This is a genomic window from Nonomuraea sp. B12E4 (assembly GCF_039871825.1).
GTDB lineage: Bacteria > Actinomycetota > Actinomycetes > Streptosporangiales > Streptosporangiaceae > Nonomuraea.
On record NZ_JBDPME010000041.1, the window covers coordinates 1 to 55,742 of the forward strand.

Genomic DNA, 55,742 nt, shown 5'->3' on the forward strand with positions numbered 1-55,742 from the left:
ACGCCCTTCTGCGCGGCCTTCGTTGTCTCGGCGAACGTGGCTTCGCGCTCCTGGAGCAGCGCTGGCGCACCCTTCAGCATTTGACGCTCAGCCCCTCACGAATTGGCGATGTGGCCCGAGCAGCGCTCGTTCTCACCCACTTCGAGCACGGACGGATCATGTGAAAGTCGCAGAGAAAACCTCAGTCAATATACGTCTCACGAGTATGCCGTCACGCTGAACCGGCATGGCTTAAGGCGGTCGGTCGGGCGAACTGGAATCTGTTTTGACAACTCGATGGCGGAATCGTTCTTCGGCAAACTGAAGACGGAGTTCGTTCATCATCGCAGTTTCACGAGTGTGGCGGAGGCACGTACCGCTGTGATCAAATATATAGAGGGCTTCTATAATCGTCGGCGCCTGCATTCTGTGTTGGGTTATCGGCCGCCGCTGGAAGTCCTCGAGGAATGGCACGCTCGGCGAGCCGCTGCATGATATAGTTCATTTACTCCGGTGTCCGGAAAAACGGGGCATGTCAGTCCATGGCGTACCCCCACTATGGGGGTCGGCGATGCCGCCAGCCGACAGTGATCCAGGCTTACCGGGCCTGGCCCCCAAAGGCTCGTTGCCCAGAAAGAGGCGACTTCACCGGCAACGACTTGTGGTACCGCCTCGGCAACACCACTCGGCTGCGGCTGTCGATCACGACCTCGGTGGAAGGGGCAAGCGCGTTGGTGCCACCACGGACGGCGTTGGCACTGGCAGGGGCGACGACGACCCGCTTGAGTTCCTGGCATGTCCTGGGCAGTCACCGGACGAACGGCTTGACCTTCACGTATGGGTGAACCCCTACGGTCCTCGGCATGGACGCACCTTCGAAAAGCACAATATTCTCCGGCACCTCCCGCACCGGACTGGAGGTCAGGCTTGCCGCACGCCCGGAGGGCCTGCCCACTCCCGGCGACTTCGAGATCGCCGAGGTCGCTGTCCCTGATCCCGCAGGGGGTCAGGTACTGGTCCGCAATCTGTTCATGTCGCTCGAGCCCGGCATGCTCATGTTGATCGCGGGGATCTCGGGTCTGCCGATGCCCCGCTATGAGATCGGCGAGGTGATGTACGGCGCCGCCATCGGCGAAGTGATCGCCTCCGCCGACCCGTCACTTGTCGCGGGGGACCTGGTGATGCATCGGTTCGGCTGGCGCGAGTACGCCGTGGCGCATGCTGGGCTGTTCCGTCGCGTCGACCGCAACGCCTACCCGACCCCTTCTACCTACCTGGGCTCCGGGCTGGTCGCGTATGTCGGGCTCATGGAGGCCGCGGAGCTACGGCCCGGCGACACCGTCTTCGTCTCCAGCGCGGCTGGAGCGACTGGAAACATGGCCGGTCAGATCGCCCGGCTCAAGGGGGCGTCCCGGGTGATCGGCAGCGCCGGATCACCCGAGAAGGTCGCCCACCTGACCGGCGAACTCGGGTTCGATGCGGCCTTCGACTATCACGACGGCCCGATCGTGGACAGGCTGCGCGAGGCCGCCCCCGAGGGCATCGACGTCTACTTCGACAACGTGGGCGGCGAACAGTTGCAGGCCGCGATCGAGCTCATGAACCCGCACGGCCGCATCGCGCTGTGCGGAGCCCTCAACCGGCAGGGCGAGAGCCGTCCTGACAACGGGCCGGGCGACCTGCTCAGCGTGATCGGCAAGCGCCTCACCATGCGCGGCTTCACCATGAGCGATCATCTTGACCGTGCGCCGGAGTTCGACACGCAGTTCCGTACCTGGCTGAGCGAAGGCGCGATCGTCCACGACGAGACGGTGATCGACGGGCTCGCGAACGCGCCGCAGGCCCTCCTCGGTCTCGTGAAGGGCGCATACACCGGGAAGACGGTGGTCCGGCTCGGGACTTGACCTTGATGGGTACGTGAAGTCGTACGGTTGGACTCGGAGGTGCCTGTGATGCTCATCGGTGAACTGGCCGCGGAGGCCGGGACCACGACCCGTGCCCTGCGCTACTACGAGGAGCAGGGCCTGCTGGAGTCCGGCCGTACGACTGCGGGATATCGCGTGTACGAGCCCAGCGCAACCCTCCGCGTCCGCAACATTCGTGAGCTGCTGGCCTGCGGGTTCACCGTCGAAGACGTGAAGTCGTTCCTGGACTACCTCGACGCTGAGCTGCCCGAGGTGTTCTGCTACGCGCCGCCGTGCGCCGCCAGTAACGCCGTCGCCGCGCAGCGGGTGGCTGAGCTGGAGGAGCGCATCGCCACTCTCACCCGCCTGCGCGACGGCCTTGTCCACCGCATGCCCTGGCTGGCGGCGCCTGGTGACACCGCGTAGACGAGCGGGGCGCCTGATTGTGAGGTGCCGCGGACTCACCCCGCTGGCGGGTGCGGCTCAACGTACGGGCCGCGCCTGAAAGTCACGGCCGCGGGCGCCGTGACCTACAGAGGCAGCAAGTCAGGCCGTGAGGGCGGCCGCCTCCCAGTGTCGAGAACGTGGCGCCGGCTCCGTCCCAGGCATACCAGCGGCCACGACGGGCCGCGTGACCAAGGAGAACCACCATGACGCTCCAGCGGATGGACAACGTCGGCATTGTCGTCGACGACCTCGAGGCTGCCATTGCGTTCTTCGTAGAACTCGGCATGGAGCTGGAAGGCAAAGCGCAGATCGAGGGCCCCTGGGCGGACCGTACCGTCGGACTCGACGGCGTCCGCTGCGACATCGCGATGATGCGGACCCCGGACGGCCACGGCCGGCTGGAACTGGCGAAATACCACACCCCTGCGGCGATCGGCGCGAGACCGCACAACCCGCCGCACAACACGCTGGGCATGCATCGCGTCATGTTCGCCGTCGGCGACATCGACGACGTCGTCGCCCGCCTGCGCGCCCACGGCGCCGAACTCGTCGGCGAGGTGGCCCAGTACGAGGACAGCTACCGGCTCTGCTACCTCCGCGGCCCCGAGGGGATCATCGTCGCGCTGGCCGAGCAGCTCAGCTGACTGCCCGTCGCGGCCGGCCCGCGACCGACCAGGACGATCCGGAACCAGATCCGGCGGCCTCAGGGCCTGCTCTCCGTCGTCCCGGATCCTGAACTACGTGTCAGGGGTCACCCGCCGCCATCGCAAGTCGATCGGGGTCAAGGGCGGGCGTGGCCGCCCCTGCCTGCTGATCACGTGGGAGTTGCCTGTCACGTGGGCAGGAAGTTAACCTGAGCCGTAAATTGACCGACTGGTCGGTCAAAGTACGGAGGGATTCGCGATGCCTTTTGTCCAGACCAGAGCGGGGCAGGTGTTCTATGCCGAGCAGGGGAGTGGCCGGCCGCTCGTGCTGCTGCACGCCACCCTGCACGACCACACCGACTTCGACGCCGTGGCCGGACCGCTGACGGCCGCCGGCTACCACGTGCTGGCCGTGGACTGGCCGGGCCACGGCCGTTCCGAGATGCCCGCCGGGCCGACGGCAGTGACCGCGCCGCTGCTGGCCGGCGTACTCGCCGACTTCGCCGCCGAACTCGATCTCGCGCCCACCGTGTTCATCGGCAATTCGGTCGGCGGGTACGCCGCGGCCAGGCTCGCGCTGGAGCACCCGGACCGGGTCGCCGGGCTCGTCCTGGTCAATGCCGGCGGGTTCGTCAAGGTCCCCCGCCTCGCAGCCCGCGTCCTAGGCGTCCCGGTCGTCAACCGGGCGGTGTTCCCCCATCTCATTCCCCGGTACATGAAAGCCGGCAGCGACCGGACCCGCGCCATCACCCGCCGGGTCCAGGACCGGGCGCGCAGCAGGACAGGCGCCGCCGTCTCCGCCGCGCTGTGGCGGAGCTTCGCCGATCCGGCTTACGACCTGCGGGCCGACGGGCCCCGGCTCGGCGTGCCCGTGCTGGTGGCATGGGGGGCGCGGGACATCATCCTGCCCCTGTCCGCCGCACGCCGGACGCAGGCGGCGATACCCGGCGCGGACCTGCGGACGCTGCAGACCGGGCACGTGGCCTTCGCCTCCGATCCGGACGGGTTCCTGGGCCTGGTACTGCCCTTCCTCGAATCGGTGGCGACTGCCGGGAGCGCGCAGTGAGTACCGGCGTCCGGCAGCAGCGCGCGGCGGCCACCCGCAAGCAGCTCATCGCCGCGGGCCTGTCCTTGGCGGAGCGGACGGGCCTGGCCGGCATGAGCGTCAACCTCATCGTCACCGAGGCAGGCGTGGCCAAGGGCACCTTCTTCCACCACTTCCGCGACCGGTCGGAATTCCTGCTGGCGCTGCACACCGAGTTCCACGACCGCACGTTCGCGAAGATCGAGAAGACGATTGCGGGTATGCCACCGGGCCGGGCGAGGCTGCTCGCGGCCGCGAACGCCTACCTCGATGAATGCCTGACCCATCGCGGCGTCCGGGCCCTGCTGCTGGAGGCCCGCGTCGACCCGGCGATCATCGAGGCGATCGCCTCCCGGAACATGCTGGTCATCCAGCTGAGCAGCCCCGACTTCGCCGCCATGGGCTGGGCGCACCCGGGGCCGAGCGCGGCCATGTGGAACAGCGCAGTCGTGGAGGCCGCCCTCCTCGAGCTGAACGGGGGCGGTTACCAGCCCGAAATCCGGGCGGCGCTGGCGCAGTTCCTCCGGGAATAGCGGATCGCCGGGGAACGGCGAAGCAACGGACGGTCGGCGCGGCGCGTGGGCGCCCGCGGCGGGCACAAGATTCACATTTGCCGCTGTTTCCGCCGGGGAGTGCTGCCGTTGGTGGGCGATGAGTCCCGCCTCGGTGGGCGCGTGGTGGGCGACCAGCCGGTACGGCGGCGCCGTGAGCCGGCGGGTGGCGCCTCTGGGCGGCAAGCCGCTGGGGCGGGCCCGACCGAGGCGTTGATCGAAGAATCGGCGACTCTCGCCTGAGCGCGGTATTGGGCGGCCGCTGCGGCGATCCGCCGGCGCCGTGCAGGTGACCGGGAACAAGCGGGCGTCATCTCGGTGCTGCCCACGTGCCCTGAAGGGGCGATCGCCGTGCCCTGGTGGCCGTTTCTTCCTCAACTCGTGGCGGCGCGAGGCGTGCCGAGATAATCTATCCGATCTCTCGGACTTGGCCGCTTCTGTTAAGAAGGACCATTCTCACAGTCAGAAGGGATCCGATGGGCAGTCCCACCCCGAGCTCCGCCCGGCACGAGGACGGCGCGGTCGACCGGCGCCGCTTTCTGACGGTCCTGGTCGCCGCTCCAACCCTGACACTCGCGCTCAGCACGGAGACGACCGCCCCCGCGTACGCCGGTTCGAGCGTCCCGCAACCCGCGGACATCATGGACGCCGGTGACGCGCTCATCCTCGCAGCGACCCCGACCGCGCACCTGATGCTGGTCCTGGAGGTGGCCGAGAACGGCGAGGTGCGCGTCGAATTACCCCGCGCCGAAGTCGGTCAGGGCATCACCACGGCGGTGGCGATGCTGGTCGCCGAGGAGCTGGACGTCCCGCTGGGCAAGGTGCGTGTACGGCTCGCCGACGCGCGACCCGAGCTGCTGCTGAGCCAGCTCACCGGAGGCTCCAACTCGGTCCGCGCGCTCTACGATCCGGTGCGCAAGGCGGCCGCCGCCGCGCGGGCACGCCTGGTCGCCGCGGCGGGTGAGTTGTGGGACGTACCGGCCAACCGTCTGGTCACCCGCGGCGGCGCGGTGGTCGCGCCGGACGGGCGCAGGGCCGCGTACGGTTCCCTCACGACTCGCGCGGCGAAACTTCCCCTGTCGCGTCTCACCGCCAAGCCCAAGCCGGAGTCCGAGCACAAGCTGGTGGGCACCCCGACCTCGCGTGTGGACGCCCGCGCGATGGTCACGGGCCAGTTGCGGTACGCGCTCGACATCGATGTGCCGGGCGCCAAGCCGACGATGGTGCGGCGCCCGCCGACGATCAACGGCACCGTACGGTCGGTGAAGAACGAGGCCGCTGTTCGGGCCATGCCCGGCGTGATCGCCCTCGCCGTCATCCCCACCGGTGTCGCGGTCATGGGTGAGACGTTCGGACAGGTGATGGACGCCGTCGAGGCGCTCGACGTCACCTGGAACGCCGGGACCGTCGACGCCCTGTCCGACGCCGGGATCCGCAAGCGCCTGCACGCCGCGGTCCTGCCGGCCGTGGTGCCGCCGCTGACCGGCCACATCGAGGCGGAGTTCGACTTCGCGTTCGTCAGCCACGCGCCCCTTGAGACCAACTGCGCGATCGCCGACGTGCGGAAGGACCGGGCCGAGATCTGGGCCGGGCTGAAGTCGCCGATCCTCGCCCGGCAGGACATCGCCGCGGCGCTCGGCCTGCCGCAACGACGGGTCACCGTCCATGTGACGCAGAGTGGCGGCTCGTTCGGCCGTAAGTTGTTCCCCGACGCCGCGGTCGAGGCGGCGCGAATCTCCAAGGCGGTGGGCAGGCCGGTCAAGCTGATGTGGTCGCGGAGCGACGACATGCGACACGGCCGGGCCCGCCCGGCGAGCCACCACAAGATCCGCGCCACCTACGCGCGCGGCAAGGTGCTGACCTATGAGCACCGAGTGGCCGCCGTGGAGACGGATTTCAGGCACGGCGTCGGCGAGATGCTCACCGCCGTCGCGACCAGGCTCCCGGTCGCCGGCAACATGAGCTTCGCCCAGGCCGTCTTCCACCTGAGCGTGAAGGTCCCCTACCGCTTCGGCGTCGTCACGGAACTGCTCAAAGAGGTGCCGCTGAAGATGCACACCGCCAGTTGGCGGTCGGTGTGGTCCGCCAACACCCGCGGCGCCGAGGAGATCGTCGTCGACGAACTGGCGGAGAAGATGGGCAAGGATCCCGTCGCGTTCCGCCGTGAGTTCCTCAAGACCGCCCGGCAGCGCGCGGTGCTCGACAAGGTGGCGGAGGAGGGGAACTGGGGCCGCGACATGCCGGCGGGCTTCGCCCAGGGCGTCGGGTTCCATGACGAGTACAAATCCTGCACCGCCTGCCTGGTCGAGATCGACGCGCGAAATCCGAAGAAGCCGCGGGTGGTCAAGGCCGTCATCGCCGCCGACGTCGGCCGCCCGATCAACCCGCGCGGGCTGGAGGCGCAGTTGCTCGGCGGCCTGACCGACGCCATCTCCACCACCCTGCGGGCGGGCCTGCACATCGACAGGGGCCTGCCGCTGGAAGGCAGCTACTCACAGTTCCACTACGCGCGGCAGAAGGACTCGCCGACCAAGGTGCAGATCTTCATCATGCCCGCCAACGGCGAGCCGGGTGGCGCGGGCGAGCTCGGCGTGCCCGCCGCGGTCGGCGCCATCGCCAACGCCTACGCGCGGGCCACCGGCACCAGGCCGCGTAGCTTCCCGATCAACTTCGACGTCGACTTCACCCCCTTCCCCCGCTGAGGAGCCGCGAGATGCCCCGCTACACCTTTTCGGTGAACGGGAGGACCGTCACCGTCAACGCGCCCGCAGACCTGCCCCTGCTGTGGGTGCTGCGTGATCGGCTCGGCGTGACCGGCCCGAAGTACGGCTGCGGGATCGATGTGTGCAAGGCGTGCACCAGCCACCTCGACGGAAAGGCGATCAATCCCTGCGTTGTCCCGGTGTCCGAGGCCCAAGGCAGAGAGGTCACCACGATCGAGGGTCTCGCCGACGGCGACAGGCTGCACCCGGTGCAAGAGGCATGGCTGGAGCAGGACGTCGCGCAGTGCGGCTACTGCCAGCCAGGCCAGATCATGGCCGCCGTGGCACTGCTGAACGAGACCAGGAACCCCACTGACGCACAAATCGATGCGATCGAGAACGTCTGCCGTTGCGGCACCTACTTCCGGATCCGAGAGGCGATCAAGAGAGCGGCGGCGAAGATGTAGCGCCCTCGATGTCGGCCAGAGAGCGGAGTCCCGGGCTCGGCGCGGTCTCGCGCGTGCTGGGGCCGCGGGCGTACCGGGCGCCGGTCGCGGCCACCACGGCGTCTCGCGCGCCGGACTCCCTGGCCGTCAGCGGCCCGATGTTCGCAGGAATGGATCATGATGAGATGATCGATGGAGTGGGTGTGGATTATCCGTGCGAGGCTGGGAGTTAGGGATGACCGAGCAGGAACGAGCCCCAGCGGGGATAGACCCGACCGTGCCGAGCGTCGCCAGGATGTACGACTACCTGCTCGGTGGCAAGGACAACTTCGCCGCCGACCGCGAGGCCGCTGCGCGAATCCTGAAGATCTCTCCCAATGGGAAAGAGATCGCGCGAGACAACCGGGAGTTCCTGGGTCGCGCCGTACGCGCGGTCGCCGAGGTGGGGATCCGCCAGTTCCTTGACATCGGCACTGGCCTGCCGACCCAGGAAAACGTCCACCAGGTGGCGCAGCGGGCCGCTCCCGACTCCCGGGTGGTCTACGTCGACAACGATCCGATCGTGCTCGCGCACGCCCGTGCCCTGCTGGCGAAGACCCCGGACACCATCGTGGTGAATGGCGACATGCGTGACCCCAAGGCCATCCTCGGTGACCCGGATGTCACACGACACCTCGACCTGCGGCGTCCTCTGGCTGTACTCCTGGTCTCCGTGCTGCACTTCGTCGGCGACGACGACGAGGCCTTCGGCATCGTCCGCGCCATCCGTGAAGCCCTGCCCTCAGGGAGCCATCTGATCCTCTCCCACGTGACGGCGGGCGAGCTCGGCAGTGAGGACGTCGGCAAGGGCCGCGCGATCTACCGTGGAACCACATCGGGTGCCTTGGCCCCTCGCTCGCGCGAGCAGATCACCGCCTTCTTCGAGGGCCTGGAGTTGTTGGAGCCGGGCCTGGTGGAGACGTCCGTCTGGCGTGCCGAGGGCCCAGGGGAGCTGTCGATCGCCGGCCCGGGAGGAGCCGGGTTCCTCTGCGCCGTCGGGCGAGTCCCCTGACCACGGAAACCCTGGCTTCGCCGGGACGCGGGCCACGGCGCCCCGGTCCGGGGCGTGGGCGTCAGGATGCGTCGTTGTTCGGCGGGGCCGCCCCGGACGGGCAGGACGCGCACTCCTGGTGACATCGCGGGGACGGTGGCGGCGCGGCGCGGGACGATCTGCCCGGCAGGGGTCAGCCGCACGCCGTCGTGGCGGCGGTGCGGCAGCGGTGTTCCGGCCGCGCGTTCCAGCGAGGCGATCTGGCGGGACACCGCGGGCCGGGTGTGGCCGAGCGCGGGAGCGGCCGTGGTGAGCGTGCCCCGCTCGGCCACCTCGCGGAAGTCAACAACGCCGGTGTGATGGCCTGCCCCGAGCAGTACACGCCGGAGGGCTGGGAGCGGTCGATGCGGCTCCCGATCCCGTCAAGTGGTCAGGAGATGTTCGCAGGCGTCGAAGCCCTGCGCCATCTGATTCTCGGATCACAGGTGCAAGGTCAAGCGGCCCGCAGCTCCTGGCAGAGGGGTTGATCACCACAACCTGCCGCTGTCATCACCAGGAGCTTCCGGGACCAGATCGTGCCGTCGCTCACTCGGTGGTTGACCCCGGCGGCGCTCGCCGTCAACGGCCCCGCCGTACGGTAGGCGATACCCAGCTCAGCCAATGAATGGGCGGCTGTCGTACTAGTATGTCTTGATCCTGTACGTGTGGTCGACAATCGTGGGGTGGCTGTCGGGGCAGTAGGCGTATGAGTGTTCGCCGACCGCCACCCAGGGGCCCAGACCTCCTTTGGTTTTCCCCGACTTATTGATGCAGACCGCGAGGGCCCGCGCATATCCCGAGCCGGTCTTGCACGTGGCCCAGGTGCCATCAAGGCTGTAAGTGAACCCGGTTTCGCAGTTGCCGGGTGGAGGGTCCGCGTACGCCGCCCCTGGGGCGATGGTGACGGCCGCTGCCGCTGCGACGAGAACTGCTACACCAATCGCTTTCGCGCGATTCACGATAAAAGGTCCTTTCTGTTGGCGATCGGATCGGCCTCGGCTTGTGGTGCTTCATTTGTAGTCCTGCCGCTGTTTCCTTACTGTTTCCGCACCATGGTCACGGCTGATAGCAGAATGCGCGGGGCATGGCGTCTCCAAGATCATGGAGCTCATGAGGTCCTGCCGGAACACCGCAACCGCAGCGAACGGAAAGGCGGGAGCCAAGCGCCGAGCCAGACATCCCGGCCTGTCGCGAACGCGCCGCCAGGCTGGACGCGGGCCGTGCTGAGCAGCTCATCGGGCATGGGCGGCGTCTCCGTGGGCTGGAGGCCGCCGCGCATGCGGCTGGTGTAGCGGCGGCCTCCAGGTGGTCGGGTTCGTGGGCGACCAGCCGGGCCAGTCGAGCTTGCCTTCATGGCCGCCATCGGCGGGCGCGGCCCGGAGGCCGACCGGCTCGGTCAGCCGATCGGTGGTGCGAGGTATTCCAGCGCATAACCGTCGCCGGAGGGGGTTACGCGGGCGATGCCGGGTGAGTCGAGGTGGGCGCCGGCTACGAAGTGGTGTGGTTGGGTCAGTTGTTCGAGGAGGGCCGCTCGCGCGGCGCGGGCCTGGGACTGGTTGCCGTCGAGCTCCCAGGACACGTTCGGCTGATCGAATTGGAGCGTGGGAACGTGAACGGTGTCGCCCCAGACGAGAAGGTGGCCGGTGCCGCTCCTGACGTCGTAGACGGTGTGACCGGGCGTGTGGCCCGGTGTCGGGATCGCGGTGGTCCAGTCGTTGATCGCGACCTTCTCCGACACGGGTACGACCCGGTCGCGGATCGGCTCGAGCCGCCCCGTGAACACCGAGGTGTCGCCCGCGCCGATCCACACGCGCTCGAGTTTGGTGAACGCCTCTGAACCGTCCGGCGCGATCAGGCCGCTCACGTGGTCTTCGTGCTTGTGGGTGATGGCGACATCGGTGACATGCGCGCGGTCGATTCCCGCTTCGTCGAGCGCGTCGTAGATCAGTCCCATGGTGGGGTCGTGCCAGGCGTTGGACGCGCCGGTGTCGATGAGAACCGACCGCGTGCCGTCGGTGACGAAGAAGGCGTTGACCGACAGACGCAAGTTGTCGCCGGCCAGCGGGACGGCGGCCGGCAGCTCATCGAGCGTCCGCCCATCCTCGTCTCGGAGTCGTGTCGGCGGCATGTCGATATACCCGTCTCGCAGCGAGATCACCTGCAGATCGCCGAATTCGAACGTGGCATGGTGCCGGCCACTCGAGATCAAGCGCATGGAACCTCCGTCGTGTTGGGCGCGCATCGCGCGTCTCCTATAGGAGAAAAGATCTTCTTTAGGAGAATACCCTACACTGTGGGCAGCGAGTACCCCATCGATCGAGGAGCACGGTGGTTGAGCAAGACGGAAACGCGGCCGAACCACAGCACGGTGACGACCTGGCCGGCGCGTTCGGCGGCAACGTGCGGCGACGCCGCGAGGAGGCGGGTCTGACGCTGGAGCAGCTGTCCACACAGTCGTCGGTCAGCCGGGCGATGCTGTCCAAGGTCGAACGCGGTGAGAAAAGCCCGACGATCGGCGTCGCGTCCAGGATCGCCCACGCGCTCGACGCGTCGCTCTCGGATCTGATCGGTGCGCCGGCTGCTGCCGCGTCTGGTGTGGCCATTGTCATGCGCAAGAACGATCGCCCCGTTTTCCGTGACCCGGAAACCGGCTTCGAGCGGCACATGGTGTCAGCGGCCCCGGGCGCGGGAGGAGCCGAGATGGTCGTCCACTACCTCCCCGCGCAGGTCTCTACCGGGCTGCTGCCCGCGTATCCGCCGGGTACGGAGAAACAACTCGTGGTGCTCGAAGGCACCCTCACCGTCGCGATCGGCGGGATCAGCGAGACCCTGAACACAGGCGACTCCCTGTTCTTCCAGGCCGACGCGGACCACGGCTTCGCCAACCGAACGAACGCTCCCTGCGAATACATCATGGTCATCTCGCGCAGAACCTGATCGGCCGCAGCGGGCCTGGACAAAGCTGGCCGGGGCATCGCACGGGCGGCACGTTCGCCCCCCCGATTCCGGGACCACCGCAAGCTGTACCACGCCCTGCCTGTTGTTCTCGGCCGCCGCCCGCGAGATGGTCACCCTCCTTTGCCCTCCACGGTGCTGGGCACGGCCACGAGCAGCTACGGAACGCGCCGAGATCGAGCGGCGGCGGTTTCTGCGCGTGTACGGCGTCGACAAGGCGATCGATTAGCGGCGGTTATCGGCGTATTAGCGATCTGCTCTTGTTCCCTTATCTCGCACCCGAGGACAATAAATCAATCTGCTGATGATTTGACCCCCGGGGGGAGGTGAGCCATGCGTTCCCGTGACTTCTGATCATTCTTGGGCGAGGGACATGGGTCAGCAATAAGGGTCAATAAACGGCCGGGCGGTAGGAAGCGGGGGGCGACCTTGAGTACCGGCCCCCGGACGGGTGACCAGCTCGCCCGCGTCGCGCTGGCTGTGCTGGTGTACCGGAAGGACGTCGACGGCGCCGCTGACCGCTCTGACGTACAGCCTCACCTTCCTGCCGCCCCTCTGCTGTCCGGCCGGGCCGATCGCCGCCCCGCCGGACCGTGATGGTGCGGACCGCCCTGGAGCGCGGGGTCCTGGTTGGGTTGATGGCGCCTCCGGTGACGCCGCTGGGCGTGGTCATGGCGCGCTCGTCCCGTCGACGGGTCCATCGGCACCTCGACCGTGAACGAGGCCGACCGCGGTGCCGGTTGAGAGGAACCGCAAGGGCCTCGCACATGCTCGAAAGGAAGGGGAAAGTGGGCAAGCGGTGGAAGCATATTATCCGCGACTGATCGCGCCTGTGAGACGGGTCGGCAAGCGCTATTTCGATTTCTCGGCGAAAATCGTGGTGATGGCGATCGTCAACGTGACGCCGAACTCTGGGCTCGATCCGAACAGATCGCTGGACATGGGGCGCGCAGTCGCCACGGCGGAACGAGCGATCAGGGAAGGGGCGGACTGGATCGATGTCGGCGGGCGCGCGTTCCGCGCCGACCAGGAGCCGCTCACCGCGGAGCAGGAAATCGCGCGTGTGGTGCCCGCCATTCGCGAGATAAGAGCCGCCACGGATGCCGTGATCTCGGTTGACACGCACTTGGCACGGGTCGCGGAGGCGGCTTGTGAGGCCGGTGCCGACGTCGTGAACAGCACGAACGGATTGCGTGATCCAGGGCTGGCCGAGGTCATCGCGGATGCGGGCGCCGGAGTGGTCATCGCGCACAGCCTCGTCGGTCCACATGTCCATGCCGCTCGGCCGGCATATCGAGATGTGGTGCGGGAGACGAAGCACTTCTTGCGCGATCAGCTCGGCCACGCGCTTGCCTCGAAGATCGAGCCGGAGCGAATCTTCATCGACCCTGGCCACGACCTGAACAAGACGACGGATCATTCAAACGAGCTGACCCGGCGGCTGCCGGAGATCACGGAACTCGGGTATCCCACAGTGGTGGCCGTGAGCAACAAGCACTTCGTTCGCGAATCGCTGGGCGTCGGGCGGGACCATCCCATGCTGACCGAGGGAACGGTGGCGGCGAATGTTATCTGCGCCTTCAACGGTGCGCGGATCGTTCGGGTACACGATGTGGGCGCCAATGTCACCGCCATGCGCGCGGTCGAAGCCCTGCTTCGCCTGCGGGATACGGATGGTCCCGGAGGTTCTTGAGTTGTCCGGCCGTCGCCAGGCCTGGGCCCATATCAGGACGTGCTCAGGAAATCGATGGTGGCACCGAGGCCACGCCGTTCGGACTCGAGGTAGGCGAGCCGGCTGAGGGCGAGGTCCTGCCAGGGCAGGCCCACCGGGCCGTACACCGTGATCTGGGCAGGGTCGGTGCGGCCTGGATGGTCGGCGCGCAGGATCTCGCCGAGGGTGGCGTGGGCCGCCTCCGCTGGGAGACCGGTTGCGGCGAGCATGCCCATGGCGGCGGCGAGCGGGCGGTCGTCGACCGCGAGCACCCCGGCGCTCTTCAGAATGGAACGTGAGAGTTCCTGTTTGCCGGGTTCGTCGGCGCCCAGGGTGGTCAGGTGGTGGCCGGGGCGGACGTCGGGAAGGTCCAGGAGCGGGGCGCGGGACCAGGTCGCGAGGATGAGGATGTCGGCGTGGCCGGCGACTTCGGCGGCCGATCCCGCGACGCTTCCACCGTGACGGGTGGCGAACGCGGAGGCCCGCTCCCGGGACACGTCGTGGACGATCAGGTCGCTCAAGGGGCGCAGTCGCCGCAGGCCCGTCATCACCAGGTCCGCCTGGGCGCCCGCGCCGATGATGCCCGCGACGGCGTTCTGCCGGGGCGCCAGGGCGTGGGTGCCGAGGGCGGCCGCCAGCCCCGTGCGCCAGGCCGTGATGGTGGCCGAGTCGAGCAGCGCGAGAAGCTCGCCGTCCTGCCCGCTGTGCAGGCAGATGACACCGCGCAGTGCCGGGCTCGCCGCCGGGAACTTGGCGTTGATTTTCACCGTGTACGCGTCGATCCCGGGAATCAGGCCGGGGATGAGGGCGGTGGCCGTGCCGGGGAAGGGTAGATCCGTCCGGATCCGCTGCCCTGCGATCGTCGCGTTGTCGTCCTGGATGAAGCCGTGGCGCAGAGCCTCGATGCAGGCGTCCGGGTCGAGCAGGGCGAGCAGATCATTGCGGGTGAGGATTCTGGTCATGCCCATCATGGTGCCAGTCGTGGTCATGGTGCGGACGCCGGGCGTCGCCGGGTGGAGGTCAGAGGATCGGCCCGATGACTCCGCCGCCGACGCGCAGGGCCGCCCCGTGATTTCGGAGGCCTGGTCGGATGCCGGGAAGACGGCGAGGTTCGCGATCTCGTCCGGATGGAGGAATCGGCGCACGAGCGAGGAGGAGTTCGGTCCTGCGAAGGAGTCGTGCCCGAACTGGGCCGAACGGCGTGCTTCCCGCGGGGACGGCGGATTCGTAGCCGTCCCTGGTCATGGCCCGGGATGAACGAGTTGACCGTGTCGCCGCGTCCGGCACCCAGTTGTCCAGCGTGTACTCGTTGACACCCAGATCCCGGGCAATGTGCGCGACGGGCTTGCCCGTCTCCTTGACGATACGCACCGCCCCAGCCCGGAACTCCGGATCAAAACGACGTCTCGCGGTTCCTGCCACGACCAAACCTCTTGGTTCGGTCTCCACGCTACGAGGGGAAGCCCAGCGCGGCCCCGCCCCCGCAAGGCGGGTCACAGCCGGATCAGGTCGGCGACCTCCTCGGGCAGGCCGGGTGAAGTCATGACATGGCCCATCCCGGGCACGACGTGCAGTACCGCGCCCGGAATCGCGGCAGCCAGGGCCTCGCCGTGACCGAGCGGATAGACCGGATCCTGGTCGCCGTGCACGATCGAGGTCGGCGCGGTGATCGACGACAGCGGGGCGAGCAGGTCAGGGGCGTCCATCCACGCGGCCCGGTGATGGTTGGCCGCGGCCGCCGGGTCGGGGGCCCGCGACAGCGCCAGCTCCAGCATCGCCCGGGCGGCCGGCTCGTCGAACGGCCGAACCGGCCCGTTGAAGACCCGGAACAAGGCCACGTCGGACTCCACTCCCGGCGGCAGCCCGGCGGCCAGATGCGCGAGAAACGCCGGCGAGGGCGGCGGCAGATCATCCGGGTCGGCCGGCCCCCCGGCCCGCGCGCGTGCCCACGCCGGGCGGGGATCATGACCCATCGGCGAGCTGGACATCACCGTCAAAGACCGGACCCGGTCCGGCGCGTGCACACCCAGCCATTGCGCGATCATGCCGCCCAGGGAAGTCCCAGCCACATGAGCGGAGCTCAGGCCATAACCGTCCAGCACAGCCAGGCAGTCGCGAGCCATGTCCACGATCGTGTACGGATGGGCATCGAAGTCGACAACGCTGGACCGACCGGTGTCCCGATGATCGAACCGGATCACCTGCACCCCACGCTCAACAAGCCGACGAACCAGTGCATCGGGGCAGCTGACACCCTGTGCAGCCGACCCCATGACCATCAAAACAGCGGGAAGCCCAGGATCCCCGAACCGCTCAGTCCAAATCCGCAGCGGCCCGGAGGCCACAAATCGCTCGTACGCATCCAACATGGAGGCACGGTAGCCGATGCCTGCTGCCGAACGCCGACATTTACCGATGACCCGGCCGTGAACAACGCGCCGCGACTGACAGGGGTCCCGGTAGCAATGAAGAAATTTCCCACGAAATAGCATCTGACCTGCATAAACGGAGACGCTTGACCACCTGTGGCGGGTGATGATCACTGCCGCTACGTTCGTTCCGGTTTCATCCGGTACGGCAGGTAGAGGTGGTGCGTTGTCCGAGAAGATGTTCTCCGAGGAGCAGCTGGAACAGCTGCGCTCGTACCCGGAGATCGCCAGCGATGAGTTGATCAGGTATTTCACGCCGGCGGCGGCGGACGTGGCGTTCGTCGATCCGGGGAAGGGGCGGGGGCCGGTCGACCAGCTGGGCATGCTGGTCCAGCTCTGTACGCTGCCGTGGCTCGGATTCGTACCCGACGACGTGACCGCAGCGCCGCCCGCGGCCGTGGCACGGGTCGCGGAGCGGCTCGGGGTGACCCCGGCGGCGCTGCGGTTGTATGGCAAGCGCGATCAGACTCGCTCGGATCATCTGGGCCAGGTCGCCAAGTATCTGGAGTGGCAGACGGCTCCGGCAGGCAGTCAGGCGATGAAGTGATCCGGCCCGGCGTGCTCATCTTGGCCAAGATGGTCGGCACGGCCCGCAAGGCGGCCTCGGATCTGACCTCGCAGCTGGTGGGGCATCTGCTGACCGGTGAGGTCCGTGCCGATATGTAAAGGTTTCTGGCCCGTGGATGATGCGGTGGATGGTGGAACGTCCGACGCTGTACTCGGTGGCCAGGTCGGCCAGGGACACCGCGCCCTCGGCGTAGCGCCGGCGGATGGAGCGACGGGCGGGTTCGGGCAGTTTGGGTTGCTTGCCCTTGAGCTTGCCGTTCTTCTTGGCCAGGGCCATGCCTTCGCGGGTGCGCATGTGCCCGACGTTGGCTTCGAACTCGGCGACCATGGCGAGGGTTTGCAGGAACAGTCGCCCGAACGGGTCGTTCCAGTCGTAGACGGATGCGCCCAGGCCGAACAGGACGCCGCGTCCTGAGAGGCCGGTGAGGATCTCGTTGGCCTCGGCCGTGTTGCGGGCGAACCGGTCGAACTTGGTCACGGTGAAGACGCTGCCGTCCCACACGGCGGCGAGGGCCTGGTCGAGGCCGGCGCGGTTGCGGCGGGTGGTGCCGGAGAAGCCGCGGTCGATGTAGATCCGGTCCTCGGGTACGCCGAGGGTCAGGAGGTGCTCGGTCTGGATGGTGACGTCTTGCTCGTCGGTCGAGCAGCGGGTGTAGCCGACGCGGGTTCCGTTCACGGCTCCAAGTGTTCCGAATAGGGGGGCCTTCACCGGAACAGTTCGCGGAACACCCTAGACGGAACACCTCGACCTGGGGCGCTGTCTCGGCTGGCGGGTGTTCCGGTGGAGGATCCCCTTACGGGACACCGGCACAGACTTCTGACCACCCACCGCGATCGGTCAAGATTAACTATTAGGCGCCCGGTGTCACGGCTCTTACCAACCCCCTGAGCCCCGCGCCGCAACAAGACACCATTGACCGCGTGCGCCGAGGCGATCGCAAGATTCACCCGTCGAGGGCCGCCTGCAGGTGGCGGCCGACGCGTTTACGGGTCTGGATGACCGGGGTCGTCTCTACGTGGGTGATGGCGGGCAGGGCAGCGAGGCGTTCGGTGAGGTACCGGTACACGTCGTGCGCGTCAGTGCAGATCACCGTGGCGACCAGGTTGGTGGGCCCGGTGGTGGCGGCGGCGAAGACTATTTCGGGATGAGAGGCCAGAGCCTGCCCGGCGGCGGCCAGTTCGGCGGGCGGGGCCGAGGCCCACAGCCGCGTGCCCGCGCGGTAGCCGAGGTAGGGGAGATCGAACTCGGCGTAGAAGTGGAGCGCGCCGCTGGCTCGGAGCTCGTCCATCCGCCGCCGCACGGTCGACTGAGACCAGCCGGTGGCGGCCGCAAGATCGGCCAGTCCCGTACGGCCGTCGCGGGCGAGGACGTTGAACAGGCGTAGGTCATCGGCATCGCAGTGCGGCAGGTCGGCGCCCGTCACCGCGTCGGGTCCCGGGCCGAGTCGGCCTGCCTCCTCCGGCGTGAGGGCGTTGAGCAGCCGAACGCGTCCGGGTGAGCCATAAAAGGTGTGCAGCAGCGAGTAGGCGGTGATGTCCACCACCCGCCCATGGCGGGGCAGACGTTCCAGAAGAAGCCGCTCGCTCTCACCGGGAACCCGGGCGCGGATGATGCACTGCACCTCGGTGCCTTCTGAGACCAATTGCACCCACGCCGTGTCGGGACGGCGGGCCAGCGCGGAGGCGATCGCATCGGCCGCCCCCGGGACGCAGCGCAGCCGCAGCATCCAGCGTCCGTGCCCGTAGAAGTTGGCGGGCGGCACCGCCACGACCCGCAGCAGATCGGCCGAACGCAACCGCCGGTAGCGACGCGCGACCGTCTGGTCAGAGACGCCCAGAACCTCAGCGATGCGGCTGAACGGAGCGCGCGCGTCGAGCTGGAGCGCGTGGATCAGCCGTCGGTCAAGCTCGTCCGCCATGTCGGTTTCCACCGTCACAGACTATTCAGTGTCGAATTCGGCTCGTACGGCCGCTTCTGAGTCGCCACAAGGGGGCACCAGATCGCACGATCGTCGGAAAATGAGACCTCCGAAAGGGATGAGGCAATGATTTTGGTGATCGGGGCCACGGGAAACGTGGGGCGACACGTGATCTCCCAACTCCACGCGACGGGCACGGCCGATGTCCGCGCCCTGGTGCTTCCGAGCGAGGCCGCAGCCACCCGAGTGCCCCACGGCATCAGCGTCGCGACCGGAAGCCTCGACGCCCCAGAAGGACTGGCCGAGGCACTGACCGGGATCAAGACGGTCTTCCTGGTGTGGCCGTTCCTCACCACCCAAGGCGCGCCCGCTGTGCTGGAAGCGATCGCCCGGCACGCCCAGCGCCTGGTCTACCTGTCCTCGGTCGGCGTGGACGGCCGCCCCGAGGAACGCGACGACCCCATCTTCAAACTGCACGCCGGCATGGAAGGCCTGATCGAGGAGTCCGGCCTGCCACGGACCATCCTGCGGGTGGACACCATCGCCAGCAACACCCTGGGCTGGGCCGAGCAGATCCGGACCACCGGAGTGGTGCGTGGCCCGCTGACCGCGGCGACGGCGGTCATCGACCCGCGTGACATCGCGGCCGTCGCCGCCCGCACGCTCACCGACGACACTCATCTGGGCGCGACCTACCGGCTGACCGGGCCCCAGACGATCAGCCGCCCCGAACAGGTCCAGGCAATCGGTGCGGCGATCGGCCGCGAGCTCCGCTTCGAAGAAGTCCCCGTCCAGGACGCGCGGGCGCAAATGCTGGCCGACGGCCGTCCGCCCGCCCTCGTGGACGCGCTACTGTCGGCGGCCGAGAACCGCTCGTCCTCGACCCTGGTCACCTCGACCGTCACGGACCTCACCGGGAAACCACCGCGCAGCTTCCAGCAGTGGGCACGCGACCACCGCGAGACCTTCCGCTGACTGGGCGCCCCAAGCCGAACCGGGCAGACACACCTGACGTCCCTTCCGTGCGGAGCAACACCCGTGGTCATCGAACATGCCGAACTGGTGATCGCCCTCGGCCGGGAGGCCGAGTTCGAAGAGGCTTTCGCCCGTGGTCGCCAAGCTGTCGCGCAGGCTGCCGGCTACCGCTGGGCCCGTCTCATCCGCCAGATCGAAAATCCTCACAACTATCTCCTGCTGGTTGGCTGGGAGACCGTGGAGGCACATACGGTTGACTTCCGCCAGTCCGAACTGTTCCAGCTGTGGCGCGAAGCGGTCGGCGAGTTCTTCGCCACCCCACCTGTCATCACGCACTACGCGCAAGCATCTTGAGGCGCGGACAGTTCCCGCCACGGGAGCAACCAAGAGCGACAGGCGATTCTCAAACACCCCGCGGTTGGGGCGGGTCAGAGATCGTTCTCGCCTACGAACGGAGGTCGATCACTGATTCGAGGAGGCGTGTTGCAGGACGATGATCGCCGCGGGGAAGCGAGATGGCAGATTGGCGAGAACCCCGGCTGGTGGCTGTCAAGCCTCCGGCTGACGAGACGATGATCGGGACGGCTTCGGGGACAAGCAGCGGAGCGGGCGTGTTCTCCGGCCGGACAACGGCGGTCCTCGCGGACACCATGGTCATCTTCTTTCACCTCAGAGCAGGACGTGTTCCTCTGGCGGGGGAACGACGGCGTGCCAGCATGCCGTGCAGGTGCTCGGTGACGCCGAGGATGTCCTCGATGGCAGGCAGATGCCGGCCCACCTGAGCCGCGAAGCAGGCCGTCGCGCCGCAGACGCGCACGTGGCGACGCCCGCGCGGGGCTGCCAGATCCGGGTAGAAGGCCGGGGGACCGAGCCCGGCCGCCGCGGTCAGTCCGAACCGTCTGGCCACCTTCGGTGCCCCGCATTCCGGCCGCCGGCGGCCGAGCACGGTCATCTCGGCCTCGCGCGCCGCCTGCGGGAGCGCCATCGAGGCGGTTCCGTTCGTCAAGCGTGGCTGGACGTCCACGTCAGGGGCCAGGGCTCTCAGAAGGTCCTGCCGCCCTGACGGACGATGGCGACGGGACACCTGGCTTGTCGCACCATGGCCGCCGCCACGGAGCCGAACCGTCCGTGCGGGCTCCCGACGACCATCAGGGTCGTGTCGGCCACGGCGGCGAGTGCGTCGCCCGCTCCTGACAATGTCGTACGGGCCTCGATCGTGACGTTCGGCGCCTTCTTCCTCCACGGTGTGAGGAGGTCTGCCAGCCAGTCTTCAGCCGCATTCCGAGCCGCCATCGGGTCGAAGGCCGGGATGGTCACTCCTCTCCAGGAGGCCGCCGGCAGATCCCACGCATGGATGACCACCAGGGGCAGCCCGCGCATGGCCGCTTCGGTACAGGCGAAGGCAAGCACCGCCTCGGCCTTGCCGTCATCCGCCACACCCGCCACGATCGGCCCCGGGTGAGAAGGCCGCGGCAGCGAACCCTTACCACGGACCACGATGACCGGGCAGGACGCGTGAGCGGCCACATGAGCGGCCACCGAACCGACGACCGCCCGAGCCACCGCGCCCAGTCCGCGGCAGCCGACCACGAGCAGGTCGGCATCGCCTGACAGCGCCTCCAGCCGCTCGGTCGCCGACCCTTCGTACAGGTCGGAGCGCACGTCCAGTCCCGAGGAACTCGCTCGCGCACAGTCGGCACCGTGCCAGAGCACATGCTCGGCAGCTCTCCGCAACGACTCGCGCGCCGATTGATCTCCCCCGCCGTAGGGCCACTGCCACGCGTGACAGACGGTGAGCGGAAGCCTCCTCAGTTCGGCCTCGTCCATCGACCAGTCCAGCGCCTGCATCGAGTGGTCGGAGCCGTCATAGCCGACGACCACGCCAAATGTCTCCACTTGTCCACTCTTGGCAGGATCGCCGTGCGATATGCGCCCCGCCCCGCAAGCTTTCACGTTTCCCGCCCAGGACTTGGGCCGGCGTCGAAGCAACGCGGCCAAAGGCGCGTTCCTCATCCGCGCGGATGTGAGCGGTCACAGCGGCGAAGACATCCAGCGGCGGCCCATCGGTCGTGCGGCTTGCCGGGCTCGCCGGGTCGTCCGTTGCCGAAGCGCGCTCGCAGGATTGCGCACCACGGCTCCGCTGCCGGTGCCCGGAGTGATCGACGCGATGATGAAACCCGGCTTCGGCACGGCGACGCTGCTCGTCTATCCGGCGCTGACCTTTTCCTGATCAGGTCCTTGTCCGCCGTCCGCAGGACGTTGGTCCCTGCCGCATCCGCGGTGGTGTCGCCCACGATGAGAGGCAGGCGGCCGTCGATGGACGTGGCCTGCGATTGGGGGCTCGGATGGACGGAGCGCAAGGTTCGCGGCCGCAGAACCGGCCGAAGTCGGCGCGTGAACCTGGAGACGACCGTGTGTCATCCGGTCTTGCCAGCGGCGCGCCACCACTTCGTCATCGCCGCCTGTCACCCACCTTCAGAAGCGAGGAGCGATGATGGACAGCATCGACGTGAGCGGCACGGTCAAGGAGGTCGCCCGGGTCGACCGGGTCTTCGGCGAACCGGCCACGCAGGACGGAGTCACGATCATTCCAGTCGCCCGGATCGGCGGCGGCGGTGGCGGCGGCAGCGGCAAACAAGAGGGAGAGCGGCCCGGCGAGGGCTCCGGCGGGGGCTTCGGGCTGGGCGCCGCGCCCGCGGGTGTGTTCGTCGTCAAGAACGGCGATGTCCGGTGGCGGCCCGTGATCGACATCAACAAGGTCATCCTGGGCGCTCAGACGGTCGCCGTCGTCGCCCTGCTGACCATACGGGCCATCGCCCGGATGCGGTACGGCAGCCGGTCGAGCAAGCGGCGGTGACCGTCCTCAAAAGGCCAGGGCCCGGGCGGCTGGTCGCCGTCCGGGCCGTGAGCGTGCCGGCTACGGTTCCAGGCTCCTCGGGACGGAGTCAGATGGGCCATAGGGCTGCTGGGTGTGCCCGCGGGCATCGTAGATCTTCACCCATTCGATGGACGGGAACTGCTTGAGCGTCGGATTGATCTCGTCGGCGATGGTGAAGGTCGATCCCGCGCCGGTGAGCCGGCCGGTCAGGTAGACCCTGGCGACTCCCCGCTTGACGGTCAACTTGCTGAAGCCGGTGGTCTTGGAGCTGACGAAGCGCAGCCCTCGTGCCTTCTCGGCCTGCGTAGGCCCGGCGAACAGCCGCTGCAGCGCGCCGTAGGCGGTGGACGGCGGGATCGCGGGCCGCGGCACCGCCGTGGTGTACGGCTGTCGGCCGGCGTTGTAGTTGGCCGTGTTGAGAAAGTAGTCACGTACCGGGACCGTTCGGTACGGGGTGGCGATGTCGACGACCACCCGGCTGGGCCGGGTCAGCTTGTAGACCCGGTACGAGGCGTGCTTGGCCAGCCCGACTCCGTAGGTCAGTTCGGAGTTGTAGGGGGTGGCGGACACGACCTGGATGACGCCGGGCAGCGGGTAGGCGGTGCGGGTGGGACCTGATGTGGTGCCGGCTTCCTCGAAGCGGATCCGCAGCAGCGCGTCTCCCACCACGCCGACGGTGCGGCCGGTGGTCTGGTCGACGTTCCGGTTGACGTAGCGGGTCCGCACCGTGTGCGGGAGGCGACCGCGGAACTCGAACACCAGCCGGTCGAAGCCGGGGTGGTGGGTGGCGCGCACGCCGGTCAGCGTGGGCACCGGGGCGAGCTGGGCCGCCTGCGCGGGGAGAGCCAGCGGGAGGGTCACCACCGTGGCCATGGCCGTTCCGGCGATGAGGGGACGGATCGGGAGCATGATTGATCATCTTCTTTCCCGTGAGTGCTCCTTGACCTAAGCGTCACGCGCGGCGGGAAGGGACAACAGGGCCGAACGGCCCGGCACCGGGTGCCGTATGGTCCACCGTCGGCGACCGCTTCCGGGCCTGTTCCGGCCGCGCTCATGTCGACGATCCCTGGTAAGACGAGCAGTTGGGCGAGCACTTCATCGCGTGTCTCGGTCATCGGACGCTTCTCTCGCGTCTGGTTTGGGGGAGCCCTCTCAGGGATGGTGACAGGGACAGGGCATGGTCAGGTCTCGGGTTCGGCGAGCGCGCCGAAGGCGACGATGTTGTCGCGGTAGGAGCCCGCAGTGCGGTCGAAGGATCCGCCGCACGTGATGAGCCTGATCTCCGGCCTGTCGGTGTCGGCGTAGACGTGGTCGGTGGGGAAGGCGCTCTTGGGATAGCGCTCGACGGTGTAGATGCGGAAGGTGGCCGTCCGGCCGTCCTGGCGCGGTACCTGAACGAGCGCGCCGGGCTGAAGTCGGGCGACCCGGTAGAAGACGGCGGGACCGCTGCGGCGGGAGTCCACGTGTCCGTAGAAGGCGGCGGGGCCGATTTCGCCGGGGGACGCGCCGTCGGCGAACCAGCTCACCAGATACGGCTTGCTGAGCGGCGGCTCTCCGGCGCTGCCGTCGGCCTTCAGCCCCATCGCCACCACCGGCGCGTCCACGTTGAGGGAGGGGATGAGGATACGAGTGGGTGCGGATCGGGGCAGCGGCCGTGCCGCACCGGTGGACGCGGAAGCGCTCGTGACGGCCGATGGCGGTTCTGCGGCCGGTGGCGGGCTCTGCCTGGTGGTCAGAAGCACGACCACACCCGCGGTGACGAGCACGACCGCCACGGTGGCCCAGGCCGCCGCCACCCACGGGCGGCGGCCTGCCCGGCGCTCAGACATCGTCCCGGCGGCGCAGCGCCGCTGCCGTCGCGGCGAGCCCGCCCGCGGCGATCAATCCGAGGCCGGCGGCGTACGGCACGGGATCGGCCTGTGTGGCGCCGTCGCCTGTCTTGGCGGGTCCGATCGGCTTGGGGTAGCCGACTCGCAACCAGGTCTGGGCATCGAGGTCGATGCCGTTGCCGAACAGCGACACCTGGTAGGGGCCTGCGGGCAGGCCCGCGTGGGTGCGTACGGTCAGCTCGGTCTTGCCCTCCAGCGGGTGTCGGCCGAACGCCCTTGACTGCACCACGGTCGCGTCGGTGCCACCCGGCAGATTGACCGTGATCTTGACCCAGTCACCGCGGGTGCTGACGACCCGTGGCGACACGGAGATCGCCGCTTTGGGTGCCGGCGTCGTCGGCTCGTCGGTCGGCTCATCCGTAGGCGGTTGGGTGGTCGGCTCGCTGTTGGTGACCGTCGGGCTGGTGGGGGGCGTCGAGGACGGGCTCGGCGCCGGGGTTGCGGCGAGGGCCGTGCCCGTGGCCAGGACGACGGCCACGGCACCGGACAGCATCGCCGTGACGATGCGATACATGATTGCCTCCAAGGGCACTTGTAGGGCCCGAGAGCATGTCCTTTCATCTCACTCAACCGCTATGTCCAAGCCGGGGTCAGGGGCGAAGGTCGCGGGTTTCTCGCCGATCGGCCCGGCAGGCCCGATCTCGGCATCGCCAATGTGCGGCAGTACGAGCGTGGCGTCGTGTCTCGGCTGGGTCAGGTACGCGACACGCGCCAGCCCGAACTGCGCTTCAGGTCCAATGGCGCGTCGATGAGGACCTCGGGCCCGGGTGGCCTCGCGGACGTGGAGCGACGGTGGAAGGAGAGCGTAGGGGAGGCACGTGATGGCCAGGTACATCATGGTCGGCGTGGACGGGTCCGCACCGGCGACGGCAGCCGTGGAGTGGGCCGCCGCCGACGCCCGCCGCAGAAGGCTGGGACTGCGGATCGTGCACGTCTGCGAGCAGCGGCCGTACGGCCGGGACACGATGGAGTACGGCTCGCGCATCCTGGCCTCGGCCGGTGCCCGCGCGCGTGAACTGGCGGGCGATGTCGAGGTGAACACGGCGCTGTTGTCCGGGAACGTGATCGACATCCTGATCGGTGAGTCGGCGGGCGCGGACAGCGTGGTGCTGGGATGCCGGGGGCTCGGCGGTTTCGCCGGGATGGTCGTCGGTTCGGTTGGACTGGGCGTCGCCGGCCACGCCGCTGAGCCGGTGGTGATCGTCCGTCGTCTTCCGGAGATCCAGCACGATCGGGTGGTGGTCGGGTATGACGGGTCGGGGCATTCCGAGGCAGCGATGCGGTACGCCGTCGACCAGGCCCGAGCCCGCGGGGAGGCGTCATGAACATCGGGTCGCTGACCGCCGGGCAGGTGATGAGCCGGGTCCTGGTGGCGGTCAAGCCAGCCGAGGAGCCGGGCGAAGTGACGAAGTGATGACCGGGATGTTCCACCTGGAACCCGTCCTGCCCCACGAGAAGCAATAGGAGGCGCGCGATGGACGCGCTGGTTGTGTACGAATCGATGTTCGGCAACACCAAGCGGATCGCCGAGGCGGTGGCCGAAGGGCTGGCGACCCGGCTGCGTACCGAGGTGGTCGAGGTGGGCTCCGCGCCAGGCAGGGTCGGGCCGGAGGTGGTGCTGCTCGTGGTGGGCGGGCCGACGCACGCCTTCGCCATGAGCCGGGCCTCCACCCGCCGTTCCGCCGCCCAGCAGGCCACCGCGCCGCTGCTCTCGAGTGGGGACGGCGTGCGTGAATGGCTGGCAGCCCTCGGCACGGCCTCGGCCACGCTCGGCTCGGCCGCGTTCGACACCCGTGTCGCCAAGCCGCGCCTGCCCGGCTCCGCCGCCCGCGGCGTCGCCAAGCGGCTGCGCCGCCTCGGCATCAGGGCGGTGGCCCCGGCGCAGAGCTTCTACGTCGCCGGGACGGAAGGGCCGCTGGCGGAGGGGGAGCTGGAGCGGGCCAGGCAGTGGGGCGAGAGCCTGGCGGCGGCGTTCCCCGTCGCTGCCCCCTGACCATCGGCTATGGGCCGAAGGTCCCTGCGAGTGAGGGCCTTCGGCTCCCCCGCGCACGTTGCCCCGAGTGATCTATTGAAGCCATGGAAGCTTCCACGCATGCCCTGACCGGGCTGGCCGCTGACGATGCCACCCGGTTGCTGGCGCAGCACGGGCGCAACGAACTGCCCGAAGCCGAACGGCCGTCCCTGCCTGCTCGGGCGGCCCGGCAGCTGGCCGACCCGCTGTCGATCCTGCTGCTGATCGCCGGCGCGGTCACCCTCGCCGTCCTGCGCGAGGTGCCGGAAGGGTCGGCGATCCTGGCCATCCTGCTGGTCAACGTGACCATCGGGGTGACGCAGGAGGCCAGGGCCGAGCAGGCGGTCCATGCCCTGCGGACGCTGACCGCGCCGATGGCCAAGGTCCGGCGTGGCGGTGCCGTGCGGCGGATTCCGGCGGCCGAGGTGGTGCCGGGAGACGTGATCGAGGTGGCGGCCGGTGACCGGGTGCCCGCGGACGGACGGGTGGTGGAGGCGGCCTCGCTGGCGGCCAACGAGTCGATGCTGACGGGGGAGTCCCGCTCAGCGGCCAAGCGCGCCGGCGGGCACACCGGCGGGCCGCTGGGCGATCGGGACGGCGAGCTGTTCTCCGGGACCATGATCGTGCGGGGTTCGGGGGTGGCGGTGGTCACCGCCACCGGTGCGGGGACGCAGATGGGCGCGATCGCCTCGGCCTTGCAGGGGCAGGTGAAGGGGCCGCTGGAGGCGGAGCTGGCCGCGGTGTCCAGGCGTATCGGCGTGCTGGCCGTCGTGGCGGGCGTGGTCATGGTGGTGCTCGGGTTCGCCAGGGGCGGGATCGCGCCGTTCGAGCTGGTGCTGGCCGGAGTGGCGCTGGCGATCGCGGCGGTGCCGGAGAGCATGGCGGCGGCTGTTACCACCGCGCTGGCGCTCGGCTCCCAGCGCATGGCCAGGCTGGGCGTGATCGTCCGGCGGTTGTCGGCGATCCAGGCGCTGGGCGCGACCACGGTGATCGCCTCGGACAAGACCGGCACGCTCACGACCGGCCGGCTGGCCGTGCAGGACCACGTCGCCGTGGCCGGCGCGGACCTGTGGCGCGCCGCCGTACGGTGCAATGACGCCCGCGACGGGCTCGGCGACGCGGTGGACGTCGCGCTGGCGATCGCCGCCGCCGATCACGGCGTGCGCCAGGACGAACCGCGGCTGGCCACGCGGCCGTTCGAGGCCGACACCCGGTCGATGGCCGTCGTCACCGAAGGACCCGTGCTGACCGTGAAGGGCGCCCCCGAGGTCGTGCTGGCCCGCTGCGCGCCGGGGGAGGAGATCGACCGGCTGGCCGCCGCCGTTCCCGAGCTGGCCAGAAAAGGGCTGCGGGTGCTGGCGCTGGCCGAGGGCGACACCGCCGACCTCGACGCGATCGGGCTGCGGCCAGTCGGCCTGGTCGGGCTGAGCGACGAGATCCGCCCGTCGGCCCGGCAGGCGGTGGCCGACTCACGCCAGGGCGGCATCCGGGTGATCATGGTGACCGGCGACCACGCCGACACCGCCCGCGCCGTGGCCGAGGAGGTCGGCATCGAGCCCGAGCCGGTGGTGACCGGGGCGGGCCTGGACGGTGCGGACCGCGCGGCCCGGCTTCGCGAGGCGGGCGTGCTGGCGCGCGTCGATCCGGCGACCAAGCTGGACCTCGTCCACGCCCTGCGCGAGGGCGGCGAGATCGTCGCGATGACCGGCGACGGCGTCAACGACGCACCCGCGCTGCGGCACGCCGACGTCGGGGTGGCGATGGCGGGGGAGGAGGGCACCGACGTGGCCCGCGAGGCCGCCGCGGTGATCGTCACGAACGGCGAGCTGGGCACCATCGTCACCGGCGTGCGCGAGGGCCGACGCCTGCACCACAACGTCGCCTCGATGATCGGCTACCTGCTGGCCGGCAACCTGGCGGAGATCTTCCTCGTGCTCGTCGGCCTGTTCCTCTGGCCCGACCTGGTCATCCCGCTGCTGCCGGTGCAACTGCTCTGGATCAACCTGGTGCTCGACGGCATCCCCGCCATCGCCCTGGGCGTCGACCGCGCGCCCGGGGACCCCTTGGCGACCAGGCCCGCCGGGGACGGCCTGCTGTCGCGGCGGGTGCTGGCCAGGATAGCGGTGCGCTCGCTGATCGTGGGCCTGCTGGTCGTCGCGGCCGTCGAGGTCGCCCGCCGGCTCGGCTGGGACGACACCATGGTCAGGACCCAGGCCGTGCTGACCCTCGTGTTCGCCCGGCTCACCCTCGCCTATGTGGCCAGGGCGCGGCGGTGGACGTTCGAGTGCGGCTGGTGGCGCGGCCGGGCGGTGCTGCTCGCCGTCACGGGCACGGCCGCGCTGCAGGCGCTGGTCACACTGGTGCCGCCGCTGGGCGTGCTGCTCGCCCTGGCGCCGATCCCGCCGCTCGGCTGGGCCATGGCCGCAGGCGCCGCCCTGCTCACCCCACCTCTGTGCGACCTGGTGCGGGGCTGGGGCCGGACGTCCCGCTAGGCCGGGGACCTTCGGCCCTATCCGCCCGGCGACTCGCGCGGCGATCATGGAAGCAGACACCCGCCGAGGTGCGAGAGATATCCCCATCCCCGTGGCGGCCCCGGTCCGGCAGCGGATCGTGGCAGTGACCGGCAGTCACCATGGCGAGGCCATCCGGGCACGGGGCCGTCCATCCCCACTCGGCGGGTGTCTTCGCGGATCGCCGCTGAAAAGGGGCCGAAGGTCCATCGTTATCGGGACCGTGGCCTCTGACCCCTCAGCCCGGGGCACCGGACGATGAAGGCATGAGAATCGGAATCAACGGATTCGGCAGGATCGGCAGGGCCGTCCTGCGCCGCGCGCTCCGCACCGACCTGGACATCGTCGCCGTCAACGACATCACCGACGCGGCCGCGCTGGCCCACCTGCTCAAGCACGACTCCACGTACGGGCCGCTCGATCTGCCCGTCACCGCCGCCCCCGGTCTGCTCGAGGTCAACGGCCGGAAGATCGGCGTCAGCGGCTGCGCCGACCCCGCCCAGATCGACTGGCGGGCCCACGACGTCGAGCTCGTCATCGACGCCACCGGCCGCTTCCGCACCAGGGACGCCCTGGCGAGCCACCTGAAGGCCGGCGCCCGCAAGGTCCTGCTGTCGGCCCCCGGCAAGGGCCTGGACGCCACCATCGTCCCCGGCGTCAACGACGCCGCCTACGACCCGGCCCGGCACGAGATCATCTCGCTCGCCTCCTGCACCACCAACTGCGTCGCCCCCATGGTCAAGGTGCTGCACGAGCGCTTCGGCCTCGTACGCGGATTCATGACCACCATCCACGCCTACACCGGCGACCAGATGCTGCTCGACGCCCCGCAGAAGGACCCGCGCCGCGCCCGCTCGGCCGCCGTCAACATCGTGCCCACCACCACCGGCGCCGCCCGCATGGTCGGCCAGGTCCTGCCCGAGCTGAACGGCCGCCTGGACGGCATCGCCATCCGCGTGCCGGTCGAGGACGGCTCCATCACCGACCTGTCCGCCCAGCTCACCCGTCCGGTCACCGTGCAGGAGATCAACGACGCCTTCGCCGCAGCCGCCGCGAACGAGTTGCACGGCATCCTGCGCTACAGCACCGACCCGCTCGTCTCCCGCGACATCATCGGCGACGCCGCCTCCTGCGTCTTCGACTCCGCCCTCACCCAGGCGAGCGGCGACCTGGTCAAGGTCTTCGGGTGGTACGACAACGAGTGGGGCTACGCCAACCGCCTCGTCGAGATGGCCCAGGGGATGGCCTGATGTCCGCGCAGCCCCTCATGGTGTCCACTCTGCGCTTCGACGAACACTGCCTGAAGCGCACGCGCCGCGTGCTCCGGCACACGCGCGCGGGCACTCGGGCTGGACGGTGAGCGGCTCGACGATTTCCTCGTGGCGGTCAACGCCCACGGCGTGAGGCCGGCCCACGCGGGCGAGGTCAGATGAAGACGAAGGAGGACATCATGATCATTGTAGGAGTGGACGGATCCGTGCCGTCACGGGCCGCCGTGGAATGGGCGGCCACCGAGGCCGACCGCAGGAGGCTGCCGTTGCGGGTCGTGCACGTGGTGGACACCTCGTGGTACCTGGTCGGAAAGCCTCCCACGGCGGTCCTGTCCGAGAGGGTGCTGCGCGAAGGCGAGCGAGTGCTGCGGGAAGCGGACGCGCTCGTCCGTGAGCGTCGGCCATCCGTCGAGGTCAGCACACAGGAGTTGGAGGGCGAGCCCGCCACGGTGCTGCGCGAGCAGGCGAAGGACGCCGATGGGCTGGTCGTGGGCAGCCGAGGGCTGGGAGGGTTCGCCGGCGCGCTGCTGGGCTCGGTGAGCATGCACGTGGCCGGGCACGTCCGCTGTCCCGTCGTGGTGGTACGCGCCGAGCACCGGCCCCCGCACGGCGAGGTCGTGGCCGGGGTGGACGACTCACCGGAGTGCGAGCCGGCCCTGGCCTACGCCTTCGAGCAGGCCAAGCTGCGCGGGGCGACACTCCGGGTGGTGCACGCCTGGCAGCTGCCGGTGCACGCCTTCGCGCCGGAGGCCGTCTACGACCTGGACGAGGTCCGTACGGCGCAGCACCAGGTCGTGCGCGACCGGCTCAAGACCCTCGGCCCCGACTATCCGCGGGTGACGGTCATCGAGGACGTGCCGTGCGCGCATCCGGTGGACGCGCTCACCGCGGCGGCCGAACGGGCTGACCTGCTGGTCGTGGGCTCGCACGGGCGCGGCGCTGTCGGGTCGGCGCTGCTCGGATCGGTCAGCCGGGGCGTGCTGCATCACGCACACTGCCCGGTGGCCGTCGTCCGCGCCTGAAGGCCAGGGACCTTCGGCGTGGTCACGCGGGACGTTCGCCGCTGAGCACGCCAGCCGCCGTACGAGAGCCTGAGGGCGAGGTGCGGATCATGTCGATCGAAGTCAAGGACGTCATGGGACGGGTGGCGGACATCCGCGCCCTGCTGCCGGAGCCTGGCCCGTTCACGGTCGAGATCGACGCGGGCGTGGTGGACGTCGTGTGCGAGCTGGTCGCCGAGGACGACGACGTTATCGTCGTCCCGCCGCTGACGTAGGAGCGCCGTCGTGGACACGGCATGGCACATCGCACGTCCAGCACGGCCACGTCGGGCATGAGCGCCGGGATGCGCGCGATCGCGGACTCCGCGGTGCCCGCCTCGCCGATCACCTCGATGTCGTCCTCAGAGTCCAGCAGGGCCGCGACACCACGGCGGACGACCTCGTGATCGTCGAGGAGGAACACCCGAATCATGCTTGCGACGCTACAGAAGGGGCGGGATGACCGGAAGGACGAAAGTCCTCAAGTCCTGCAGGAGAAGGTCCCGCGCTGTGGGGTCGGATGGCGCTGGGCGGTCGGCGATCTCCCGGGTGTCCTGGAAGAGGACACGGAGGAGGAAACATGATTCTCGTTGGTGTGGACGGCTCCAGGGCCGGCCTCGAAGCCGCCGGCTGGGCGGCGCGCGAGGCATCCTTGCGCGGGGTGCCGCTGACGGTCGCGCACGCCATCCCGGGTTGGGCGTGCGCGACCGAATCAGGGCGCCTTGCCGAGGTGGCCGCGTGGATGCGCCAGGGCGGCGAGTCCGTCTTGGCGGCGGCGGAGGAACGGGCGCGCAGGGGCGACCCTCAGATCAGCGTGCGGAGCACTCTGTTGCCCGGCGACCCCCGCGCGGCGCTGATCGGCGCGGCGGAGGATGCCGAGCTACTGGTCGTGGGCAGCCACGGGTTCGGGGGCGTACGAGGGATGCTGGTCGGATCGGTTGCCTACGGCGTCGCCGGGCACGCCTCGTGCGATGTCGTGGTGGTACGCGAGCAAGCCTTGTCGCCGCGGGGTGAGGTCGTCGCCGGAGTCGACGGCTCGCCGGCCTCGTCCAGGGTGCTGGAGTTCGCCTTCGCGGAGGCGCGGCTGCGAGAGCTCCGGCTCCATCTGGTGCGAGCCCAGTCCCATCCGTGGCCGCACGGGTTCGCCCCCGACGGCGGCCGAGTCGACGACCTTCCGGCGGTGCGGCGCAAGCTCGCCGAGCGGTATCCCGACGTGTCGGTCGTCGAGGACGTGATCCACGGCCATCCCGCTGAGGTGCTGCGGCAGGCGTCCGCGGGGGCGGACCTCCTGGTCGTGGGGTCGCACGGGCACGGGGTCCTGGCCGGGACGGTTCTGGGCTCGGTCAGCCACGCGTTGCTGCACCATGCCGCGTGCCCGCTCGCCGTGGTCAGGAGCGCACGGTGAACGCCGGCCCGCGTGACCCCGTCACCGATTACCTGGCCCGGATCGGCCGCACGCCGTTGCTGACCGCCGACCAAGAGGTCGAACTCGCCGGCCGGATGGAGGCGGCCGCCCACGCCGCCCGTCTGATCGAGCAAGAGACCGCGAAACCCGGACTGGAGGACGTCGTCGCCGACGGCCGGAAGGCAAGAAAGCAGCTGATCGAGGCGAATCTGCGGCTGGTGGTGTCCATCGCCAAGCGCTACGCGGCCCGCGGCATGTCACTGGCGGACGTGATCCAGGACGGCAACCTCGGCCTGATCGAGGCCGTCGAGCGGTTCGACCACAAGCGCGGCACCCGCTTCTCCACCGTCGCCACCTGGTGGATCCGCAAGGCGATCCAGCGCGGGCTGGAGTACGCGCACCCGGTGCGGCTGCCCATCGCGATCCAGGACGAGCTCGTCAAGGTCGCCCGTGCCGAGGGACGGGCGCTGCACCGGCTGGGCCGCGTGCCGACCGAGCGGGAATGGGCCGAGGAGGCGCAGCAGAAGCCCGCGAGACTCGCCTTCCTGCGGGGACTGCCCGGCACCTGCGCCAGCCTGGACGCTCCGGCGGGGGAGGAGCGGCACCAGTCCACCCTCGGCGATGTGGTGGAAGACGACCGCGTTCCCTCTACCGAGGAGTCGGTCGAGCGACAGGTCCTCGAGAAGGTCCTCCACGAACTGGTGGACGAGCTGGCCCCGCGCCAGGCGCTGATCGTGCGGCTGAGGTTCGGCTTGGACGGGCACGACCGGCACACGCCCCGGCAGATCGCCGAACAGCTCGGGCTGACCCCGCAATGGGTCCGGCAGCTCGAGAGGGAATCGCTCACCCGGATGCGCAGCCACGGACGATCGTACGGCTTGCGCGCGTGGGCCAGCTGACCTGCGATCCAGGACAGGAGAACGACCATGAGACACACTGCTGGGCGCCGGCTCCGGTGGTTGTACCGAGGCGGCCGGCCCAATCGCGTGGCCCGGGCTATGAACCGGACCTGGGTCGTGGTGCACTCCAGCGGTCTTGCGCCCCGTCTGGTGACCTTGGAGGTCCCCGGTCGCCGCACGGGCCGGATCATCGCCTTCCCCCTGGTGGTCGCCGACCACCAGGGGGAGCGCTACCTGGTGGCGATGCTGGGCCGGCACACCAACTGGGTGCTCAACCTGCACGCGGCCGGCGGTCTTGCGGTGCTGCGCCAAGGCCGGCGCAGGAGCGTCCACCTCACCGAGGTCGAGCCCGCCGAACGCGCTCCCATATAACGGCCCCGTAGAAGGGCCTTTCGGGCCCTGCCCGGCCCGGCGAGTGCGCACGACGCTGGAACCGCCGGTGTCGCGGTGGTACGGCCGCGCACACAGCAGTCCTGAGCGGCAGGGGACGAAGGTCCCGGCGCTGCGGGTCGTACGGCACTGCTACGGAAGCCCCGCGGACGGTGTGCTTGAGGTGACAAAGAAACGGCGAAACACCCTTGGAAAGGGGGCCGTCATGGCCGCCACCATCAGCAGGCCCGCCACGGAGACCGGCGCCGCCCAAACCCGCCGTCCGGTCGATTACGTCTGGGCAGCCGCCCGGATCGCGATCGGCTGGGTCTTCCTGTGGGCGTTCCTGGACAAGACCTTCGGCTGGGGTTTCGCCACTCCGGCCAACCGCGCCTGGATCGAGGGCGGCAGTCCGACGACCGGGTTCCTCAAGGGCACGGGCGAGCACGCGCTCGGCGGGTTCTTCAGCTCGCTGGCCGGGCAGGCGTGGGTGGACTGGTTGTTCATGGCCGGCCTGCTGGGCGTCGGCCTGGCGCTGATCCTGGGCGTCGGCACCCGGATCGCCGCCGGTGCCGGCAGCCTGATGCTGGTCCTGATGTGGGCGGCTGAGCTGCCCCTGGAGACCAACCCGTTCATGGACGACCACATCATCTACTCCATCGTCCTCATCGGCCTCGCTCTCGCGGGCGCGGGCGCCACGTTCGGGCTCGGCAACCTGCCGATCGTCCGGCGCAACGCCTGGCTGAAGTAGTGCCGACGATCAGGCGCCCACCTCCGGCATCCCGGAGGTGGGCGGCCGTTTGTTCGGGTCATGAAATCGATGACGGCTGTGCGGTGGTGGGGGCGGGGGCGTCGGATGCCGCGGGCCTCGATGCCTCCTTCGGCCGCCTTCATCACATCTCCTCGACGACACCGGAAGTAGGGACGGAAGTCCCGAGCAGGACAGCCCTTGGTCTTGGTCGCGTCAGGCGGTCACAGGTGTGGGAGATTCATCGAGAGATGAACTGATGGGCGCCTCGTGGCGGAATAGCCGGTCATCCGGGTGCATGGCTGATCGTGCGGTGTGGTGCAGGTTCTCCATGCTCCGTACGAGGGCGAGGTTCGCAGCGGTCAGCGTACGCACCTGCTCCTCCAGGTCATCCACCCTCTTGCGCAGAGCGAGCATCTCTGACTCGAGCGCCGACGACCCCATGATCATTCTTCCACCGATCATGATCGGTTCACCTCCACTGGTCTCCGGACACGCATCGTGCGCGACCCCACCCGGTCCGGAACACCGGCGAACGTCCCGCGTCTCACCGCCGAACGGCACCGAACAGCGCCTGAACGCGGACTCCATGTGAGGCAGCGAATCTGGCGGGCCGCGCACGGAACCGCCCGGCGCCTCGTGCCCACAAGATCCGCCCCGGCGCCTCTTACCGCTCCGAAGCCGCCATCCGGCTCTCCTGGATTCCAGCCGAGCTCGTCGCGCATGGCCACGACACCGCCGATGTTCTCGGCCAGGCGGACGGCGGTGTCGGCCCGGCTCGGGCCGAACGGGTAGTGCTCGCGCGGTGCGTCGACGCCGCCCGCCGGTGAGTGCCGGACGGCCCGCGCTTGGGTGCCGAAGGTCCCTGCCGGGTGGCGCGACCGTGTGACCACAGTGGGGACATGACCACTGTGTCCCAGCTCGGCCAAGGGCTCACCGCCGCCGAGGCGGCGGTCCGATTAGCCCAAGAAGGGCCGAACATCCTGCCATCCGCCCGCCGCACACCGGCGGTCGTACTGCTGCTGCGCCAGATGGTGCACTTCTTCGCGCTGCTGCTGTGGGGCGCGTCCGTGCTGGCGTTGCTGGCCGGGATGCCGCAGCTCGCCGTGGCGATCGTCATCGTCGTGCTGCTCAACGGCGCCTTCGCGTTCGCCCAGGAGTACCGCGCCGACCGAGCCTCCCAGCGGCTGCGCGAGCTCATCCCGGCCAACGTGGTGGTGCGCCGCGACGGCAGGCGTCAGGTGATCGAGGCCGCCGGGCTGGTGACCGGGGACGTGGTGCTCCTGGAGGCGGGCGACCGGATCTCGGCGGACCTGGAACTGGCCGAGGTGCACGGGCTGGGCGTCAACGAGTCGATGCTGACCGGGGAGAGCCGCCTGGTGCGCCCGGCGTGCGGTGAGCCGGCCTTCGCGGGCACGTTCGTGGTCGAGGGGGAGGCAGAGGCCGTGGTGGTGGCCACCGGCGGGCGTACCCGGCTGGCCGGCATCGCCAAGCTGACCCAGGAGGCGTCCCGGCCGCCCAGCCCGCTGTCGGTGCAGATCGGCAAGGTCGTCAAGATCGTCGCGGGGATCGCGCTCGCGGTCGGGGTCGTCTTTTACGGGCTCGCGTTGCTCCTGGGCATGGAACCGGGGCAAGGCTTCCTGTTCGCGCTCGGCGTCACCGTGGCGCTCGTCCCCGAGGGACTGCTGCCCACGGTCACGTTGTCGCTGGCGCGGGCCGCGCAGCGGATGGCCGCCCGCAACGCGCTGGTGCGCCATCTGGAGGCGGTGGAGACGCTCGGCTCGGCCACGTTCATCTGCACCGACAAGACCGGCACGCTGACCCGCAACGAGATGACCGTGGCCGACCTGTGGGCGCCGTCGTGCCCGCCGGCCGACGTGCTGCGTACCGCCGTGCTCAGCTCGACCGGGCGGATGAGCGGCGGCAAGCCGGTGGGCGACCCCATGGAGGTCGCCCTGCACGTCGAAGCGCTGCGGTTGCGGGCCGACCTGACCGGCCAGATCACCGCACGCTTTCCCTTCGACCCGGTACGCCGCTGCGCCTCCGTGGTGAGCGGCGGCCGCTTACACCTGAAGGGAGCCCCGGACGCGGTGCTGCCCCTCTGCCACGCCGTGCCCGGCGTGGAGGAGGCGCTGGCCAGGATGAGTGATCGAGGCCTGCGCGTGCTGGCGGTCGCCCGCGGCGGCACGGCCGAGGAGCGGGAGCTGGAGTTCCTCGGCCTGATCGGGCTGTACGACCCGCCGCGCGACGACGTGGCCGAGGCGATCTGGAAGTGCCGGATCGCCGGGATCAAGCTGGCCATGGTCACCGGCGACCACCCGCGCACGGCCCGCGCCATCGCGGCCGAGGTCGGCCTGCTGGGGGAGGAGGAGCTCGTCGTCACCGGGGCGGACCTGCCGGAGGACGAGGCTGCACTGGGCGAGCTCCTGGATCACGACGGCGTTGTCGTCGCACGGGTGACACCCGAGGACAAGCTGCGCATCGCCCGCGCCCTGCGCTCACGCGGGCACGTCGTGGCGATGACCGGCGACGGCGTCAACGATGGCCCCGCCCTGCGCGAGGCCGACATCGGCATCGCCATGGGCGCCTCCGGCACCGACGTCGCCCGCGAGGCCGCCGACCTCGTTCTGCTCGACGACCGCTTCGCCACCATCGTGGCGGCCGTCGAACTGGGCCGCGCCACCTACGCCAACGTGCGCCGCTTCCTCACCTACCACCTGACCGACAACGTCGCCGAACTCACCCCGTTCGCCGTCTGGGCGCTGTCCGGCGGCACGATCCCGCTGGCGCTGAGCGTGCTGCAGGTGCTGGCCCTGGACATCGGCACGGACCTGCTGCCCGCCCTCGCCCTGGGCGCTGAACCGGCCAACCCGCGTACCATGCACGGCCCCGCCCGCACCGGTAACCTCATCGACCGCCGCCTGCTCGTGCGCGTGTTCGGCGTGCTGGGCCCAGCCCAGGCCGTGGCCGAGATGGGCGCGTTCGTCGGCGTGCTGCTGCTGGGCGGCTGGCAGTTCGGCACCGCGCCTGATCTGGGCCTGCTCGCGGCCGCATCGGGGGCCGCGTTCGCCGCCGTCGTGCTCGGCCAGTTCGCCAACGCCTTCGCCTGCCGCAGCGAGTCCCGCTGGATCGGCAGGATCCGCTGGCCTACCAACCGGCTGCTGCTGTGGGCGATCGCCTTCGAAGCGGTCATGCTCCTGCTCTTCCTCGGTGTCCCGGCCGTCGCGAGGCTGCTCGGCGGCGCCTTCCCGCCGGCGGCCGGGTGGGTGCTGGCCGCGCTGGCGATCCCCGTGATGATCTTGGCCGATGCGGCGTACAAGGCTTGGCAAGCCAGGCGTGGGGTGATCCGCGGGTCCAGCTGATCGCGCCTCGGGTGTGGGTGCGCGAGTGGGGCACGGTGCTGACCGCGCTCGGGCTGCCGGCCGACCCGCGCGAGCGCCGCCGGCGCCGCGAGAGGGGTTTTCCCCGCCATGATGAGCGGCGGCGGCCACTCTCAGGCCATGATTGCCCTCTGGAGCCGATCCGCGCGTGGCGGCCACAGCGGCGGCTGCCCGTGTGGTAGGCATGATCACATTCCCCCGAATGCTGTGTGGTTGATCTTTACTTTCGATCACTTACCAAAAGTGAATGTTTCCACACCTAGAGTGATACCCCATCGGGCCCATGCGTGCGTGGGTGATCCGTCCTGGCGGGAGGCTGGTGACGGCGTGGATGGTGACGATGGTGGTCTTGCCGGTGCGATGGTTCGACCTTTTGTCCACCGGCGGCTGAGCCATCAGCCGCCGGTCATCCGTTCAGTGGGGCGGATCATCCGTCCGGTGGGCCGGCGGTTCAGCCGTCGATTCATGACATGGGTTGATGTGCGCCTTGCTACCGGATTGAAACGCTGACGACCTGAAGACGGAAAGGAGCGAGACTCATGCCGGAAGTGAGCGACAGAAGTACGAGCCTGCCGGACGGCGGGGCGGTGAGTCGTCGCGGGCTGCTCGCCGGTGCGGGGGCCGCGGCGGTCACCATGGCGGGCACCGTGGCGTGTACCGGGGCGACCGGCACGTGGGGTGCCGATACCACGTGGGCGGAATCGGATGCGGCGATATTCGGGCCGGTGACGGTACGGCCGGGCGATGTTCGCTATGACAACCTGCTGCGGGGCAACAACTTCCGGTTCGCCGGGCGGCCGGACGAGATCCGCGTGGTCGGGTCGACCGATCAGGTGGTGCGCGCGGTGTCGGAGGCGGTGCGGTCCGGCCGGCGGGTCGCGGTGCGCAGCGGCGGGCACTGCTACGAGAGCTTCACCGCCGATCCAGCGGTGAAGGTGCTGCTGGATCTTTCTCCGATGGAGGCGGTCGGCTACGACCCCGCGCGGCGGGCGTTCTCGGTGCGGCCCGGAGCGACTCTCGGTCACGTGTACCGGACGCTGTTCAAGGGCTGGGGTGTGACGATCCCGGGGGGCGCGTGCCCGGGTGTGGGTGCGGGCGGGCACATCGCGGGCGGCGGGTACGGGCCGCTGTCCCGGCGGTACGGCTCGGTGGTGGATCACCTGTACGGCGTGGAGGTCGTGGTGGTCGACCGCGACGGCACCGCCCGCGCGGTGGTCGCCACCCGCGAGCCGGACGACCCGAACCACGACCTGTGGTGGGCGCACACCGGCGGTGGCGGCGGCAACTTCGGCGTCGTCACCCGGTACTGGCTGCGCTCGCCGGGTGCCACCGGCACCGACCCTTCCCGGCTGCTGCCGACGTCGCCGCGGGAGATGCTGCAGCACGCGGTCTTCTGGTCCTGGGAGCACATGAGCAAACAGGCACTCACCCGGCTGCTGCGCAACTTCGGGACCTGGCACGAGCGCAACAGCGCGCCCGGCTCCCGATCCGCCGGGCTGTACGGCATCCTCCAGCCCTCGCACCGCGCCGCCGGGACCGTCATGCTGGTCGCGCAGATCGACGCGGACCTGCCCGGCGCCGACCGCATGGTGACCGACTTCGTGTCCGCTGTGAGCGCCGGCGTCGACCTCACACCGATGCATGTCCGGCGGACGATGCCGTGGCTGCACCGGATGACCTGGCCCGGCACCGGCGAGTCGGGTGACGTGCTCGCCCGGCGGTACAAGATCAAGGCCGCCTACCTGCGACGCTCGCTCACCGAGACGCAACTCGAGGCCGTCTACCGCAACCTGACGAATTCCTTGAGCGGGCCGGACGCCGACATGCTGCTCATCGGCTACGGCGGCCAGGTCGGCGCCACAGCCCCGGAGGCCACCGCGATGGCCCAGCGAGACGTGATCATGAAAGCGGTCTACTCGACGACCTGGATGGACGAGGCGGACGACGCGGCCTGCCTCACCTGGGTCCGCGAGTTCTACCGCGACATGTACGCCGACACCGGCGGCGTGCCCGTACCCGGCGAGGTCAACGACGGCTCCTACATCAACTACCCGGATGCCGACCTGGCGGACCCGGCGTGGAACACCTCAGGTGTGCCCGCGCACCGGCTCTACTACAAGGACAACTACCCCCGCCTGCAACAGGTGAAGGCCCGGTGGGACCCGCGCGACGTGTTCCGGCACGCCCTGGCCATCGAAGCCCCCCAGTCCGGCTGACCGGCATCAAGACGTGCCGACGCGGAGGCTGATTTGTCCACCGGGGGCAAGCGTCGGGGAGGAGGACGCGGGCGAGCGAGCGCCGCCGCCGTTACCGAGCGTTCAACCGAGGGCGATCGTTCCCACGAACGTCTGAACAGCCCTGACCCGTGGACCAGGACTTCTCGTCTAGCCGACGATGGCCTCGGTGATCTGACGGGTGGTCTGCGCGGCGATCTGGGGATTGACGGCGGCGTAGGAGAGGTAAGCGTTCAGGCCGGTGGCCAGCGCCCAACCGCGGCCCCGGGTCCAGGTGGCGTCGTCCACGCCGAGCGCGGCGCGGAAGGCGGCCCGGCTCTCGGCCGACATCAGGGTGAACGCGATGGTCAGGTCACATGCCGGGTCACCGATGCCGAGTCCACCGAAGTCGATGACCGCACTGAGGCGGCCGTCGACGGTCAGCAGATTGCCGGTGTGGAAGTCGCCATGGAACCAGACCGGAGGACGATCCCATCCGGGGGCGCTCAACGCCGCGTTCCACAGTTCGGTCATCGCCGCGGTGTCGAACACGCCGCCGACCTCCGCGATGGCGGCTCGTGTCGCCTGGTCCCGGTCAGCCAACGGTCGCGCCGTAAGTCCGTCGCGGGTCTCCTCCGCCGGGATGTCCTCGGGCGCGAACCGCTGAAGGGCGGTCAGAAACTCCGCCAGTTCGACGGCGGCCGGGGACGAGTCCGCCAGTGCCTCGACGGTCGCCACCTCGCCCTCCAGCCAGCGGGACACCGCCCACCGCCACGGATAGCCGAAGTCGGGCTCGCCCACCCCTACCGGTACCGGGATGGCCAGGGGCAGTTGTGGGGCGAGCCGGGGCAGCCACTCATACTCCTTCTCGGCCTGTCCGATGGCGCCGGTGTGGCGGGGCAGCCGGACGGACAGCTCCTCGCCCAGCCGGTAGATCACATGGTCCAAGCCGGCGGGCTCGAGCAACTCCAAGGGCAATGCGGCCCACTGGGGGAACTGCGTATCGACCAGGTTCCTGGCCAGCGCGGCATTGATCTTGGGGCGGGTCTCTGCGCTTCTCGCGGTTGCCAAGAGCGGCTCCTGCCGTCGGCCCGCTCCGTGTAGCAGGCGGCTGGGGACTCATCACAGCGCACCGCGGGCTCGCCTGTCGATCGGATTTCGATGCTGAGGTGATGGTTTCCGGTTAAGAGCGGTTTCCTGGATCAGGTGCGGAGCCAGATGATCAGGGCGGCCAAGGTGGTTGAAGGGGGCAGGCGCGGATGGTGAGCCGGCGTCCACCCTTCTTGGCCGAGGCGCACCAGGAGCGCACCGGGCACGGCCGGCAGACCTCGCCGCTGAACTTGACCACGATCGCCTCGGTGTCGCGCTGGGTGCACCGGCCCCACCCACGAGGAACTCGCCCGCCGTTGCGGGCAGATGACCTGCTCGGCGTCCCAGTCGATGGTGAACGCCGAACGGTCGTAGCCGGCGGCGGCGCGGGCAACAGCTCGCTTGAGATGAGCGATTTGCTGTCGAGCTCGGGGATGGGCCCGTCACGCTCGGGGCCGTAGTTGCACGTGTCGATGACCGTCTTCCCGGCCAGTGGCGCGGCGGGCACGTGGGGGAAGGCGTTGACCGGCACCGTGATCACGACGATGTCACCGGCTGCCGCGGCTTCCCCGCTGGTCGCCGCGGACGCCCGCGGCCCCAGTTCCGCGGCCATGTCCGCGAGCGTCGGGACCGCGTGAGTTGCCGAGCACGACCTGATGTCCGGCCTCGACGGCGAGCCGCGCGATGGTGCCGCTGCCGATGAATCCCACAGTCGTCATATTCTGAGCCGCCCTCCTTGCCATGTGCCGGACTCGTTGAGACTAGGGTCCTTGCCGTCAGCTGGCGGGGAAGTAGTGGCCGTTGTCCAGATCGGCGAGCAGGCGGGGCTGAGCGGGTTCCCAGCCGAGGGTCCGGCGGGTGACGAGGTTGGACGCCGGGTAACTCTGCGTGACGATGTTCGCGAGGAACCCGAAGTATCCCGGCAGCACCAGTTCGTCCACGGGAACGCTCACGACGGGCAGGCCCAGACGGCTGCCGATGGCCTCGGCGATCTCGCGGAACGGGATGCCCCCGTCGTCGACCGCGTGCCAGTATTTGCCGGCCGGGCTCTTCTCCAGCGCCAGGCGGAACAAGGAGGCGACATCGCGGATGTGCACGGCGTTCCACAGGTTCGCGCCGTCTCCGGGGTAGCCGATGAAGCCCTTCTCCTTCGCGAGCGCGATCAGCGTCGGGAGGAAGCCGGCACGATCGGTCGTGCTGTGCGCGATGTTGGCGATCCGCACGACCGAAGACCGCACGTCCTGCTCGGCGAGGCCGATCACGGTGGTTTCCACGACGTTACGAGCCCGCAGGGTGCCCTTGTGCTCATCGCCACTGGGAAGGGCCGGGTCCTCCTCGGTGGCCGTCCGGCCCAGGAATCCCTGCCCGGGCGAGCCGATGCTCCCCGCCGCGACCAGCGGCTTTCCGGTTCCCGCCAGTGCCTCGCCGTAGGCGAGCATGATCGGGAGCTCGGCGGCGGCCACGGCGTGGATCCCGCCGGAGAAAAGCAGGTCTTGCCGGTGCGCGACGTGGATGACGCCGTCGGAGTCCGCAGCCGCCTCCTTGAGCCCGTCGAGATCCCCGAGGTCGCCGCGACGCACCTTCGCGCCGAGCGCGGACAGCGCCGCCGCAGCCGTGTCCGACCGGGCCAGGCCGGTGACCTCGTGCCCGGCGGCGATGAGCTCGGGGACGATGTACGAACCGGAATGGCCGGTCCCGCCAGTGACGAAAACGCGCATTCTGCTGTTCCTTATGAGTGAGGTGGCGCGAGAATTGGTGGCGCGGCTGTGCTCAGCTGAGATCGCTGACGCCGAGGGAGAAGTTGAAGTCCCCCACGCCGTGGCGGGCCAGGTTGATCATCAGCAGGCCCGTCCCTTCCAGCCAGTGCGCCATCTCCAGGCCTCCGGCATCCAGGGGGCGCAACCCGAGGCTCTCGATGAACGCCGACACGCTTGCCTTGGCCCGCGCGTCGTCGCCGGCGAAGAGCACGTCCAATGGGCGCCCCGGGGCCAGGGCGTGGCCGAAGACGGTGTTGAACGCCTTCACGACGTGCGCGCTCGCCGGGGCGGCCTTGGCGATCTCCTGCGCGGCGGAAGTGCCGTCAGGGGTGGTCAGCCCGGTGGCGTCGGCTTTCACGGGGTTGGTGATGTCGATGATGATCTTGCTGGCCAGCGTGTCCCCGTACTGGGCGACGACCGGCACGGCGCTGGCGTTCGGCACGGCGAGGATGACGATGTCGCCGGCTGGGGCGGTGCCGAATGTCCCGGCCGTGGCGCCACCGCCGAGCGCGGCGGCCAGGTCCTTGGTCTTGGCCGCGTCGCGACCGACGACCTCGACGGCGTGGCCGCCCTCGACCGCGCGGGCGCCAATGGCGCGGCCCATACCCCCAAGGCCGATAATGCTGATGCTGCTCATGGAGTGCCTGCTTTCTGGAGTGGAATATCTGGACAGAACGCCACGCCCACCCCGTTGTTGTTAACGGTTGTGTCGTCGATGCCATCGAATGACACGACGGGCCTGGACCAATTCAGGGCGTGCTGATTCAAATTCTGGGGACCTTCTATCGAGTCCCGATGTCGAATCCTTGTTTCGGATTCGCTCCGCCCCCCGGGTACCTATTGAGGATTTCATTAGTCTGAGCGGGTGTCCAAGACCTATTTCAGCGATTGCGATACCCTGGAGGCATCGCCGTACCGGGGGACTCCATGGATCTGGACCTGCGCAAGTTGCGCTACTTCGTCGCCGTCGCCGACCGGCTGCACTTCGGCCGCGCCGCCGATGACCTGCACATCGCACAGCCGGTGCTCAGCCGGCAGATCCGCGCGCTGGAACAGGATCTTGGCACCCCGCTGCTGATCAGGGACAGCCACGGCGTGGCGCTGACCGACGCCGGCAGGCAGTTGCTGACCGACGCCGGCCCGCTGCTGGCCTCCGCAGACGCGGCTCGCCGCCGGGTGACCGTGGCCGCGCGCGGCAGCCAGCGGCTGATGGTCGGCTTCCGCGCGGGCATCACGGCCACCGCGGCGGTGCGGGAGTTCGCCATCCGGCACCCGGACGTGATCGTGGACGTGCAGCGGATCGAGTCCGACGACCAGGCCGCGATGCTGCTCGACGGCCGCATCGACGTCGGCTATGTGCGGCTGCCCATCGACGAGACCGGCCTGCGCGTCACCCCGCTGTACCACGAGCCGCGGGTGGCGGTGCTGCCCACCGGCCACCGATTCGCCGGCAAGGAACAGATCACCGAGGCCGACCTGGCCGGCGAGCCGCTGCTCTGGCATCCCGACACAAGCACACAGCCCACCAAGCGCCCGCACCCCAACGCCGGATACCTGGTGCGCGGGGTGGACGAGACGCTCGAACATGTCGCGGCCGGCCGGGGCATCTCGTTCCTGGCCCGTTCGACAGCCGTGTTCTACTCACACCCGGAAGTCAGCTATGTGCCCGTCACAGATCTGGCGCCCGACCAGGTGTGCCTCGCGGTGGTGGCATCGCGTACCTCACCGCTGGTCAACGACTTCCTCGCCGCAGCTCACGCGACGGCCGAGATCACCGCAGAATGCGGGAACGATGAAATGTGGCAGCTGGCAAGCGGTGCCGCTGCACAACACGGTTGATCAGTTCGACCGACCCCCGCGTGGGCTGACGCGGACTTGCGCGGGATGCGCCAGTACGTGAGCTGGGCGTTGGCACGTTCGCCGGGCCCGCGAAGCCGGGCGTGGGCCCGGTTGGCGTCCTTCCCCGAGTCGGGTTTGTTCTTGCCCTTGTACGGCGTGATCTACCGCTCCGGCCGCGCCGAACTCGGCGTCGCCTTCCGGCCGACGAGGCGTGATCGGGCCGTCATTGGCCTCCCACCGGAACGGGAGCAGACCCGGTGGTTCCGCGGTCATCGCTGGGCTGCCGAGGAGATGACGCGGGGATGGCGTTGTCGATGAGGACGGCGGCGATGGCGGCGGCGGTGGGGAAGGCGTCGGCGTTGAGGACCCGGGTGCGGGCCGCGGCGCCGTCGATGAGCAGCGCGAGCTGCTCGCCGAGCTGTTCAGGGTCGGCGGCGCCGGCTTCGCGGGCGGTGTCGGCGAGCCGCGCGGCGACGGCTTTCTTGTAGTCGCGTGCGTACTGGGATGCGGGGTGCTGGGGGTCGTGGAGTTCGACGGCGGCGGCGATGTAGGGGCACAGGGGGGTGGTGGGGGGGATGTCGAAGGCGGCGAGGAGCCGTTCGCGGGGCGTGAGGTCGGTGCGGTCGAACACGCCGGACAGAACGGAGGGGTCGAACCGGCGCAGGTACTCGGCGACGAGTTGGTCCTTGCCGGTGAAGTGCTGGTAGGCCGTGCGCTTGGACACCTGGGCCGCCGCGCAAAGCTGGTCCATGCCGGTGCTGTTGATGCCCTGCTCGCGGAACAGCTGCTGGGACGCGCTGAGGATGCGCTCGCGGGCGCCCCGGCCGCGGCGGCGGCCCTTGGGGCCCTTCTCCAACTCCGTCATGGGTCCATGCTACCCCAGCTGGGTAACGGTCGGTGTACATAGTTTGCGTCCAGGCCGCGCGCCCCGTACCGTAAGCACACGGAACGGTGTACATAACGCCGTCATCCCAGGTGCGCACGGCACCACCGACCTAAAGGAGCAACATGGGAAAGCTCGACGGCAAGGTAGCGGTCATCACCGGCGGCACCACCGGCATGGCGCTGGCCGGCGCGAAGCTGTTCGTCGACGAGGGAGCGCACGTCTTCATCACCGGCCGCCGCCAGGACGCCCTGGACGAGGCCGTGAAGCAGATCGGCCGCAACGTCACCGGCGTCCAGGGCGACGCCGCCGACCTGGACGACCTGGACCGCCTCTACGACACTGTCAAGCGGGAGAAGGGAAGCCTCGACGTGCTGTGGGCCAGCGCCGGCGGGGGCGAGCCCGCCCCGCTCGGCGAGATCACCGAGGCCCAGTTCGACACCTGGTTCGGGCTCAATGCCCGCGGCACCCTGTTCACCGTCCAGAAGGCCCTCCCGCTCTTCAACGACGGCGGCTCCATCCTCATGACCGGCTCCAACGCCTCCCTTGGCGCCTTCCCCGGCTGGAGCGTCTACGCCGGCAGCAAGGCCGTCCAGCAGGCCTGGGCCCGCGTCTGGCTCAACGAGCTCAAGGACCGCCGCATCCGCGTCAACGTCCTGACCCCCGGCCAGGTCGCCACCGCCAAGCAGGAAGAACTCTTCGACGAGGCCACCAAGCGCCAGTTCGAGTCCCTCATCCCCCGCGGCCAGATGGGCCGCCCCGACGAAATCGCCACCGCCGCCCTCTTCCTCGCCTCCGACGACTCCAGCTACGTCAACGGCATGGAACTCGTCGCCGACGGCGGCACCACCGCCATCTAAACCGAACAACCCACAACCAGGGCAGGACATCTCATGAGCAACATCAGCATCATCGGCACCGGGAACATGGCCCGCACCATCGGCGCTCGGGCGGTAGCGGGCGGCAACACAGTCGAGGTCATGGGCCGCGATCAGTCCAAGGCCGCTGACCTGGCCAAGGCTCTCGGCGGCGGCGCCACGACGGGAGAATGGGGCACCGCCCCAGCCGGCGACATCGTCATCGTGGCCCTGTTGTACGACGGTGTCGTGCCGGTCGTCGCCCAGTACGGAGACGCTCTCGCGGGCAAGGTCATCGTCGACATCAGCAATCCCTTCAATTCCACGTTCGACGGGCTGGCCCACCGCGAGGAGACCTCGATCGCGCAGGAAGTCGCCAAGGCGGCCCCGGCCGGCGCCAGCGTGGTGAAGGCGTTCAACACCATCTTCCGTCATGTCCTGGAGAAGGGTCGGCCCGACGTCTTCATCGCCGGCGATAATGCGCAGGCCAAGGCAAGTGTGGAGGCGTTCATCGAGAGCCTCGGGCTGCGCCCGCTGGACGTCGGCGGCCTGAAAATGGCGCATTGGCTGGAAGGAGCGGGCGTGGTCACGGTGGGCCTCGCCAACCACGGGGTGGGGAACTTGGATTTTGCCCTCAGCATCACCGAACTTCCCGTCTGAGCCCGAATCCACCGAGCCAACTCTGATGTGGATGTTGTGAAATGCGATGAGGTGCCCTTCGAGCTGGGATGATGGGAGTTCCTACGCTTCCAGCAGCCGCGGTCAAAGGACACCTCGTACGTGCGATTCTCCCACGTCTCTCCCAAGACCCATGCGCGCTTCGATGACGAGTACGTGATCGCCTATGCCGGGCTGGAGCCGGTGATGCGGTCTGGGCGCCCTGGTGGGTGAGCATGTGACCGTCGCCGGCGGCCTCGGGGTGAACGCGTCCGCGAAGATCGGCTCGATCGTGGCCGGGATGGCGTGCGGGGCCGACTCCATCGAGGATCTGGGCGCGCTGCGGCACGGTGGTATGGACAAGGTGTTCGATGGAATCCGGGCGCCGTCCACTCTGGGCTCGTTCCTGCGTGGTCTGGCCTGGGGAAACGTCCGGCAGATCGAGAAAGTCGGCCGCCGTCTGCCGGCCCGGCTGGCCTCCCATACGCTGCTGCTGCCCGGCGCGGACGTGCTGACCTTCGTGGACCTCGACTCGATGCAGCGGCGCACTTACGGGTACGCCAAGCAAGGCTTCGGGCTTCGGCCACACCAAGATCCAAGGTAAGAGCGTGCTGGTACGCGGGTTGAACGTGCTGCTGGCCACGGTGTCCACCCCGCTGGCGGCCCCGGTGATCGCCGGGAGCCGGCTGCGTGGTGGGACGGCCAATTCTGCCCGTGGCGCCGTCTCCTTCGTGCGCGAGTCGATCGGCGCGGCGCGATCGGCGGGGGCGAGCGGCACCCTGATCATGCGCGGCGATTCGGCCTTCTACAGCGCCGACGTCATCGGTGCTTGCCGCGCCCACGACGTGCGCTTCTCGGTCACCACCAAGATGGGTCCGAAAATCAAAACAGCGATCACGGCCATCAACGATACGGCCTGGATGCCGATCAAGTATCCGAACGCGATCTTCGATGAGCACGGGTCCCGGGACTATCTCTCCGAAATTAGCGCTAAGCGTTGAGTCGCAGGTCAGCGTGCGTGTTGGTGCGGTAGTGGAATGATCTTGTCTCAATTTGGGCGTACTTACTGGTAGCGGTAAGCAGTTCTCGTACGGTGACGATTCGTGCCGCATGATTACTTGTCTGACGAGCAGGTGGGCCGGTACGGCCGGTTCGTGACGGACCCGACGCCTGAGGAACTGGAGAAGTTCTTCTTCCTGGACGGGCCCGCGCTGGAGTTGGCGCGCAAGAAGCGCGGGTGGAACAACCGGCTCGGCTGGTCGGTCCAGTGGGGCACCGTTCGGATGCTCGGCACGTTCCTGACCGATGTCGGCCTGGCCGGGGTGCCGGAAGTGGTGGTCCAGTACGTCGCTGAGCAGCTGGGAACCAACGACTGGACGGCGGCAGAGCAGTACGGTGACCGGCAGCAGACCCCTTACGAGCACGCGTGGGAGATCCGGGACTAGCTGGGCTACCGGGAGTTCGCCGCGGCCGAGGGCGAGGTGGCCGCCTTCATTGCCTCCCGGGTCGGCAAGACCCGCGACTCCAAGCGGGAACTGTTCGACCGGGCGGCGTTGTGGCTGGTCGAGAACCGGGTGCTGCTGCCGGGGATCAGCACGCTGTCGCGGCTGGTCGCCGAGGTGCGGCGGGTTGAGCTGGCCACCGTCTACCGAGCGCTGGTGGAGGCGGCGCCGCCGCACATGCACCGGGAGTTGGTGGCCACCTTGCGGGTGCCGGACGGCAAGAGGGTCTCGGTGCTGGAGTGGATGCGCACCGCGGTGACCAAGCTGTCGGGCACGGGGATGGTGGAGGCGTTCGATCGGTCGGGATTCGTGCTGGGGCTGGGCACCGGGGCGGTGGATTGCGGCGCGGTGGCGCCGGTGAAGATGGCTGAGCTGGCCCGGTACGGGATGACCGCCAAGGCCCCGAAGATCAAGGCGCTGGAGCAGGAGCGGCGCGCGGCGACGCTGCTGGCGACCGTGCGCCATCTGGAGGGCGTCTCGGTCGACGACGCGCTGCTGCTGTTTGACCTGCTGATGTCGGCCAAGCTGCTGTCGCGGGCAGGCCGGGCGGGGGACAAGGAGAAGCTGAAGAACCTGCCCAAGCTGCGGGTGGCGGCGGCGAGGCTGGCGGCCGCGTGGGCGATCGTGCGTGACACTCCGCCGGTCCAGGCCGGCGGAGACGGCAAGCCGAAGGACACCACGGCGACGGAGGTGGTGGAGGCGGTCGTGCAGGTGGTGAGCCGCGAGCAGTTGGAGGCCGCGCTGGAGACGGTCGCCGAGCTGTTGCCGCTGCCGTCGGAGGAGGACGACTGGGATCTGGAGTGGCGGGTGGAGCTGGTCGACCGGTACGCCACGGTGCGGCCGTTCCTGGAGCAGCTGGCGGCGGTGGTCCCGTGGGGGGGGCGACCGCTGCCGGGTCGCGGATCGTCGCCGCGGTGAAAGCCCTGCCCAAGGTGACGGCGGCTCGCAAGCCGGGTCTGGAGCACATCAGGGGGTTCGAGGACCTAGTGAGCGGGTCGTGGCGGCGGCTGGTGTTCGATAACCCAAAGCTGGATCCGCCGTTGATCGACCGTCCCGCCTATGTGTTCTGCGTCTTGGAGGCCCTGTGGTCGGCGCTGCGGCGCCGCGATGTGTACGCGGTCGGCGCCGACAAGTGGGGCAACCCCCGGGTGCGGTTGATCGAGGAGCGGCTGTGGGTACGCGAACGGGCGAGTGTGTTGACCGCGCTGGGGTTGGAGGCCGACCCGCGGGCGCATCTGCGGGAGCTGGCCGACCTCCTCAGCGAGGCCTATACCCAGGTCGCGGCTGGCCTGGGCGCGAATCAGTCGGTGCAGATCAAGGGTGGCAAGCTGCACATGCAGCGGCTGGGGGCCGCTCCGGAGCCGGAGGGGTTCAAGGCGGTTCACGACGCCGTGCAGGCCATGTTGCCGCGCATCGACTATCCCGAGTTGCTGCTGGAGGTGCACGGCAAGACCGGCATGTTCGACGGGATGGAGCACATCTCCGGATCGCACCTGCGCCGTGACGACCTCGATATCACTCTGGCGGCGCTCACCGTGGCCCGCTCGTGCAACGTGGGGTTGGTGCCGGTCATCAAACCTGGGACGCCGGCGTTGACCGAGCATCGGCTGCTGGGGGTGGAGAAGGGCTACTTCCACCACGAGGGCATCGCCGCGTCCTCGGCCCGCCTGGTCGAGGCGCAGGCGGTCATCGACATCACCGGCGACTGGGGCGGCGGCTTGGTGGCTTCGGTGGACGGGATGCGGTTCGTGGTGCCCGTCCTGTCTCTGTATACCCGGCCCTCGCCGCTGTACTACGGGATCGGGAAACGATCAAGGGGTGCGACCTGGCTGAACACCGTCTCGGACAAGGTGATGGGGCTCGGGGGCTTGCTGGTGCCCGGAACGCTACGTGACTCGCTGTTCATCCTGGACGCCATCCACCGCCTCGACGCTATGGAGCAGCCGGAGGTGATCGTCATAGATACGGCGTCGTATAGCGACGTCGTGTATGGCATGTTCGCGATCTGTGGGTATCAGTTCGCGCCCCGGCACGCCGACATCACCGACACCCAGTTGTGGTGGATCGACACCGCGATGCTGGAGGGCACTCTCGCCCGTAACCACAAGTCCACCAACGCCTGGGGCGACTTCAACACCCTGGGGCTGCGTCGGGTGTCGATCCCGGCCATCTTGCAGCAGTGGGACGACATGGTGCGGGTCGAAGGGTCGCTGGCCACCAACCAGGTCCGCGCCCACGACCTGATCCGCATGATGACCGACGGCCGCCTGACCGGCCTGGGCAACGCCTTCGCCCACTATGGGCGGATCTTCAAGTCGCTCCACCTGCTTCAGGTCCTCCACGTCGAGGAGTACCGGCGGATGATCGGGGCCCAGCTCAACGTCGGCGAGTCCCGCCACAACCTGGCCGCCGGGTGTTTTTCGGCAACCTCGGCCAACTGCGCCGCGGCTATGAGCGCGGTATGGAGGACCAGGTGGGGGCGCTGGGTCTGGGTTTGAACGCGATCACCTACTGGAACAGTCTCTACATTGACGCGGCGGTGAAGCAGTTGGAGGCCGGCGCGCTGGGCATCACGGGCGGGCAGATCAGCCCCGAGATTAAGGCCCGGCTCAGCCCTTTGGTATTCGAGCACGTCAACTTCCACGGGTTCTACCCGTTCCACCGCCCTGACCTGGGCGAAGGGCTCCGCGACCTCCGCGACCCCAGCGCCCCCGACCACGACGAGGAATAAGTCCTGGTTGAGAGGGTGTCAGACACTACCAGCCCCGCTCTCCGTCCAGGAGTTCGCGCAGCAGATCCGCGTGCCCGGCATGCCGGCTGGTGTCCATCGTCACGTGCACCATCGCCCACCGCAGGGTGTAGTCGCCGGTCGTCTGGGCACCGGTACTGTCAAGCTCAAGGGATCCGATGACCTCGTCACTGGCGCCGCAGGCTGCGTGGTAACGACCGAGCAGGCTGTCGAGGTCGTCATCCTCGGCGACCTGCCAGTCGCCGTCCGGATTCTCGGCTCCGAACGGCATCGCGTGTTCCTGGCCGCCGAGCACGATGCCGAACCAGTGTTGTTCCACCGTGACGAGGTGGGTCAGGAGCCCGCCCAGGCTGATCTGGGACGAGATCGGCTTGGCGCGCAGTTGCGATGGGGACAGGCCGGTCGCCTTCGCCACCACCGTCGCCCTGGCGAAGCGCAGCCAGGCCCACAGCATGTCCTTCTCGCCGAGCCGGTGGCCCGGGATCCGGCGGTCCTGGGTGTGAGCCGCGAGCGGGACGTGGTGCGCCATCAGTCGGCCATCCGTTCGCTGAGCCAGGCCAGGGCAAGAGGGTAACGGTACTCGATGCCGCCGTGGCCGCCGTCGAAGAGCTCGAAGAAGATCCGCTCCTGCGATACCCCGGCCGTCTGCAGCGCTCGCCGGAAAGCGGTCGCGCCGAAGTCCAGGTAGTACTCGTCCTTGTTCCCGGCGTCGATCCAGATCGCCCGTAGCGAGCGCAGCGCCTCGGCGTACACCGGCTGGCTCGCCATCACCACCGGATCCCAGGCCAACCAGCGATTCCACACCTGCGGCACCATCGCGCCGGTGTCGTCGAAGGGGATCTGCACCGTACCGTCCTCGTCCGCGGAGTACGCCGACGCATAGGCGTACACCTCGATCAGCTCGAGGTCACCCGCCTTCGTCCCGGGGAGCCTGGTCCGGAAGTCGGCGAGGAATCGCGCGTAGGACCCGCCGTACAGGTCACGCAACAACCGGGCCCGCCGGGTCAGCTCGCTCCGGTAGCCGACCTCGAACAGCGCATCTCCCGCGTGGGTGGCCAGCGCGCCGAACAGGTCCGGCCGCAGCATCGAGGTGACCATCGCGCAGTAGCCGCCGGTGCTCTTCCCGGCCAGCGCCCGGTGGTCGCGATCGGCGAGCGTGCGGTAGCGGGCATCAATCCACGGCACGACCTCCTCGCAGAGGTAGGAGTGGTACCTGCCGGTGGCTGGCGAGTTCAGGAACTGGCTGCCGCCGTAGGCGGTCCAGCCGTCGGCGAAGACCACGATCGCGGGCGGCACCTCGCCGCTCGCGAACAGCGCATCGACCAGCTCCGGGTACGGCTGCCGGAACGGGGCCCGGTTGAACCACATGCCGGCATGCCCGCTGTATCCCGGCGTCACGTAGATCACCGGGTAGCGGCGGCCGCGTTCCTCGTCGTACCCGGGCGGCAGGTACACCAGCAGCGGCCGCTGATGCGGATCTTTGAGCGGGTTGCCCCGCAGCAGCACGCTGTCGATCACGACATGGTCGAAACGTCCGGCCAGGTCGGCGGACCAGGGCAGCATCACCGATCTCCTGTCTGCTCAGCCGACGGCTTCGATGGTGCGGACGATCTGGTTGAGATGGGCGATGTCATGACCGGCCATCTTCTGTGGCAGCCGGATGGCCGGCTCCTCGCCCTGCTCCGGGTGGATGCCGGTGCGGGCCTGTTGCGCCAGATCCATCGAGCGGTAGAGCACGACGTTGGCCCGGCGCAGGGCCTCCCACGCGTCGAGCAGTTCCGGGAAGGGCGGCTTCGGCAGTGCCACCAACCGCTTCTCGTCGTAGGCCGGGTAGCTCGGCTGGTCCTCGGTGAGGATCAGCCGGATCCGGAAGCCGTAGCAGATGTCCACGTCGAACAGGTGGCCGACGTTCTGCTCAACGGACCACTCACCGTCCGGCTGGGCGCTCCACTGCTCTTCGCGTAGGCCGGCGACCAGCCGACGTACCTCTGCCGGAGTCTCGGCGAGCTGGCCGATCGGGCTCCGATCGCCGAGTGCCTCCAACAACGACCTGACGTAGGCGTCAGGATCGCCCGTGGCGTCCGGTATCTCGATGGCTCGAGTGTTGGTCATGATGCATCCTCCCTAGGTCCAGCCGCATCAGTCGTCCCGAACCCTAAGCGGCGCGGTTGCCGGCAGCAGCAGTGCGAAGGAAACAGCGACGTTCCGTCGGCCTGTCGATACCGCGCCGGCCTGGACGCCCCATGCCGCCCCGACGAATCGTCGGGGCGGTCAGGCCGGGCGAGCGGCCTCGACCGAGGTGAGCACGATGGTGGTGACAACCTGCCGGACGCCCTCGATCGACATGACGTCGTCGAGCAACTGCTGCAGGGCCAGCGTGGAAGCGGCCCGGACCTTCAGCAGCACGCACCACTGGCCGGTCACCCGATGACACTCCTCAACCATCGCCTCAGGGGTGGGCACCTCGAACAGTCGGTCGATAACCTTGGCCAGCTGGTCGTGGTCGGCCTGTACTGACACGAAGGCGCACAGCCCGAGGTCGACGGCGGACCAGTCCACCACCGCCCGGTACCCGCGGATCACACCATCTCGCTCAAGCCGCTTGACCCGCTCGTGCACTGCCGGACGGGACACGTGCACCCGCCGCGCGATCTCCTCATGACTGATCCTCCCCTGAGCGGAGACCAGCCTGACGATCTCCCGGTCCACCCGGTCCAGGTCCTTGGGCATCGGTCTCCGTCCGTTCAGTCGACGTTCGGGCTCGTCATCCTGTGTGGTCACGACAGCTGCGACGCACGCCAGAAGGGGCCGTCCGCTCGGGCCTGTGCTATCCAGAGGAAAGTCGCGCGCGTGATCGAGCTACCGCGTATAATACATCATTATCTGCGATACTGGAGAAGTCGAGCAGGCCGAACACCGCGCGAGGCCTGGTCCGACTCGGCATGCTTATCTGCGATAGAGATGCGAGGGGGCGGCGTGGGCGAACTTCATCGTCTCGATCGCGGCGGATCACGACCCTTGCCCGCCGCGGTCGCCGCCTACCTCGCCACCCTGAACGGCCCCGAGCAGCGCCAGACCCAGCGCGCCTACCGCTCCACCCTGCGCGCCCTAGCCGCCGAGTTCTCCCCACCCGGCACGCTGTTCACCGTCGCCGAGCTCGACACCGAGGCGAACGTCGCAGCGCTGACCGAATGGTTCACCGGCCGATGGAGCACCAAGGCCGCCGCCACGTTCAACCGGCACCTGGACGCGCTGCGCTCTGCGGTCGCCTTCTGGACCGACCAGGGCTGGCTGACCACAGACCCCACCCGCCGGCTCCGCCGTCGCGGCCGCGCCCCCGACCGGACCCGCGCGCTGGCCGTTGCCGATATCGAGGCGATCTTCGACCTGGACGTGCCGATTCGAGAGAAGACCCTCTGGCAGATGCTGTACGAGACCGCCGCCAGATCGTCGGAGGTGCTCGCCCTGAATGTCGAGGACCTTGACCGCCGCAACCGGCGCGCCAAGGTCACCCGCAAGGGCAGCGCGGTCGACGTCGTCGTCTGGCAGACCGGCACCGCCCGCCTGTTGCCCAAGCTGCTGAACGGCCGCGCCAAGGGGCCGGTGTTCCTCACCGAACGGCGGGCCCGCGTCGCGCTCGCCCCCGCCGACCTCGATCCGGTCTCCGGGCGAGCCCGCCTGTCCTACCGGCGCGCCGAAGAGATCTTCAACGAGCTGACCAAGCCGCTGGCCCACCCCGACATCACCGACCCCCACCAGCTCGCCGCCGCGCCTGGGTGGACCCTGCACGACCTTCGGCACTCCGCGCTCACCCACGCCGCCGAGGCCGGCGCCAACACCTCCACCCTGCTCGCCTTCTCCGGCCACACCTCCGTCGCGTCCCTGGCCCGCTACACCCGGGTCTCACCCGACGCCCTCGCCCGCTGGCAAGCCCGACGCGACCCCCACCGCTGCCGCTGACCCTTTGCTCACCATCTGAAAGGCACCCATCCGGCACATGGACACCGATGAGCAACCCACCCCCGACACCAGCGCGACCGCCGGCGACGGCGGCGGCCAGCAGCCGCCAGTCGTCCCCACCGTCCCGATCCGCGGCGACGGCTGGCCCTGAACGGCAACGCCAGATCCGGGCGGCCGAGGTGGAGGTGCAGTGAGCCGATGCAGGCCAGCACCAGGAACTCGCCGGCCCGGTCCCCGGCCTCTCGTAACACGGCCAGCGCTTTCTCAAACCGGGGTCGGACGTCATGGAAGGTTCCGCGCATGAGATCGATCCTCGTGCCGGTGACGGTGGCCAAAGCCAGACCGCGTTGCTCGCCGATGCGTTCGTACAGCGTCATGGCCGTGGCGAGCTCGGCGAGGGCGCTGTCGTAGCGGTACTGCTGGCTGTTCAGCACCGCGGCCGCCGCGCTCATCA

Annotated in this window: 54 protein-coding genes and 6 pseudogenes (1 of these 60 running past the window's edge); 36 read left to right on the forward strand and 24 right to left on the reverse strand. The window is 69.3% G+C overall.

The window, feature by feature from the left end; translation table 11 throughout:
* Positions 1-228 precede the first annotated feature (228 nt).
* The 9 genes and pseudogenes from ABGB18_RS45020 to ABGB18_RS45060 all read left to right on the forward strand — a co-directional run.
* A pseudogene (locus ABGB18_RS45020) lies at positions 229-474 on the forward strand (integrase core domain-containing protein); the annotation flags it as partial.
* A 368-nt stretch (positions 475-842) separates the two neighbouring features.
* Positions 843-1,883, forward strand: coding sequence for an NADP-dependent oxidoreductase (locus ABGB18_RS45025; protein WP_347701847.1), 1,041 nt, complete (start codon positions 843-845; stop codon positions 1,881-1,883).
* A 48-nt stretch (positions 1,884-1,931) separates the two neighbouring features.
* The gene (locus ABGB18_RS45030; protein ID WP_347701848.1) at positions 1,932-2,309 is read left to right on the forward strand and encodes a MerR family transcriptional regulator; all 378 of its coding nucleotides are present in this window, start codon (positions 1,932-1,934) and stop codon (positions 2,307-2,309) included.
* 239 nt (positions 2,310-2,548) lie between these two features.
* On the forward strand, positions 2,549-2,974 hold the full coding sequence (locus ABGB18_RS45035) for a VOC family protein (RefSeq protein WP_347701900.1): 426 nt from the start codon (positions 2,549-2,551) through the stop codon (positions 2,972-2,974).
* Positions 2,975-3,233: 259 nt separating this feature from the next.
* Entirely contained in the window at positions 3,234-4,040 is an 807-nt protein-coding gene (locus tag ABGB18_RS45040) for an alpha/beta hydrolase (RefSeq protein WP_347701849.1), read from the forward strand.
* Positions 4,037-4,591, forward strand: coding sequence for a TetR/AcrR family transcriptional regulator (locus ABGB18_RS45045; RefSeq protein WP_347701850.1), 555 nt, complete (start codon positions 4,037-4,039; stop codon positions 4,589-4,591). Before ABGB18_RS45040 ends, ABGB18_RS45045 begins: the two co-directional genes overlap by 4 nt.
* Before the next feature lie 494 nt (positions 4,592-5,085).
* The gene (locus ABGB18_RS45050) at positions 5,086-7,311 is read left to right on the forward strand and encodes a molybdopterin cofactor-binding domain-containing protein (RefSeq protein ID WP_347701851.1); all 2,226 of its coding nucleotides are present in this window, start codon (positions 5,086-5,088) and stop codon (positions 7,309-7,311) included.
* Positions 7,312-7,322: 11 nt separating this feature from the next.
* Positions 7,323-7,778, forward strand: coding sequence for a (2Fe-2S)-binding protein (locus ABGB18_RS45055; RefSeq protein ID WP_347701852.1), 456 nt, complete (start codon positions 7,323-7,325; stop codon positions 7,776-7,778).
* A gap of 214 nt (positions 7,779-7,992) precedes the next feature.
* Positions 7,993-8,808 (forward strand): SAM-dependent methyltransferase, encoded by an 816-nt coding sequence (locus ABGB18_RS45060; protein WP_347701853.1) that lies wholly within the window; start codon positions 7,993-7,995, stop codon positions 8,806-8,808.
* Positions 8,809-8,978: 170 nt separating this feature from the next.
* Here ABGB18_RS45060 and ABGB18_RS45065 read toward each other — a convergent pair.
* A pseudogene (locus tag ABGB18_RS45065) lies at positions 8,979-9,119 on the reverse strand (LysR family transcriptional regulator); the annotation flags it as partial.
* 1,103 nt (positions 9,120-10,222) lie between these two features.
* Entirely contained in the window at positions 10,223-11,068 is an 846-nt protein-coding gene (locus tag ABGB18_RS45070; protein ID WP_347701854.1) for an MBL fold metallo-hydrolase, read from the reverse strand.
* 86 nt (positions 11,069-11,154) lie between these two features.
* On the opposite strand from ABGB18_RS45070, the gene ABGB18_RS45075 reads away from it, so the two are divergent.
* The gene (locus tag ABGB18_RS45075; RefSeq protein WP_347701855.1) at positions 11,155-11,763 is read left to right on the forward strand and encodes an XRE family transcriptional regulator; all 609 of its coding nucleotides are present in this window, start codon (positions 11,155-11,157) and stop codon (positions 11,761-11,763) included.
* An 817-nt stretch (positions 11,764-12,580) separates the two neighbouring features.
* Positions 12,581-13,474, forward strand: a complete 894-nt coding sequence (folP, locus tag ABGB18_RS45080; protein WP_347701856.1) for a dihydropteroate synthase — start codon at positions 12,581-12,583, stop codon at positions 13,472-13,474.
* A 32-nt stretch (positions 13,475-13,506) separates the two neighbouring features.
* On the opposite strand, the gene ABGB18_RS45085 is transcribed toward folP, so the two are convergent.
* A complete protein-coding gene (locus ABGB18_RS45085; protein ID WP_347701857.1) occupies positions 13,507-14,454 on the reverse strand; it encodes an ornithine cyclodeaminase family protein in 948 nt (315 codons plus the stop codon).
* Positions 14,455-14,985: 531 nt separating this feature from the next.
* Positions 14,986-15,861: an alpha/beta fold hydrolase gene (locus tag ABGB18_RS45090; protein WP_347701858.1), complete on the reverse strand. Its 876-nt coding sequence runs from the start codon at positions 15,859-15,861 to the stop codon at positions 14,986-14,988.
* Positions 15,862-16,087: 226 nt separating this feature from the next.
* Here ABGB18_RS45090 and ABGB18_RS45095 point away from each other — a divergent pair, with 226 nt between their 5' ends.
* Positions 16,088-16,468 carry a DUF4158 domain-containing protein gene (locus tag ABGB18_RS45095; protein WP_347701859.1) on the forward strand — a complete coding sequence of 127 codons (381 nt, stop codon included), beginning with the start codon at positions 16,088-16,090 and terminating at the stop codon, positions 16,466-16,468.
* 15 nt (positions 16,469-16,483) lie between these two features.
* Here the strand turns inward: ABGB18_RS45095 and ABGB18_RS45100 are convergent, their stop codons facing one another.
* The gene (locus ABGB18_RS45100; protein ID WP_347701860.1) at positions 16,484-17,164 is read right to left on the reverse strand and encodes a recombinase family protein; all 681 of its coding nucleotides are present in this window, start codon (positions 17,162-17,164) and stop codon (positions 16,484-16,486) included.
* A 268-nt stretch (positions 17,165-17,432) separates the two neighbouring features.
* Positions 17,433-18,419 carry an AsnC family transcriptional regulator gene (locus ABGB18_RS45105; protein WP_347701861.1) on the reverse strand — a complete coding sequence of 329 codons (987 nt, stop codon included), beginning with the start codon at positions 18,417-18,419 and terminating at the stop codon, positions 17,433-17,435.
* Between the two features lie 114 nt (positions 18,420-18,533).
* On the opposite strand from ABGB18_RS45105, the gene ABGB18_RS45110 reads away from it, so the two are divergent.
* Together ABGB18_RS45110 and ABGB18_RS45115 are read left to right on the forward strand one after the other, a co-directional pair.
* Entirely contained in the window at positions 18,534-19,382 is an 849-nt protein-coding gene (locus ABGB18_RS45110; protein WP_347701862.1) for an NAD(P)H-binding protein, read from the forward strand.
* A gap of 63 nt (positions 19,383-19,445) precedes the next feature.
* The gene (locus tag ABGB18_RS45115; RefSeq protein WP_347701863.1) at positions 19,446-19,736 is read left to right on the forward strand and encodes an antibiotic biosynthesis monooxygenase family protein; all 291 of its coding nucleotides are present in this window, start codon (positions 19,446-19,448) and stop codon (positions 19,734-19,736) included.
* Positions 19,737-20,046: 310 nt separating this feature from the next.
* Here ABGB18_RS45115 and ABGB18_RS45120 read toward each other — a convergent pair whose 3' ends face one another.
* Together ABGB18_RS45120 and ABGB18_RS45125 are read right to left on the reverse strand one after the other, a co-directional pair.
* Entirely contained in the window at positions 20,047-20,388 is a 342-nt protein-coding gene (locus ABGB18_RS45120; RefSeq protein WP_347701864.1) for a hypothetical protein, read from the reverse strand.
* Between the two features lie 35 nt (positions 20,389-20,423).
* Entirely contained in the window at positions 20,424-21,278 is an 855-nt protein-coding gene (locus tag ABGB18_RS45125; protein WP_347701865.1) for a universal stress protein, read from the reverse strand.
* A gap of 31 nt (positions 21,279-21,309) precedes the next feature.
* Between ABGB18_RS45125 and ABGB18_RS45130 the strand changes: the two genes are divergently transcribed.
* On the forward strand, positions 21,310-21,612 hold the full coding sequence (locus tag ABGB18_RS45130; RefSeq protein ID WP_347701866.1) for a hypothetical protein: 303 nt from the start codon (positions 21,310-21,312) through the stop codon (positions 21,610-21,612).
* 261 nt (positions 21,613-21,873) lie between these two features.
* The gene (locus ABGB18_RS45135; protein ID WP_347701867.1) at positions 21,874-22,239 is read left to right on the forward strand and encodes a spore germination protein GerW family protein; all 366 of its coding nucleotides are present in this window, start codon (positions 21,874-21,876) and stop codon (positions 22,237-22,239) included.
* 60 nt (positions 22,240-22,299) lie between these two features.
* Here ABGB18_RS45135 and ABGB18_RS45140 read toward each other — a convergent pair whose 3' ends face one another.
* The 3 genes from ABGB18_RS45140 to ABGB18_RS45150 form a co-directional block, all read right to left on the reverse strand.
* The gene (locus ABGB18_RS45140; protein ID WP_347701868.1) at positions 22,300-23,169 is read right to left on the reverse strand and encodes a GerMN domain-containing protein; all 870 of its coding nucleotides are present in this window, start codon (positions 23,167-23,169) and stop codon (positions 22,300-22,302) included.
* A gap of 272 nt (positions 23,170-23,441) precedes the next feature.
* Positions 23,442-24,089: a class F sortase gene (locus ABGB18_RS45145; protein WP_347701869.1), complete on the reverse strand. Its 648-nt coding sequence runs from the start codon at positions 24,087-24,089 to the stop codon at positions 23,442-23,444.
* A complete protein-coding gene (locus ABGB18_RS45150) occupies positions 24,082-24,663 on the reverse strand; it encodes a hypothetical protein (protein ID WP_347701870.1) in 582 nt (193 codons plus the stop codon). Before ABGB18_RS45150 ends, ABGB18_RS45145 begins: the two co-directional genes overlap by 8 nt.
* A gap of 307 nt (positions 24,664-24,970) precedes the next feature.
* Between ABGB18_RS45150 and ABGB18_RS45155 the strand changes: the two genes are divergently transcribed.
* The 6 genes from ABGB18_RS45155 (at position 24,971) to ABGB18_RS45180 (ending at position 31,217) form a co-directional block, all read left to right on the forward strand.
* Complete coding sequence (locus ABGB18_RS45155; RefSeq protein ID WP_347701871.1) at positions 24,971-25,474, forward strand: universal stress protein; 504 nt, start codon at positions 24,971-24,973, stop codon at positions 25,472-25,474.
* 149 nt (positions 25,475-25,623) lie between these two features.
* Positions 25,624-26,142 (forward strand): flavodoxin, encoded by a 519-nt coding sequence (locus ABGB18_RS45160; protein WP_347701872.1) that lies wholly within the window; start codon positions 25,624-25,626, stop codon positions 26,140-26,142.
* A gap of 83 nt (positions 26,143-26,225) precedes the next feature.
* Positions 26,226-28,652, forward strand: coding sequence for a cation-transporting P-type ATPase (locus tag ABGB18_RS45165; RefSeq protein ID WP_347701873.1), 2,427 nt, complete (start codon positions 26,226-26,228; stop codon positions 28,650-28,652).
* Positions 28,653-28,936: 284 nt separating this feature from the next.
* Entirely contained in the window at positions 28,937-29,920 is a 984-nt protein-coding gene (gene gap, locus ABGB18_RS45170) for a type I glyceraldehyde-3-phosphate dehydrogenase (RefSeq protein ID WP_347701874.1), read from the forward strand.
* A 200-nt stretch (positions 29,921-30,120) separates the two neighbouring features.
* The gene (locus ABGB18_RS45175) at positions 30,121-30,963 is read left to right on the forward strand and encodes a universal stress protein (protein WP_347701875.1); all 843 of its coding nucleotides are present in this window, start codon (positions 30,121-30,123) and stop codon (positions 30,961-30,963) included.
* Between the two features lie 89 nt (positions 30,964-31,052).
* Positions 31,053-31,217 (forward strand): hypothetical protein, encoded by a 165-nt coding sequence (locus tag ABGB18_RS45180; RefSeq protein ID WP_347701901.1) that lies wholly within the window; start codon positions 31,053-31,055, stop codon positions 31,215-31,217.
* Between the two features lie 29 nt (positions 31,218-31,246).
* On the opposite strand, the pseudogene ABGB18_RS45185 reads toward ABGB18_RS45180, so the two are convergent.
* Positions 31,247-31,414 (reverse strand): annotated as a pseudogene (locus ABGB18_RS45185) (DNA-binding response regulator); the annotation flags it as partial.
* Positions 31,415-31,561: 147 nt separating this feature from the next.
* Here ABGB18_RS45185 and ABGB18_RS45190 point away from each other — a divergent pair.
* From ABGB18_RS45190 to ABGB18_RS45205, 4 genes are all read left to right on the forward strand, one after another.
* Positions 31,562-32,386, forward strand: coding sequence for a universal stress protein (locus ABGB18_RS45190; RefSeq protein ID WP_347701876.1), 825 nt, complete (start codon positions 31,562-31,564; stop codon positions 32,384-32,386).
* Positions 32,383-33,285: a sigma-70 family RNA polymerase sigma factor gene (locus ABGB18_RS45195; RefSeq protein WP_347701877.1), complete on the forward strand. Its 903-nt coding sequence runs from the start codon at positions 32,383-32,385 to the stop codon at positions 33,283-33,285. The genes ABGB18_RS45190 and ABGB18_RS45195 overlap by 4 nt, the downstream gene beginning before the upstream one ends.
* 99 nt (positions 33,286-33,384) lie before the next feature.
* Positions 33,385-33,657: a nitroreductase/quinone reductase family protein gene (locus tag ABGB18_RS45200; protein WP_347701878.1), complete on the forward strand. Its 273-nt coding sequence runs from the start codon at positions 33,385-33,387 to the stop codon at positions 33,655-33,657.
* A gap of 223 nt (positions 33,658-33,880) precedes the next feature.
* A complete protein-coding gene (locus ABGB18_RS45205; protein WP_347701879.1) occupies positions 33,881-34,405 on the forward strand; it encodes a hypothetical protein in 525 nt (174 codons plus the stop codon).
* Between the two features lie 213 nt (positions 34,406-34,618).
* On the opposite strand, the gene ABGB18_RS45210 is transcribed toward ABGB18_RS45205, so the two are convergent.
* Entirely contained in the window at positions 34,619-34,867 is a 249-nt protein-coding gene (locus ABGB18_RS45210) for a hypothetical protein (RefSeq protein WP_347701880.1), read from the reverse strand.
* 437 nt (positions 34,868-35,304) lie between these two features.
* On the opposite strand from ABGB18_RS45210, the gene ABGB18_RS45215 reads away from it, so the two are divergent.
* Positions 35,305-37,764 carry a cation-transporting P-type ATPase gene (locus ABGB18_RS45215; protein WP_347701881.1) on the forward strand — a complete coding sequence of 820 codons (2,460 nt, stop codon included), beginning with the start codon at positions 35,305-35,307 and terminating at the stop codon, positions 37,762-37,764.
* A 557-nt stretch (positions 37,765-38,321) separates the two neighbouring features.
* Positions 38,322-39,998 carry an FAD-binding protein gene (locus ABGB18_RS45220; protein WP_347701882.1) on the forward strand — a complete coding sequence of 559 codons (1,677 nt, stop codon included), beginning with the start codon at positions 38,322-38,324 and terminating at the stop codon, positions 39,996-39,998.
* 168 nt (positions 39,999-40,166) lie between these two features.
* Here the strand turns inward: ABGB18_RS45220 and ABGB18_RS45225 are convergent, their stop codons facing one another.
* From ABGB18_RS45225 to ABGB18_RS45240, 4 genes are all read right to left on the reverse strand, one after another.
* Positions 40,167-41,066: an aminoglycoside phosphotransferase family protein gene (locus tag ABGB18_RS45225; protein WP_347701883.1), complete on the reverse strand. Its 900-nt coding sequence runs from the start codon at positions 41,064-41,066 to the stop codon at positions 40,167-40,169.
* A 151-nt stretch (positions 41,067-41,217) separates the two neighbouring features.
* Complete coding sequence (locus tag ABGB18_RS45230) at positions 41,218-41,697, reverse strand: NAD(P)-binding domain-containing protein (protein ID WP_347701884.1); 480 nt, start codon at positions 41,695-41,697, stop codon at positions 41,218-41,220.
* Positions 41,698-41,860: 163 nt separating this feature from the next.
* The gene (locus tag ABGB18_RS45235; protein WP_347701885.1) at positions 41,861-42,802 is read right to left on the reverse strand and encodes an SDR family oxidoreductase; all 942 of its coding nucleotides are present in this window, start codon (positions 42,800-42,802) and stop codon (positions 41,861-41,863) included.
* Between the two features lie 52 nt (positions 42,803-42,854).
* A complete protein-coding gene (locus ABGB18_RS45240) occupies positions 42,855-43,478 on the reverse strand; it encodes an NAD(P)-binding domain-containing protein (RefSeq protein WP_347701886.1) in 624 nt (207 codons plus the stop codon).
* 290 nt (positions 43,479-43,768) lie between these two features.
* Here ABGB18_RS45240 and ABGB18_RS45245 point away from each other — a divergent pair, with 290 nt between their 5' ends.
* A complete protein-coding gene (locus ABGB18_RS45245) occupies positions 43,769-44,680 on the forward strand; it encodes a LysR substrate-binding domain-containing protein (protein ID WP_347701887.1) in 912 nt (303 codons plus the stop codon).
* 35 nt (positions 44,681-44,715) lie between these two features.
* On the opposite strand, the pseudogene ABGB18_RS45250 reads toward ABGB18_RS45245, so the two are convergent.
* Together ABGB18_RS45250 and ABGB18_RS45255 are read right to left on the reverse strand one after the other, a co-directional pair.
* Positions 44,716-44,841: pseudogene (locus tag ABGB18_RS45250) on the reverse strand (IS5/IS1182 family transposase); the annotation flags it as partial.
* Between the two features lie 62 nt (positions 44,842-44,903).
* A complete protein-coding gene (locus tag ABGB18_RS45255) occupies positions 44,904-45,545 on the reverse strand; it encodes a TetR/AcrR family transcriptional regulator (protein WP_347701888.1) in 642 nt (213 codons plus the stop codon).
* Positions 45,546-45,688: 143 nt separating this feature from the next.
* On the opposite strand from ABGB18_RS45255, the gene ABGB18_RS45260 reads away from it, so the two are divergent.
* The 6 genes and pseudogenes from ABGB18_RS45260 to ABGB18_RS45285 all read left to right on the forward strand — a co-directional run bounded on the left by ABGB18_RS45260 (position 45,689) and on the right by ABGB18_RS45285 (position 51,310).
* Positions 45,689-46,423 carry an SDR family oxidoreductase gene (locus ABGB18_RS45260; protein WP_031067588.1) on the forward strand — a complete coding sequence of 245 codons (735 nt, stop codon included), beginning with the start codon at positions 45,689-45,691 and terminating at the stop codon, positions 46,421-46,423.
* A 33-nt stretch (positions 46,424-46,456) separates the two neighbouring features.
* Positions 46,457-47,080 (forward strand): NAD(P)-binding domain-containing protein, encoded by a 624-nt coding sequence (locus ABGB18_RS45265; protein ID WP_347701889.1) that lies wholly within the window; start codon positions 46,457-46,459, stop codon positions 47,078-47,080.
* Between the two features lie 223 nt (positions 47,081-47,303).
* The gene (locus tag ABGB18_RS45270) at positions 47,304-47,681 is read left to right on the forward strand and encodes a hypothetical protein (RefSeq protein WP_347701890.1); all 378 of its coding nucleotides are present in this window, start codon (positions 47,304-47,306) and stop codon (positions 47,679-47,681) included.
* A 4-nt stretch (positions 47,682-47,685) separates the two neighbouring features.
* The gene (locus ABGB18_RS45275) at positions 47,686-48,078 is read left to right on the forward strand and encodes a hypothetical protein (RefSeq protein WP_347701891.1); all 393 of its coding nucleotides are present in this window, start codon (positions 47,686-47,688) and stop codon (positions 48,076-48,078) included.
* Positions 48,079-48,180: 102 nt separating this feature from the next.
* Positions 48,181-49,497: pseudogene (locus ABGB18_RS45280) on the forward strand (DUF4158 domain-containing protein).
* Positions 49,498-50,048: 551 nt separating this feature from the next.
* Positions 50,049-51,310 (forward strand): annotated as a pseudogene (locus ABGB18_RS45285) (Tn3 family transposase).
* A gap of 25 nt (positions 51,311-51,335) precedes the next feature.
* Here ABGB18_RS45285 and ABGB18_RS45290 read toward each other — a convergent pair.
* The 4 genes from ABGB18_RS45290 to ABGB18_RS45305 form a co-directional block, all read right to left on the reverse strand.
* Positions 51,336-51,857, reverse strand: a complete 522-nt coding sequence (locus ABGB18_RS45290; RefSeq protein ID WP_347701892.1) for a DinB family protein — start codon at positions 51,855-51,857, stop codon at positions 51,336-51,338.
* A complete protein-coding gene (locus tag ABGB18_RS45295) occupies positions 51,857-52,891 on the reverse strand; it encodes an alpha/beta hydrolase-fold protein (RefSeq protein ID WP_347701893.1) in 1,035 nt (344 codons plus the stop codon). The genes ABGB18_RS45290 and ABGB18_RS45295 overlap by 1 nt, the downstream gene beginning before the upstream one ends.
* Positions 52,892-52,909: 18 nt before the next feature.
* Entirely contained in the window at positions 52,910-53,440 is a 531-nt protein-coding gene (locus tag ABGB18_RS45300; protein ID WP_347701894.1) for a DinB family protein, read from the reverse strand.
* A gap of 159 nt (positions 53,441-53,599) precedes the next feature.
* Positions 53,600-54,058, reverse strand: coding sequence for an Lrp/AsnC family transcriptional regulator (locus ABGB18_RS45305; RefSeq protein ID WP_347701895.1), 459 nt, complete (start codon positions 54,056-54,058; stop codon positions 53,600-53,602).
* 288 nt (positions 54,059-54,346) lie between these two features.
* Between ABGB18_RS45305 and ABGB18_RS45310 the strand changes: the two genes are divergently transcribed.
* Positions 54,347-55,288, forward strand: coding sequence for a site-specific integrase (locus ABGB18_RS45310; RefSeq protein ID WP_347701896.1), 942 nt, complete (start codon positions 54,347-54,349; stop codon positions 55,286-55,288).
* A gap of 8 nt (positions 55,289-55,296) precedes the next feature.
* Here the strand turns inward: ABGB18_RS45310 and ABGB18_RS45315 are convergent, their stop codons facing one another.
* Positions 55,297-55,742 carry the final stretch of a BTAD domain-containing putative transcriptional regulator gene (locus ABGB18_RS45315; RefSeq protein WP_347701897.1) on the reverse strand. 2,056 nt of this gene lie beyond the right edge of the window, so only the last 446 of its 2,502 coding nucleotides appear in the window; the start codon falls outside the window, past its right edge — the gene reads right to left on this strand; the stop codon is at positions 55,297-55,299.

Bases quoted from the DNA above. Each gene is read 5' to 3' on its own strand.
- ABGB18_RS45025 (WP_347701847.1), top strand. From the start codon at position 843: ATGGACGCACCTTCGAAAAGCACAATATTCTCCGGCACCTCCCGCACC.
- ABGB18_RS45030 (WP_347701848.1), top strand. From the start codon at position 1,932: ATGCTCATCGGTGAACTGGCCGCGGAGGCCGGGACCACGACCCGTGCC.
- ABGB18_RS45035 (WP_347701900.1), top strand. From the start codon at position 2,549: ATGGACAACGTCGGCATTGTCGTCGACGACCTCGAGGCTGCCATTGCG.
- ABGB18_RS45040 (WP_347701849.1), top strand. From the start codon at position 3,234: ATGCCTTTTGTCCAGACCAGAGCGGGGCAGGTGTTCTATGCCGAGCAG.
- ABGB18_RS45050 (WP_347701851.1), top strand. From the start codon at position 5,086: ATGGGCAGTCCCACCCCGAGCTCCGCCCGGCACGAGGACGGCGCGGTC.
- ABGB18_RS45055 (WP_347701852.1), top strand. From the start codon at position 7,323: ATGCCCCGCTACACCTTTTCGGTGAACGGGAGGACCGTCACCGTCAAC.
- ABGB18_RS45060 (WP_347701853.1), top strand. From the start codon at position 7,993: ATGACCGAGCAGGAACGAGCCCCAGCGGGGATAGACCCGACCGTGCCG.
- ABGB18_RS45070 (WP_347701854.1), bottom strand. From the start codon at position 11,068: ATGCGCGCCCAACACGACGGAGGTTCCATGCGCTTGATCTCGAGTGGC.
- ABGB18_RS45085 (WP_347701857.1), bottom strand. From the start codon at position 14,454: ATGACCAGAATCCTCACCCGCAATGATCTGCTCGCCCTGCTCGACCCG.
- ABGB18_RS45090 (WP_347701858.1), bottom strand. From the start codon at position 15,861: ATGTTGGATGCGTACGAGCGATTTGTGGCCTCCGGGCCGCTGCGGATT.
- ABGB18_RS45110 (WP_347701862.1), top strand. From the start codon at position 18,534: ATGATTTTGGTGATCGGGGCCACGGGAAACGTGGGGCGACACGTGATC.
- ABGB18_RS45130 (WP_347701866.1), top strand. From the start codon at position 21,310: ATGCGCCCCGCCCCGCAAGCTTTCACGTTTCCCGCCCAGGACTTGGGC.
- ABGB18_RS45135 (WP_347701867.1), top strand. From the start codon at position 21,874: ATGATGGACAGCATCGACGTGAGCGGCACGGTCAAGGAGGTCGCCCGG.
- ABGB18_RS45140 (WP_347701868.1), bottom strand. From the start codon at position 23,169: ATGCTCCCGATCCGTCCCCTCATCGCCGGAACGGCCATGGCCACGGTG.
- ABGB18_RS45145 (WP_347701869.1), bottom strand. From the start codon at position 24,089: ATGTCTGAGCGCCGGGCAGGCCGCCGCCCGTGGGTGGCGGCGGCCTGG.
- ABGB18_RS45150 (WP_347701870.1), bottom strand. From the start codon at position 24,663: ATGTATCGCATCGTCACGGCGATGCTGTCCGGTGCCGTGGCCGTCGTC.
- ABGB18_RS45155 (WP_347701871.1), top strand. From the start codon at position 24,971: ATGGCCAGGTACATCATGGTCGGCGTGGACGGGTCCGCACCGGCGACG.
- ABGB18_RS45160 (WP_347701872.1), top strand. From the start codon at position 25,624: ATGGACGCGCTGGTTGTGTACGAATCGATGTTCGGCAACACCAAGCGG.
- ABGB18_RS45165 (WP_347701873.1), top strand. From the start codon at position 26,226: ATGGAAGCTTCCACGCATGCCCTGACCGGGCTGGCCGCTGACGATGCC.
- gap (WP_347701874.1), top strand. From the start codon at position 28,937: ATGAGAATCGGAATCAACGGATTCGGCAGGATCGGCAGGGCCGTCCTG.
- ABGB18_RS45175 (WP_347701875.1), top strand. From the start codon at position 30,121: ATGATCATTGTAGGAGTGGACGGATCCGTGCCGTCACGGGCCGCCGTG.
- ABGB18_RS45180 (WP_347701901.1), top strand. From the start codon at position 31,053: ATGTCGATCGAAGTCAAGGACGTCATGGGACGGGTGGCGGACATCCGC.
- ABGB18_RS45190 (WP_347701876.1), top strand. From the start codon at position 31,562: ATGATTCTCGTTGGTGTGGACGGCTCCAGGGCCGGCCTCGAAGCCGCC.
- ABGB18_RS45200 (WP_347701878.1), top strand. From the start codon at position 33,385: ATGAACCGGACCTGGGTCGTGGTGCACTCCAGCGGTCTTGCGCCCCGT.
- ABGB18_RS45205 (WP_347701879.1), top strand. From the start codon at position 33,881: ATGGCCGCCACCATCAGCAGGCCCGCCACGGAGACCGGCGCCGCCCAA.
- ABGB18_RS45210 (WP_347701880.1), bottom strand. From the start codon at position 34,867: ATGATCGGTGGAAGAATGATCATGGGGTCGTCGGCGCTCGAGTCAGAG.
- ABGB18_RS45215 (WP_347701881.1), top strand. From the start codon at position 35,305: ATGACCACTGTGTCCCAGCTCGGCCAAGGGCTCACCGCCGCCGAGGCG.
- ABGB18_RS45220 (WP_347701882.1), top strand. From the start codon at position 38,322: ATGCCGGAAGTGAGCGACAGAAGTACGAGCCTGCCGGACGGCGGGGCG.
- ABGB18_RS45230 (WP_347701884.1), bottom strand. From the start codon at position 41,697: ATGGCCGCGGAACTGGGGCCGCGGGCGTCCGCGGCGACCAGCGGGGAA.
- ABGB18_RS45235 (WP_347701885.1), bottom strand. From the start codon at position 42,802: ATGCGCGTTTTCGTCACTGGCGGGACCGGCCATTCCGGTTCGTACATC.
- ABGB18_RS45240 (WP_347701886.1), bottom strand. From the start codon at position 43,478: ATGAGCAGCATCAGCATTATCGGCCTTGGGGGTATGGGCCGCGCCATT.
- ABGB18_RS45245 (WP_347701887.1), top strand. From the start codon at position 43,769: ATGGATCTGGACCTGCGCAAGTTGCGCTACTTCGTCGCCGTCGCCGAC.
- ABGB18_RS45255 (WP_347701888.1), bottom strand. From the start codon at position 45,545: ATGACGGAGTTGGAGAAGGGCCCCAAGGGCCGCCGCCGCGGCCGGGGC.
- ABGB18_RS45260 (WP_031067588.1), top strand. From the start codon at position 45,689: ATGGGAAAGCTCGACGGCAAGGTAGCGGTCATCACCGGCGGCACCACC.
- ABGB18_RS45265 (WP_347701889.1), top strand. From the start codon at position 46,457: ATGAGCAACATCAGCATCATCGGCACCGGGAACATGGCCCGCACCATC.
- ABGB18_RS45290 (WP_347701892.1), bottom strand. From the start codon at position 51,857: ATGGCGCACCACGTCCCGCTCGCGGCTCACACCCAGGACCGCCGGATC.
- ABGB18_RS45295 (WP_347701893.1), bottom strand. From the start codon at position 52,891: ATGCTGCCCTGGTCCGCCGACCTGGCCGGACGTTTCGACCATGTCGTG.
- ABGB18_RS45300 (WP_347701894.1), bottom strand. From the start codon at position 53,440: ATGACCAACACTCGAGCCATCGAGATACCGGACGCCACGGGCGATCCT.
- ABGB18_RS45305 (WP_347701895.1), bottom strand. From the start codon at position 54,058: ATGCCCAAGGACCTGGACCGGGTGGACCGGGAGATCGTCAGGCTGGTC.